We start from the raw sequence: 57,671 nt of genomic DNA, 5'->3' as shown, positions 1-57,671 counted from the left end.
TCACTCCCATTTCTGTTTTATATCCTGCATACCGAATCAATTGGTGATTATAAATTCGTATATTATTTTCTTCACCTTGATATTGCTTAAAAATTGTAATTGTCGGTTTAACTTTCCCATCGTTCGTTGCATATTTAATATGATGAATTAATGCATTGTATACACCTTCCTCATCATTTACTTCACGTGCATCTAATATGTGCATCTTACTCCAAAATAGTCTTCCGATGCATCGATTACTATTGCGCCATGCCATTCGTGATCCATGAACAAGTTCTTCAAATGTATGCTCATACGTCCCCGTCTTCTCTATCTCAACTTGAATTTCTTTTATTCTCTCTTCTATGAATTGTTCTTTATTAAGCTCTTTATAGCAAACCGTAATAAAATGACTAGCTTCCTCTATTAATTGTTTCGTTTTACTCATAAACGATCTCCTTCTATTTCAACAAAACGTTACTACTTTACAGTATAAGCAAAAAGAATAAGAGTCACAAATGAAAGTCGAAGTGTTACTTTTATTGTAATATTTTTCAGAAAATTAAAGAGATTACTATTGACTTGTATAAAAAATAGATGTATTTTTGACTCAGGTAAATTATTTTTACCTAGACCAACTTTTTAATAAGAAAGGAGGGAATGTTATGTCTTCATTTCAATTGCCAAAGCTTTCATATGACTATGATGAACTAGAGCCATATATCGATAGCAACACGCTTTCTATTCATCATGGAAAGCACCATGCGACATACGTAAATAACTTGAATGCTGCTTTAGAAAACTATACGGAATTACATAATAAATCTTTAGAAGAGTTACTATGTAATTTAGAAACTTTACCAAAAGAAATTGTTACAGCTGTCCGAAATAACGGTGGTGGACATTATTGTCATAGTCTTTTTTGGGAATTAATGAGCCCGCGAGGTGGCGGTGAGCCTAATGGAGACGTTGCAAAAGTAATTGATTATTATTTCAATACCTTTGACAACTTAAAAGATCAACTTTCCAAAGCAGCTATTAGTCGTTTTGGAAGTGGCTATGGATGGCTTGTTCTGGACGGTGAGGAACTTTCCGTTATGAGTACACCCAATCAAGATACACCTTTGCAAGAAGGTAAAATTCCATTACTCGTCATCGATGTATGGGAACACGCCTATTATTTAAAGTATCAAAATCGGCGTCCAGAATTTGTTACCAACTGGTGGCATACGGTGAACTGGGACCGGGTAAATGAAAAGTATTTACAAGCAATTCAATCACAAATACATTAGTCGTGCGTATAAGGTAAATTTGGTAATGTAAAATTAGTATTGTCGAAATCCTCCAGAATCCCCCGGATTGCCACCGGGGGATTTATGATTATTTCATTGTATTTATGTAATAACGTAAAACTTTTTCCGTCTCTAATTTCAACTCTCGGAACGGGAATCCTAATTCACGAGCCTTTCCATTATGTAACGTACAATTAATCACTCCATTATAAGGAGCTATATTATCTCCTACTTCTTGAATGAGCGCTTTTATCCCGGTATTCTCTTCTATGAAACGAATAACTTCTCTGGTAGAAACCACCCCGTTACTACAAGCATTAATTGGCCCTTCTATGTTTTCCATCCCGCACCAAGCTAAAAACTGTCCTGCTTCCTTTTCATGTATAAATGACAACTCTCCATCTACATGATCCACAACGATAGACTCTTGTTTCACAACATGTTCAACGTAAAATTGTAATCTTTTCGTATAATCGTTTTCTCCAATAACAACTGGAAAACGCACTGCGACAACTGGAAATGTTGCATGTTGAAATAAAACTGCTTCAGCTAATCGCTTACCTTCACTATAATTGAAATCATTCCTACCTCCATACGTAATTGTATACTCGTACGGATTGAAATTTTCTTCTAACAGGCCTAGCGCAGGCTCATAGACAGCCATTGAAGATGTCATAATGTATTTCTTCGTTTTTCCTTTTAGCACTTCACATATTATCTTCGCCGCATTCGAGCTATAGCATAAATTATCGTATACGATATCATAACTTTCACCTTCAAAACGCTCTTCTAGTGGCCTCTCATCTTCTCTATCTACAATCAGTCTTTTTACTGCACTTCCAAAGGAATCTTCAGTAACTCCCCTCGTCGCAATCGTTACATCATGTCCAGCTTGCAACAGTACTTCTACTAAATGTTTACCAAAAAATCTTGTTCCCCCTAGCACCAATACTTTTTTCACCTTCATCATCCCCGTTTTCACAAATTGTAAAATACTACCTCTATTATTATAAACGCTAAAATAAAAAAACATGGAATCAGTTTAACGATTCCATGTTTTTTCTACACACGATACATTAACGTACTCGATATTTAAAAATACAATAGCAGCAATATAAAATAGAAATTACTGATACATAAACCCATAGTTCATATATGAATCCCTCGCCCCATACTCCCATAAAATAAAAGAGTGAAGGCAACGTCAATGTTACCCATGATTGTACAAAGGCAATTCTGCCAAGATATTGATTGATATTCTTTTTTTGTGCATTTAATACAAAGAATAAATACCAAAGTAATGCCCACATAAACCATGTTAACGCATTAACAACATCGTGGAATTGAACAAATGAAACAATCATATAGAATAAAGCAATAATTGCTACCCAAATACAGAACCAGCCTAGTCCACTACTATCCATTCCTTTAATAAAAGTAACACCTACATATAAATAAGTTAAACCAAATAAAAAAGTAGCTGCATATGAATATACCGTCCAATTACTTTGATCAGAAATCATAATCAAATAGAACGGAATGATAATTTGTAATGCCCCCACAAATAAATTAAAGACACCTGCACTTTTCATCTCTACTTTGCCTAATATGACAAGACTATTTAAAAATAAAGCTGCACCTGAAAGTAATAATCCTACGTAACCCATATATATTCGTGTGAAAATCTTTCCCCTTCACACTTTTAACCTCCCCACAATATAAAGTGATACTTTATCCCGCATTAACGATCAGTAAAACTCCCACCTCAAAATTCAGCTAGAGCAAAGAAGTTAAGTGGGAGATCAACTGCCCGTAAAGCCCGATTGGTGAAGGCTAATAATCAGTGGGGATGAACACCCCCCACTGATTAAAGTTTCACTTTATTATTTTTCTTCCTATTTAAAACTACATACATAATTTTTAATCTGAATAAGTCAGACTTCCTACCTTAAAAAACAACAAATTTAAAACGCTTTCAATAATAAATAACCCTATCAAAACATGAAATAGGATTCCTTGATTATAAACGTACTCTAACAATGATACAAGTGTTGGAATACTTTTCAATACTATGTTTTGAATTTCTATAAAAAATTAGTAGAATGATACATTTTTCCTATCTCATTCTATTAATTATTTGCATAGAATATCGTACACTCATATTAATTTAGAAAGGTTTGATATTTATGCCTCTTCATTATCCAAATCATTTTGTTTTTCACTCCACAGGTGTATTAACAAGAGAGCCTGTAACCGTTTCAGCAGTAGTAAACATTGTAAATTTAGATGCATATTACACACACCATGTAACTATAGAGGTTTGGGATTGGTCTAACTATTCTAATCCTGTAAAATTACCTGTACTAATTGGTGAAAATACGGAAGTAGCATTCCCATATATTTTACAAGGTAACCACTTAGCAGTTTTTTATGCTGATTTAGATGACTCTATTGATTTGTATGAAATTCGTATTTCTTATCCTGGCCACTCCAATATTGTTGCAAATTGTTTTGGGCGAAGTATCCCGCCATATACAAGCCAAGAAGGTAATACAGTATACCATAAACAACTCGTTCTAATTCATTAAATCTCCCCTATTATGTGAAAGGGGCTGGTCAGTAATACATTTATCTTTATAAGATAATCGTATTACTGACCTAAAGCGTGATAGTCAATCTTGATAGTTTCTCATTTTGAACACTTGCTATTTATCATAAATATCATTCGGATTTATTGTAGGAACAAATCCATTTGTAGAACTATATTTTTTAGATACATTATCTGGGGTCACGGTAAACGTTACAATTTTATTGCTTTGCTGTTTAAAATAGCGCATCCAATTTTGATTCCATTCATCTTTCGCAATAACTTGTTTATTGAAGTCTTCCCACAATACACCATGTATAAAATTCAAGGATGTATTTTTGATTGTGTCAAATCCCCAATTCTGTATAAGAAGCAGGTTGGAATCAACACTTTTAATTTCTTTTAATAAATTTACATATGCTTCTCGAAATTTCCCTTGTGTAGACGGCTGATCATAAAAATAGTCATCAATATCACCAGCTGTATCTAAAAACACCCCATCTATTCCTTTTCCAATAACTTGCTGTTTCACCTTATTCACAACAATCCCACGGTAGTGTTCATCAGCTAAATCCATAATATATGTATCCCACTGCTCAATCTTCATTTTCTTACCATCTCTATAATAATAGTCTGATTCAACTACTTGCGATTTATGCCACGATTCTAATTCTAAAACACTAACATAGCCAAGAACTACCGTTCCTGATTTTTTTAATTGCTGAACCTGTTCTTTCGTAAATGCATATGGCTCTATAATAACCATGTCATACTTTGAAAGTCTCTCAATTACTTGCTCATTTGCTTCACCATAATAAATTTTATAACTTCGTACATTTTTTAAAACTGGTTCCACAACATTTGCTTGTGCGGATGTACTTGAGGAAAAAATAAAAGAAAATATAGCTAAAAAGCATATGGAACGTTTCCACTCCATAATAATATTACCCCCTATACAACTGTAATTTTCTATTGTTTTAAATATTAATACAAATATAGTAATACCATAACATTCTACATTTTTTCAAACTCGATTTTTTATAAAAATCCCAATAAATTCAATACATTAACAGAAATTAGAATTTATTTCACTTGAATTTACTACATCTCTGTTGATAAAATGATTTGGGCTTTATATATTATATATCTTAAAATAATTCTTTTAAATTATGTATTTTATTTCAGTGTACTATTCCTCAAAATTAAATTTGCAAACGAAAGAAGGTTTTTTTTTATGCACTATAGACAATCTAATATATTCCAAAAGATGATTGAACCTACGATTCTCTTTATTGCACTATTTTTTCTATCAATACTAACTGATTTTCTTACACCAACGTATGAATACTTCCTACTCTTATTTATTACATTAATTATTTCTAGCCGGTATGGCATATCTATTGCCCTTTTCGCCTTTCTGGAAGCAATGATTTATATTTTTGTAAGCGGTATATATAAAGAAAATGATGTATTACTGTACTTTTATTCATTAGATTACTGGATAAGTTGGATTTTCTTACTTGTTATTAGTTTATGCTGTGGACTGATGAGCACTGCACAAAAAGAACGTTATGAAGATGTACATATGATAAATAATGAGTTGAAAGCTGAAAATAAAGAATTAAAATATGTCGTGAAACAATTGGATGAAACACGTATTACACTACGTTCTCGTGTACTTGAATCAAATAACCACTTATCTAAAATGTATCATATGTTTAAAGCTTTAAATCATACACATCCTGAAATTGTACTCGATGAAGGAATGAATGTATTAAAAATGTATTTTGGAGCAAAAAAAATTGGTATCTATCACGTTGATAACAATAAACAATCGCTTCGTATTAAATTAAGAGCTGAAACTGGTAAAAATACATTATCTCAATCTATTTTCGTTAAAAACGCTTCCTTAGTCATCAAAAATGCGCTAGCGCATAATCGACCTTTTTTCCGTACAGATGAGGATTTTCAAGACGCTCCACTTTTAGTTGGTCCCGTCCTATTCCAAGATGATGTACAATACGTCATTATATTAGACGAAATCGAATTTTCAAAAGTAACTTCTGAGCAATTCGAACTTTTCACATGGTATTTACGCTGGATGGGTGATCGTTTACAAAATGCTTCTAATCTTTGGCTATCCAGTCAAGAGGATCGCACATTCCCTAAAACAAGCATTTATTATGAAGATGAATTTGAACATTTACTAAAAATAGAAAAGAAACGTTACGAAACATTATCTTATCCATATTCCTATTTTGAGTTCAATGCTCCACAAGATTATTTAGGAATGATAAATTCTATTTTAAAAGACTATTTGCGAGATATCGATATATTCGGTTATAGCACAACCGAGCAGAAAATCATGATTTTATTACCTGGCACTGAAGAACAGTTTTGTATACAAGTTCAAACTCGTATACAAAACGCTCTTTCTTCTAAAGGAGTGATAGTCTAATGATTTTACTCCTTCTTTATTTTATTTATGTTATTTTGGTTTTTCTTTTATTTCGATTTACGAAAAGTTTGATTACTAAAGATAAAAAAGGAATTATTGAATTTTGCTTGATTCTATCTCTTCTTTTCCCGCTTATCGGACTTATTGTATCAGCAATCATGTTATTACTTAATATAAGACGTTCCAAAACCGAGTGGTTACAGCAATACTCTGATTATGTTGCCTTTCACGTTGATAATTACGAAGATATTTTGGAATCAGCAAAACAAGATATGGACTTAATTTCATTTTCTTCTGGATTAGAACTAGATAAGCCTGAATTACATAAACAACTCATTGTACAGTTAAGCTCCTCCTCTATTGCTAATGAAGGAGGCTTATTGAAAGAAGCCATTCACCATAAAGATCCTGAAACTGTGCATTACGCAGCAACTACTATTAATTTAATAAATGAACGGTACGAAAAACAAATCGAATACTTAAATAAGCAATTTCTACAAAATCCACAAAATGAAATTGCAAAAGAATTGGTTTCTAACTATTTAAGATATATAAACAGTGGTCTTCTTTCTAATCAGCAAAAAGAAAAAATAATCGCTGAATTTATGAATTTTATTACACAAGGTGTAGAACTATTCCCTAACGAACCTCTTTACCCTTTCCATCTTGGAAATCTGTTTCTACACACAAAACAATATGCAAAGTCTGAAGAACAATTTTTAAATCTTATTCATTTCTATCCTGAATCATATTACGGTTACGTTGGTTTACTTGAAATATATTATGAACAACAGTTATGGGACGAGCTCTATAACTTAATCAATAATCTAACAGATGCAAAAAGAGTTCATATACTACCGCGTAAATATCAATTATTTGTAAGGCAGTTTGGAGGCGCACACATTGAAAAAGGGGATTAATATATATATCGGGATTATTAGTATCATTTTATTTCTCTTAATTTTATCCATCCTTATATATCGAACAGAAAATTTTTATCAAAAGTTTTCTGTTCCTAAAACTAAAGAAACAGATACTGTTAAAACACTCAAAGCAAAAGATGTAGCTCAAAATGGACAAAAAATGCAATTATACGTTTTAAAAACGGATAATACATTAGGGCAACAAGTCGAATTTAATACGAAGAAGGCAATGGATTACGCACACCTACACTATAAAGATATTACAGCTAATGAAATTAAGGGACTTACTCCCTCTCCCTATACAGGGATTATTATTACAGGTGAAATAATGGAGCAACTTCCACAAGCTGATATTCAAAATTTTGTACAAATGGGCGGAAGAATTATTATCGCAAACCGACTTGATTCAGATCCTTCCTGGAACACATTATTTGGTATTACCCAAAAAGAAGGTTTCAAAGATGCGAAAGGATTAACCTTTGAAGAAGTTTTATTCCCTGGTTATCCAGATCTCTCAAGTTCTTCTCCATTGTTTACTCATAGCTCAATGAATATTACGCTAGATGAGAATACAACTAATACTTGGATTACAGCGGAAGATACTCCCATCCTTTGGACCAATGACTACGGTGAAGGAAAAGTCTTATATTGGAATACAACAGCATTGAACGATAAATTAGGTAGAGGTATGTTCGTTCAATCCCTGGGTACTATTTTCCCGACTTTCGCTTCAGCACAACTTGGAGCGGAGATTTTGTATATCGATGACTTCCCATCTCCGATTCCAAGTGGAGAACTAAAAAACTTAACGAAAGAAAAAATTTCTGTTGAAGAATTTTATAAAAAACATTGGTGGAAAAATATGAAGGATATCTCTGAAGATCTTGATATTAAATATACGGGTGTTGCCATTGGGACGTACCAAAATAAAGTAACGCCACCCTTTGAAGATTTTACAGGTAAAAATAGAAATACCTATTTATTATTTGGGAGAGAATTACTAAGTCACGGCGGGGAAATAGGCATTCATGGCTATAACCATCAACCTTTATTATTACCACCAGATCCAGTAGATAAAGCACTTGAATATGTTCCCTGGAATTCAAAAGAGGATATGGAGAGCTCCTTAGATGCTCTGCAAAAACTCGTGTATAACTTCTTTCCAAACGAAAAATTAAAAACCTATGTACCACCATCCAATATTATAAATACAGCTGGATTAAGTGCATTAAACGACGCGGTTCCAACTATGGAAACAGTTGCTTCTCTATATGTGGGAAGTAAAAGTAATGGTAGTTTAATTCAAGAATTTGGACCAGATGAACATAATAAAAACATTTATCACTTCCCGCGCATTACGAGCGGCTATGCTATCACAGATGAAGAGCAATTTATCTTAACTGATGTTACCGCAAATTTAGGGGTTATCTCACATTTCGTCCATCCAGATGATATCCTTGATGAAAAACGCTCAGGTAATTTAACATGGGAAGAATTATTTAAAGCTTATAAAAAGACAATTAAAGAAATACGAGAAAGATATCCTTATATAAAAAGTATGACCCAAAGTGAAGCAACTGCTTCTATGAAAATTTATCAAACTGGTGACCTAGATGTTTCTTATGAAGATGATGCTGTTCACATTGCATATAAAGGTTTACCAAACCATACTTCAACAATTATACGTGTAGAAGAAGGTAAGAAAATACAACCTGGCTCATTCTCTTACGGTACAGTTAAAAAGCTTGATTCCCAAATTTATAGCGTTACGTTAACGAAAGCCAGCGCTACAATTTCAATTAAAGGAGCATAACAGATGAGAATAGGTTTGGTTGTTGAAGGCAGCTATCCCTTTGTAAGTGGAGGGGTAGCAAGCTGGGTTCAAATGATTATCCAGCAGTTTAAAGAACATGAATTTACGATTTTCGCGATAGTCCCTCAAGTAAAAACAGAAGATGAATATCAATATGAAATTCCAAGCAATGTAAAAGACATCATTCTGATTCCTTTGCAATCAGAAAATGAAGCAAAACATATAAAAACTAATTTAACTAAACAAGAAGTACAGACACTTCAAAAATGGTTTACATTTCAAGCTAACGATACAACAGCATTACAAATATTAGGAAATAAACAAAAGCTAGGAACACTCCATTCCTTCTTCGAAAGCCGTGAGTTTTATGCAATTGTTAAAGAAAGCTATTTATATGAAGAAAGTAGTGGATCCTTCTTAAATTACTTTTGGATGTGGAGATCTATGTTCACACCGATCATTCAAATTTTACAAATTGATTTTCCTGAATTAGATCTTATTCATTCTGTATCGACAGGGTATGGTGGATTGCTTGGTGCTGCAATTAGTGCCAAGTCCGATATACCATTTATTCTAACTGAACACGGTATTTATTCTCGGGAGCGTGAAGAAGAAATACTACAATCTACTTGGATACCAATTGAATATAAAAAAAGATGGGTTTCTTTCTTTCATCACTTGTCTCATCAAGCATATGAACAAGCCGCTGATGTAATTACGTTGTTCGGCCGAAATAGTGCATATCAAAAAGAATTAGGTGCTCCGGCCCATAAACTAAAAATCGTTCCAAATGGCGTTACTTTATCTGACTATAAAGGGTTACGTAAAACAAAATACAATTCGGATAAACTCATCATTTCCGCTATTATACGAGTTGTGCCAATTAAAGATGTAAAAACAATGATTTATGCAGCTAAATTATTATTAGAAAAAGATATTCCATTTACATTTTACTTACTAGGTCCTGATACGGAAGAAGCAGAATATGCTCAGGAATGTCGTGATTTAATTCAACAATTAGGATTAGAAGAGCATGTAATAATGACCGGCAAAGTAAATATTAAAGATTACTTAAAACAAACAGATATTCTCGTATTAACAAGTATATCTGAAGGACAACCATTAGCTATGTTAGAAGGAATGGCAGCAGGATTACCATGGGTTGTTACAGATGTCGGCTCTTGTAAGGAATTAATTTACGGACAAGATGAAGATCCTTACGGACAATGTGGATTTGTTGTACCACCTGTATCTCCTGAACAAGTTGCCATTCATTTAGAGTGGTATTATCGTCACCCTGAATCCATTCAACAATTTGGGGATAACGGGCGCAATCGTATTGAAGCGCACTATCAATTATCAGGTGTCGTTGATAGTTATCGTAAGCTTTACTTAGAAAGAGGTAAAAAAACATGGCAGGGATAGGATTTCGTTTACAAAAATTATTCCAAGAAGACTACTATTCTTCCAGAATAAAAGCGTACGGATTTTCATTATTTGTTACAGCTGGTCCTTGGTTAGTCGTTATTTTAGCAGTAACAGCTATTCGATATATTTTAAGTTTGTTCCATTCTATTTCAATTGAGGAACAGCGCCTTTTCACAATTTCAATTTCATACTGCTTCATTTTTTCTCAAATCATATATGGTGCCTTGCAGCTCATCGTAACTAGATATGTGGCCGACCTTTTATACGAGCAAAAAGCTGATAAAGTATTTTCTTCCTTTTTAGGAATGACGAAAATCACACTTTTTTTAGCTATTATCTTATGGATTTTGTTTGCAATTTTTACACCATTAGCCTTGTATTATAAAATTGTGATGCTATTTTTATTTTTAGCTTTAAACATCATTTGGATTCAATCCATTTATTTAACAGCAGCTAAAGATTATCAGTCCATCGCTCTTGCATTTTTAATTGGTTCCATTTTCTCCTTATCTGGAATTGCACTTATCGCTTACTGGCATCCAACACTTGGAATAGAACACGGATTGGCCCTATTACTTTTAATTTCTTTTACAATCGGGACTTTCATTACATTAGTGTGGTTAAGTATAGTTATTGTACGAATTTTTCCAAATAGTGATGCTACTGAACAATTTACCTTTCTTTCTTATTTAGATAAATATCCAGAACTATTTTGGTCAAGCTTACTTTACAATATTGGCATTTGGGTATGTAACTTTGTTATTTGGTTCGGAGAAGGGCGAGGAAATATTGAAAACACGTTTATTTATCATCAAATTTATGATACATCTGTTTTCTGGGCTTATTTAAGCATTATCCCGACCTATATTTTCTTCGTAGTATCCATTGAAACAAGGTTTTATGAACGGTATAAGAAGTTCTTCGGTTCAGTTAACAATGGGGCGACATTAAATACAATTTTACAATTAAAAGAATCAATGAACTTTGTCCTAAAGCAAGAAATGGAACGAATACTTCGTAATCAAGGTATTTTTTCTTTACTTATTATTTTTATAATATGGATGTTTAGTTCACAATCTGGGAACGTAACACTTGAATACTCTATTTTGCAGCTGACTATAATTGGTACTTATGCAAACGGGATGGTCCTTGTTATCACGTTACTACTCTTATATTTTGAAGATCGTAAAGGGGCATTTCGAACATCAGCCCTGTTCTTTTCTGCAAATTTGTTATTAAGTCTTCTTCTACTTCCATTTGGGTTCAATGGTTACGGTATTAGTTTTGCACTCGGATCTTCTATTACATTCTTATATGCTATTTCGAGACTCTTTACTTACATTAAAGATATTGATTACTATACGTTTTGTCAGTCAAATACTCCTATAAAACGGCGAACTTTCTTTACTAAATTTGCTAATAAACTTAATGGAAATAAATAAATAAAAATGACCCTTTGCTCCCGCAAAAGGTCATTTTTTTATCTGTTTATTAAACTTCTAGATAGCCATTTTTGTTATTCGATTGCCATCTCCAAGAGTCTGCACACATCTCTTCTAACCCGCGTTTTGCTTCCCATCCTAATTCACGCTTCGCTTTCGATGCATCTGCAAAACATACTGCCACATCACCAGGTCGACGCTCCGTAATTTTATAAGGAACTTCTTTGCCCGAAACCTTTTCAAATGCTTCAACCATTTCCAACACACTATAACCAGTACCTGTACCGAGATTGTATGCATCTATCCCAGTAGTGCCAAGTACCTTTTCAAGCGCCTTTACATGGCCATTTGCTAAATCTACAACATGAATATAATCACGGACACCCGTGCCATCTTTTGTTGGATAGTCATTTCCAAATACACTTAATTCCTTTAACTTCCCTACTGCTACTTGTGTTACATATGGCATTAAGTTATTTGGAATTCCGTTTGGATCTTCTCCAATACGTCCACTTTCATGTGCACCAAATGGGTTGAAGTAACGAAGTAATGCAATACTCCATCCTGCATCCGCAAATGCTACGTCACGCATAATTTGTTCAATCATTAATTTCGTTTGACCATATGGATTCGTTGCACTTAATGGAAACTCCTCCGTAATTGGTGATGTTTCTGGAATACCATACACTGTTGCAGACGAACTGAAGATCATCTTCTTCACATCATGCTTCTGCATCACTTCACATAGCACTAGTGTGCTTGTAATGTTGTTATGATAATACGTTAACGGAATTTCTACTGATTCCCCTACAGCCTTAAAGCCTGCAAAGTGAATAACAGCTTCAATTGTATTTTCTTCAAAAATCGTATCAAGTGCTTCTCGATTTAAAATATCTTCTTTATAAAATTTAAACTGTTTTCCTGTTATCTCTGTCACTCGATTTATAGACTCTACTGAACTATTCGAAAGATTATCTACTACTATAATTTCGTAACCGTTTTTTAGTAATTCTACGCATGTATGACTACCAATATATCCTGCTCCACCTGTTACAAGTATTGCCATAATTATAGTCCTCCATATTTCATTCATTATAAACTTCTCAAAGTATATCACATATTTCTTATCATATGTTTATTATGCGAACACAGAAACTTACATTTTATCCCATGATTTTTTGTACAATACACGATTCAAATCTGGTAATAAAAAAAAGCCACATAACAGACATCGCGTGGCGTTTTTTGATCAAATTACGTAACAATATACACTTAGAAAATGCGCAAGACTACCTAACAATACAAAAACATGAAAAATTTCATGGTGTCCCATATATTTAAACTCCAACCATTTTGGCTTCGCACCGTAAATAAACCCACCAATTGTATAAAAAATGCCTCCAAGTACTAAGAAAATAATACCTCCTGTACTTAGATTCTCAGCTAGCGGTGCAAAGAATAGAACAATTAACCAACCCATCAGAAGATAAATTGCTGTCGATAACCATCTTGGACAATTAAACCAAAACATTTTAAAAGCAATACCACAAATTGCCGTTGCATAAACTAAACAAAATAATAGTAAACCATTTGCCGAATTTAATGTAATTAAGCAAAAGGGTGCATATGTACCTGCAATTAATATGAAAATCATAGAATGATCTAGCTTCCTAAAGAAATAAATAACACGTTCACTGGCTACGACACTATGATACACAGCTGATGCCATATAAAGGACCATCATCCCGATACCGAATAAAATAACAGCTGTAATTGCAGCAACAGATGGCATCTTAACAGAAACTTTCACAAGCATAGCTAATAATGCAATAAATGATAATACAGCTCCTCCTAAGTGAGTAAATGCATTAACCGGTTCTCTTACATAAACATTCATATAAACACCCCTCATATAATTACATGTAGTTTTCATAACTACATGTAATTATATACACATTATCCGTGCGGGTCAACATTTACAATTCATTTGTTTCGTAATACCATATTTAAAGATATACTAAACATTAAGTTCCACTAAGTTATAAAAGTGAGGGGTTCTACGTGGAAAATATAAATAAATTACTTGAATCATTACATTTAGAAAAAAGTATTAAACTTGAGGATATCCCAAATGTCGACTTATATGTAGACCAAGTTGTCCAACTATTTGAGAATACTTATGCGGATACAACGAGAACTGATGATGAAAAAGTATTAACAAAAACAATGATTAACAATTACGCAAAAGGGAAATTATTCATCCCTATCAAAAATAAAAAGTATTCCAAAGAACATATGATTTTAATCAGCTTAATTTATCAATTAAAAGGAGCTCTTTCCATTAATGATATAAAAAGCTCCTTAGAAAATATAAATGCACCGTTAATAAACGATGATACATTCGAATTAAATACTCTATATAAAGATTATCTTTCTCTTACTGAAACCAATGTGGAAAGCTTTAAGCAAGACGTAAATAAGCGTGTTACGGAAGTGAATGAGGTTTCTTCCTTAGAAGATCCAACACTAGAAAGGTTTTTATTACTAACATCCTTCGTGACTATGAGTAATATGTATAGACGTTTAGCAGAAAAATTAGTTGATGATCTCAAAGAATCTTAAACAAAAAACTATCCACCTGTTTGAAGTGGATAGTTTTTTTGTTTATTTAATTGCTTCATGAACCTTTAATTGTTTCCCTTTAATCGTTGTGTTTTTCATAATTTTTAAAACAAGTGGTCCTTTTCCATTTAATATTTCAACGTAAGAAACATTGTCTTGTATTGTAATAATTCCTATATCTTCTGCTGTAACACCTTTAATTTTAGCAATTGTACCGACGAAATCTACCGCCCTAATTTTCTTTTTCTTCCCGCCATTAAAGTACAATTTCATAATTCCTTTGTTTAGGTCTGCATTTTTATCTTTCTTTATAATTGGTTTAGCATGTATCTTTTCCTCAAATACTGCTTTCCCTTTCATAACTTCTTCTTTTGAAGGTGCAAGTGCCTTTGGAATTTCAAAGCCAATGTACTCCTCAATCTCTTCTAAAAATCTATTTTCATACGGCGTCATGAATGTAATAGCTTTCCCGTTATTACCAGCTCGTCCCGTTCTTCCCGTACGATGTACATAACTTTCTTTTTCTAATGGAATATCATAGTTAATAACATGTGTAATATTATCAATATCAATTCCTCTAGCAGCTACGTCTGTCGCTACTAAATAACGGAACTTTCCTTTTCTAAAATCGTCCATAACTTCAAAACGATCTTCTTGTACCATACCACCATGTATTTTGTCACAAGGATAGTTAACCCGCTTTAACTGCTGAAATACGTGATCTACATTTTCTTGCGTACGGCAAAAAATAATACAACTATCTGGATTCTCAATCGTTGTTACATCTTTAAGAAGTGAAAGCTTCTCCTCTTCTCTCATCTCAAAAAGTGTATGTTCAATTTTATCTGTTGTAATCCCGGTAGCCTTAATTTCAATATGCGTTGGCGAATCCATATACGTACGAGATAACTTTTCAACATCTTTTGGAAGTGTTGCTGAAAATAGCATTGTCATTCGTTTTTTAGGTAATTCGTCAATAATTGCCTCTACTTGATCGATAAAACCCATATTCAGCATTTCATCCGCTTCATCAATAACTAAATACTTCAAACACTCTAAAGAAAGGGTACCTTTTTCAATATGATCTAACACACGGCCAGGAGTCCCAACTACAATATGTGTTTTTTGCTTTAACTCTAATTTTTGACGTGCAAATGGAGATTTACCATAAACTGCAGCGGCCTTAATTCTTTTGAAACGACCTATATTCGTAATGTCTTCTTTTACTTGCACCGCAAGCTCTCTCGTCGGTGTTAAAACTAAAGCTTGTGGCTTATTCTCTTCCCATTCCACCATTTCACAAAGTGGTATGCCAAATGAAGCGGTTTTTCCACTTCCAGTCTGTGATTTCACGACAAGGTCTTTCTTTTGCAAGGCAACTGGAATAACCTCTCCTTGCACTTCCGTTGGATGTTCATATCCTAAACCAGTAAGTGCTCTTACAATTTCTTTACTTAATGCATAATCAGCAAAACTTTTTTTACTCATATATTAACCTCTTTTTATTCTGTATTATTTTCTTTTTTCGCTTTTTCTATCAATGAATCATCATATACCTTATTATCACCTTATTCATTATACTTGAAAGCTCACATAAAAAGGCGAATCATTCGTGATTCGCCTGACTAAACAAAAGGATCTTCTATTTTAAAAACTTTTTAAAAATATTATTCTGCCTTCTGACCGGTAATAACACTTTCTTTCTTCGGCTTCTCTTCTATTACTTTTTCTTCCTTACGGTTCTCATCTTTTGTTTTATCTACATCTACTGCCCTCGGCACACTCTGTATAATTTGTTCATTCGCATTTTGATAATATATTTTAAACTGTTCTTTCCCTTTCGTTTCCCTAATAATTACGTTAAGTTGCTCTTTTACATCCGTAAACTTCTGCTCGTTTTTCAAATCCTCTACTTTAACTAGCATTTGCTTATATTTTTCTTCCTCATCTTTTTGATTAGCTAAAACTTCTCGTTTTTCTTTTGTTTGGCTAATATAACTGAACTAGCAGAATCATTTTCAATTTCCCTCAATAACGAAATTGCTCGGTCTATATTACTTTCCTGTAATGCTTCAATCATTTTATTTGTTTGATTCACCTTCAGCCTTATTTCCCGATCATCCTTCTTTTCTTTTAATGCTAATTCAAAAGATGCGACTGCTCTATCGTATTCTTTATTTTCCAATGCTAAATCTCCTTGTTTCTCTGCCTTATCAAATGCATCATTATTGCTACATCCGGCAGTAACCAACAAAGTTATTCCTATTATTAGTATTAACTTTTTCATAGTATTTCCTCAGCCCCCTCGCTCAAAATAAGAGGCATACATACAATCTTATGCAATTATCACAACTTCCCTTACTTTTTTATAAACGAACATTATTCATAAGAAACCTATTTAAATTCGTTTTTAACGTTATTTTTAAAATATATCGGCTTCTTTTCAAAAAAACGTTAAGAAAATCTTTGACTTCTTACTGAAAATGATGTAAATTATCCTATGGACGAACATTTTCAATCAATAAAAATAAAATATTCGTATTTTAGGGGTGTAAATGATGGAAAACGTATTTGACTATGAAGATATTCAATTAATTCCTGCAAAATGCATTGTAAATAGCCGATCTGAATGTGATACAACTGTCACTTTAGGAAAACATAAATTTAAATTACCTGTCGTACCTGCAAATATGCAAACGATTATTGATGAAAGAATCGCAACTTATTTAGCTGAAAATAATTACTTCTATATCATGCATCGTTTCCAACCAGAGAAACGAATTTCATTCATTAGAGATATGCAATCACGTGGATTAATTGCTTCAATCAGCGTTGGTGTTAAAGAAGACGAGTACGAATTCGTACAACAATTAGCTGCTGAGCAACTTTCACCTGAATACATTACAATCGATATCGCACATGGTCACTCTAACGCTGTGATCAACATGATTCAACATATTAAAAAACATTTACCAGAAAGCTTCGTTATCGCTGGAAACGTTGGAACTCCAGAAGCGGTAAGAGAATTAGAAAACGCTGGTGCTGATGCAACAAAAGTTGGCATTGGACCTGGTAAAGTTTGTATTACTAAAATTAAAACAGGCTTTGGAACTGGCGGTTGGCAGCTAGCTGCACTTCGCTGGTGTGCAAAAGCTGCAAGTAAGCCAATTATCGCTGACGGTGGTATTCGTACACATGGCGACGTAGCTAAATCAATTCGATTTGGAGCAACTATGGTTATGGTCGGTTCTCTATTCGCAGGTCATGAAGAGTCTCCAGGGGAAACAATCGAAAAAGATGGCAAACTTTATAAAGAGTACTTCGGTTCAGCTTCTGAATTCCAAAAAGGTGAGAAGAAAAACGTTGAAGGTAAGAAAATGTTCGTTGAGCATAAAGGTTCTTTAGAAGACACTTTAATCGAAATGGAACAAGATCTTCAATCTTCTATCTCTTACGCTGGTGGAACAAAATTAGACGCAATTCGTACTGTAGATTATGTAGTCGTGAAAAACTCTATTTTCAACGGTGACAAAGTATATTAATTTATAAATTTAACTAGAAGGACAAGCATAAAAAATGCTTGTCCTTCTTTTTCATGTATAAAAATATAAAATATTTTCATTTAACTGAATTTTCTAGTATTATGTTTTTAGATACTTATAATAAGGGGGATATAACAAATGAAAAATGTAATTGAGAAACGCCTTATTCGCGCGGAAGTCTCTACTGAATTGACATGGGACCTTTCTGATTTATACGAATCTGACAAAGAGTGGGAAACTGCATTACGTGTATTAACAGACGATATAAAAAAACTTGATGCATTTAAAGGACAATTACACACTAGCCCCGCTACCTTATTAAATTGCCTACTTTTAGAAGAAGAGCTTTTAATGAAGTTAACAAAACTCGGCGCATATGCAAACTTAAAAGAATCCGTTGATCGTACAGATTCAGTTATTCAAGCGAACTCTTCCAAAATTTCCGCTCTAGGAACGAATGTACATACCGCACTATCCTTTATTCATAACGAAATTCTCTCATTTGAGGAGGGAACAATTGAAAAATATTTAACTGAGGAAATAAAACTTGAACCTTTCCGTAAATCATTACTAGAGATACTCAAAAAGAGGCAGCACACTCTCTCTCCTGAAACAGAAGAAGCTCTTGCTGCACTCGGCGAAGTTCATAGTTCACCCTACAAAATTTACGGCATGACTAAATTAGCCGATATGGATTTCCCTTCTATACAAGACGAACAGGGAAATGATTTGCCTGTATCGTTTGCATTATTCGAAAGCAAATATGAATTTTCTCCAAGCGCATATATACGTAAAAAAGCATATTCATCATTTGTTTCCACATTGAAACGATATAAAAATACAGTTGCAACAACATATGCTACTGAAGTAAAAAAACAAGTGGCGCTTTCTCGTTTGCGCAAGTACGAGTCCGTTACCCATATGCTTTTAGAACCTCAAAAAGTTCCACTTGAAATGTATAACAACCAACTAGATATTATTTATAACGAATTAGCGCATCATATGCGCCGTTTTGCAGATTTAAAAAAGAATGTATTAGGGCTTGATCAAATGCTTTTCTGTGACTTACATGCACCGTTAGATCCTGAATTTAATCCAACAATCACTTACGAAGAAGCTGGCAAACTCATTCAAGATTCTTTAAAAGTATTAGGAAATGAATATAGTTCCATTATCGAAAAGGGCTTCAAAGAAAGATGGGTAGACCTTGCAGATAACGTAGGAAAATCAACAGGTGCCTTCTGCTCTAGCCCATACGGTTCTCACCCTTATATTTTAATTACATGGCAGGGTACGATGCGCGGATGTTTCACATTAGCTCATGAATTTGGACATGCTGGTCATTTTTATTTAGCTAATAAAAATCAGCGTATTATGAATGTGCGTCCATCTATGTACTTCGTTGAAGCTCCATCAACGATGAATGAATTACTATTAGCCCAACATTTACTTGCGACTACTGAAGATAAGAGAATGCGCAGATGGGTTATTCTGCAACTACTCGGCACATATTACCACAACTTCGTTACCCATCTACTTGAGGGAGAATATCAAAGAAGAGTATACGCTCTAGCAGAAGAAGGGCAAGCACTCACAGCTACAACTTTAACTGAAATAAAAACGAAGGTCCTTTCGACATTCTGGGGAGATTCCGTAGAAATTGATGAAGGCGCCGGTTTAACATGGATGCGTCAACCTCACTATTATATGGGCTTATATTCTTACACATATTCTGCAGGACTAACTGCTTCTACCGCTGTAGCTCAAATGATTAAAGAAGAGGGACAACCTGCTGTTGATCGCTGGCTTGATGTACTCCGTGCAGGCGGTACAATGAAACCACTTGAATTAATGAAACACGCTGGAGTAGACATGTCAAAACCAGATGCAATCCGTAAAGCTGTTTCTTACGTAGGTTCCTTAATTGATGAATTAGAACGTTCTTATCAAGAATAAAAATAAGCCCTCGCTTTATGAGGGCTTATTCTATATTTACTTTCCAAATCTTTTGCGGTATCCACATTTCCTGCACAGTTCTTCTACTGCAACCCTTTTTGAAAATCCATCTACAATATTGTTCGCTCTTTCGCCTTCAATAATATTAGAGAATGAATCATTATTAATATTTCCAAGATTAATAATTCCCTCACCATCTAGACAACAAGGAATAACGGTTCCGTTCGCTAAGATTCCAGCCTGATTTCGAAGACCATGACAGAATCCTTTTCCATCATCCTCTTCTTCATGCAATGCCGGCCACTGGAATTCATAGTCTTGATTAATAAAGACACGTTCCGCAATTTTTATACCTTTTCCCGGTGTAAGCTTCTCTTCAATTTGATAAGATAGATCAAACTCATTTTCAATTATAGATAATAAATCCCTATTTTTTTGGATTTCAGCATTTGTTTTATTATCCTGAGTTAAATTCCATAATCTTAGTGAAACGATTAAGTCCGATTGAATTGTTGCCTCTCTAATGAAAGAAAGTATACTCCTTACATAGCCCTCTTTATCTTGCGAACCTGGGTGTCCATCAAAACTGTGCAGTGAAAAATTCATTTGTCTTAACGCAGGCTTATTTAACAGTCTATGCCTTCTCTTATTAATTAACGTTCCGTTCGTTGTAATATTAACTTTAAACCCTTTTTCATGGCTTAAATCTAATAGTTGATCTATTTTCGGATGGAGCAACGGCTCACCCTTCACGTGCAAATAGATGTAGTCTGTGTGAGGTTTAATTTGGTCTAATCTTTTAGCAAAATCCTCTACAGAAATGAATTGCTTCTGCCTTTCCGTCGGCGGACAAAAGCTGCACGCAAGATTACATACACTCGTAATCTCCAAGTAAAACTTCTTAAACTTCTTCACCTTTAATTCCTCACTTCTCTGACTACTTATACTTTTTCCTCTTCATATTACAGCATATTTTTTTAGAAATAGAAACATACTTATTTTAGGAAATCTACATACCATCTATTAATGTTTAAAAGACCATCGGTGATTTTTGTCCAATGGTCTTTTTTACTCTTTATATACAAATGAAAAATTTATTTATGATACGGTTCACCACGATTAATCCGAAACGCTCTATACACCTGCTCAAGCAATACTAATCGCATTAATTGATGTGGTAATGTCATCTTCGAAAAAGAAAGAGATTCGTTTGAACGCTTCATTACTTCAGAACTAAGCCCCAGTGATCCACCAATTACAAATGTGATCTTGCTCTTTCCATATGTAGCAAGGCGATCTATACTTACCGCAAATTCTTCTGATGATTTTTGTTTTCCTTCTATAGCTAACGCAATGACATGCGTATCATCAGAAATTTTATCCAGTATACGAATACCTTCTTTTTCTTTTACAATTAACATTTCTGCTGCACTTAAATTTTCTGGTGCCTTTTCATCTGGCAATTCAATTACTTCTACTTTTGCGTAAGAAGATAATCGTTTTAAGTATTCTGCTATACCTTGTTTTAAGTATTTTTCTTTTAATTTTCCGATTGAAATAATCGAGATATTCACATTTATTCCCCACCTTACAAACACGTTATCCACAGGACTTATCCACATATCCACAAATGTTACCCACATATTGTGTGAGAATCTGTGTTCGATACAACATATGTCGCCTCATTTTGACAAAATTCACATGTTTTTTTCTCTTCTTTAGAGTTATCCACATTGTTAATAACCGGTGCGACTTCACACTCATCCACAATGATATCTAATGCTAATTCAACATGTTCTAAACAACAAGGTAAATTCATATTCCTCACCTCACTTTTCTACAATAGAAAACAGGAGGTAGGCCCTCCTGTTTTTAATACTTTTGAATGCCTAATTTCACCGTTGTTGTCGCTCGTTTTGTACCACGATAAAACGTAAGAGTCATTTTATCATTAATTTTTTTATTATATAAGGCCGTGCGGAACCCAATAATATCGTGCACCGCTTTTCCATCTACCGCCACAATAACATCATGTTCTCTAAGACCCGCATCCGTACCTGGCGAAGGACTTTTCACATCTAAAATGCAGACTCCTTCTGTTACGTTACCTGGTAAGTGTAATGTTTTTGACCAATAGTAACTCGGAATCTCATTTAATGATCTTAGTTCAATCCCAACGTAAGGTCTTCTTACTTTACCGTACTTTTCTAGTTCATTCATAATAGGAACAGCTCTCGTAACTGGAATAGCTAGTCCAATTCCTTCTACTTCTTTTGCTGCAATTTTCATTGAGTTAATACCTATTAATTGTCCCGCTACATTTACAAGCGCTCCACCACTATTACCTGGATTAATTGCCGCATCTGTTTGCAATACTTCTACTTGCCAATCGTAATGTCCATCTTGATCTAAATCTACAGGAACAATACGCTCATTAGCCGAAATAATACCTTGTGTGACAGTTCCGGAAAATTGTAACCCAAGTGGATTTCCAATCGCAATAACTGGTTCTCCTCTACGAACGGTATTAGAGTCGCCAATTTCAATCACTTTCTTCACATGCTTCGCATCTATTTCTAGTACAGCTAAGTCCGTGACTACATCGGTTCCTAATACTTTACCTGGAATTTTCTTACCGTCACTTAAGCTCACTTCAATACGATTCGCCCCAGCAACAACGTGGTTATTCGTTACAATATACGCATGTCCATCTGTTCTCTTATAAATCACACCAGAGCCTGTACCAGCTTCCGAATCAGCCTCTGAAAAATTGTCTCGTTGAATATTAATAACACCAACAACAGCCTCTGAAGCACGATCAACAGCGTCTACAAAGCTAATCTGTTTAACAGGAACATTTCCACTTTGAGCTTCAGCCATATTTTTTTCACTTGCTTCAGCTTGCGGAAGCTTACCCGCATGATTTGAAAATAAAGGAGCTCCAAACGCAAATAATGAAGCCCCTACAATTGTCCCCGCTATGCTAGAAATGACAATACCTTTATGTTTCTTTTTGCCTGCACGTTTAATACGATATTTTTCTTCATCAATAAAGGACATATTTGTTCACCTATCTTCCTGAAAACAACTATATTCACCTTTATTGTTTACTAAAATGAAGAATTATACGTATTGAATTTTCGTAGGCACTTTTTGATCTGTATCATGTATTTCAAAGGATTCTCCAACCCCAAAACCTTTTTCTTCTAATACTTGTGATACAGACATACGCGCTAATTCTTTCATGTTATTATCTAAGCTTAAATGTGCTAAATAAATGTGTTTTGTCTCATCTGTAATAACATCAGCCATCGCTAATGCAGCGTCCTCATTACAAACGTGGCCAACGTCGCTTAAAATACGTCGCTTAATGCTCCATGGATAGCGTCCCATACGAAGCATTTCCACATCATGATTGCTTTCAAACACGAAAGCATTTGCTCCCTTAATAACACCTTTCATACGGTCACTTACGTAGCCCGTATCTGTAATAAGAGCTAACTTTCTATTATTGTTATGAAAAGCGTAAAACATCGGTTCCGCCGCATCATGAGAAACACCAAATGATTCAACTTCAATATCCCCAAATGTTTTCACGTCTCCTACTGAGAAAATGAATTTTTGATCAGTTGGGATATTACCTATTAAATGTTCCATTGCATTCCATGTTTTCTCGTTCGCATAAACAGGTAAATCATATTTACGCGCCAATACACCTAATCCTTTAATGTGATCACTGTGCTCATGTGTTACAAGAATACCTGATATGTCATTTATATTCAGTTCAGCTTGTTTAAATAAAGCCTCTGTCGCTTTACCACTTAAACCTGCATCGACAAGCAGTTTTTTTTCATCTGTTCCTACATATAGCATATTCCCTGTACTTCCACTTGCAAGTACACTAAAATGCATGCTCATTCTTTCTCACTCCATTATGTTCTTCCGGCACTTGAGTTTCCCCTAATTCCATAACTTGTCCTTCAATTGCATTCACAAAAAAATCCTTTTTTTGTTCTGTCTTTAAGTTCCATGTTGGAGCAAGCACTTGTATATTAGAAGAAGACTCCGCAAGAGTCGCATATCCAATCTGCGCCTCTTTCACGTGCGTATTTTCTGCAATTTTATTTTTCAAATATATATTTTCTAAAGCTGTTTGAGCAGTAATAATTTCTTGTTCTTTCGTCTTTTCGCTTTCGCCCATTTCCTTCAAATCCGTTAACATTGTTTGTGTATATGAAATAAGCTCATTTTTTTCATTTAAATCTACAACAATCATCGCACGATTATTGTAGAAGATTGGTTTATCTTTATACTTTTGAAAGAAGTAAATTTTTGAGTCCTTTATTGCTCCAAACTCATATTTTTGTCCATCCAGCACATAATTTTTCAAAAACTCATTATACTTATCTTTTGACAATGATTTTGTATTTAAAAAAGGCTCTTTTAATTTACCCTCTATTTGATATTCCTCTTGCACATGCGCTGTCTGATTTTTTAAAGATTGCACATCTTCTTCTTTGAAACCCTTATTTTTTGCCATTATAAATGACTCTTTTTTCGGTTCTTTAGGGAAATTTCCCATAGTAATTTTTTCGGCTTTTAATTGTTGATCGATTTTCGTTTCCGTCACAAGTTCTAATTGATTACTATCTTGCTTTTGAATGAACTGAAAGATAAGAAAGAGGTCTAAAACAAAAAAGGTCACAATAAATATGGTTTTAATTCGATCCCAATCCATTTAGTCCCCCCTCACTCCACTCATATATTTGTTGCTTACCATCTTCTTCACATTTTACATACCATATCGGCTGTAAGACAGCGATTCTCACATCACTGATGGACGGTTCCAATGACATTTTATAACCAATACCAACATCCTGAATTGATTTTTTATCAATTTCTGGATTATTCTCTAATGATGTCATCACTGTACGACCTGATGCGAGAGAAGTTGTTTGTTGTTTACTAGGCAAAGTAATACTGAACTCAAAAAAGGGTCTTTCATACTGCATAATTTCACCTGAACCCCATACTTGTTTTAATTCCGCTATTCCATTTGCATTAAATACAGGCAAACCATCCTCATATAAACGGAATGAAGTTTTCCTCCCATTAATATAATCAAAACGATAGGACTTCAAGGATCCACTATGCCCACTTACAAAGTCAAAACTTTTTTGTAAAATTACCGCATTATCCGTAGATTTATCACCATGTACAGCGGAATTTTTATATTTCAACATTGCATCCGACTTATCAATTTCCATAGAACGGATGCCATCTGTAAATGTTTCCTTTGTTTTCTCAGAAATAGGACTTAAATAACGTGGATCACTAAATAAAGCATTTTTAAATGGATCCACTTCTAGTTTAGCTGTAATATACTCTGCCTTACTTAATTCCGTAATCCCCTCTGGTAAAAAAAGTTTTTTTGTATCATTTATTTGATACTCAAAATATGGTCTTGCTACTGTTATAAGTTGATTTTGAGCATTTATAATATCCTTTATATAAGCACCACTCAATGTTGCTTGATATATTTTATGAGGAGTATCATAGGAAACAAAGCTAACTTTAATTTCTTGGTCCTTACTTCTAGAAGGATCAATTATAATACGATTAAAACTTCTGTTACTTTCTATGTTTTTATCTTTAATATTAAACATATTTTTAATCGTATCTAACGGGATATTTGTAGGAAAAACAAATTCAATTTTTTCTTCTCCGTGTACATAAGACAGAAAATCACCTTTAGGGACTGTCCCCGTTATTTCCTCGAAATAATGTAATTCTCCGTTTTCAAGAATTTTATAGATCGAATCCACATTTTCCTTTTTTTCGCTTACATAATGATTTTTCTCTTTATGAATAACGACAGAGGATGGGCGAACAACCTCCGAAATCTTTATCGTATTTATCTCTTCGTTACCTTGAACGAACTTTGTATTTTGCATAGAAGTAGAATCAGGAACATATGTCCACAAGTTAAAAGTAAGAAATAGACTAATGACAACCAAATTAATTAGAACTATCGTTTTAAAGTTTTCCATACTCATTCCCAATCGTCCTCTTCATCTGTCGCCATTGGCAATGTGAAATAAATAGTTGTCCCTTTTCCTTCCTCACTTTTCGCCCAAACCGAGCCGCCATGTGCCTCAATCATTTCTTTCGCAATGGCTAACCCAAGACCTGTACCACCCATTTGTCTCGAACGCGCTTTATCTACACGATAAAAACGTTCAAATATTTTATCTACATTTTCTTTCGGAATTCCCATTCCTTGATCACTCACACTAATCTCTAATAACTCCCCGCGGTCACGTAAACGATATGTTACTGTACCACCTTCTGGCGAATATTTTAGTGCATTGGAAATAATGTTATATAAAACTTGTGTAATTTTGTCTGTATCCATATCAATAAATCGAGATTTTTTAGAGAAAGATCGTTTGAAGCTTACATTTTGCTCTTTAGACATTTCAAAACGATCGATAACGTTATTAAAGAAATCAGTAAAGTCGACCCATTCCTTCATTAAGCGATGTTCTGTACTATCTAGTTTAGATAATTGTAACAATGCATTTACAAGCCTGATCATTCTTTCCGTTTCTTCTTGTGTAACTGTTAAAAATTGCGGTGCAATATTGGGATCTTGCCATGCTCCATCAGTAAGTGCTTCTAAGTAACTGCGCATCGTTGTTAACGGCGTTCTTAACTCATGAGATACGTTCGCAACAAACTCACGGCGCTCTTGTTCTATCCGCTCCTGCTCTGTTACATCATATAATACAGCAATTAAACCATTTGCCTTCCCTGTTTCTTTTTGAATAACAGAGAAACTAGCACGTAAAATATATGGTTCATTTCTCGTACTAAAATCTAATAAAACTGAATCAGGCTCTTCATATAAATGATCCAGTGTAAATTCTTCTTGTATTCCTAGCACTTCTAACACTGATTGATCTAGCGCCGTTTCACGCGAAACATTTAACATCTTTTCCGCAGGATCATTTAATAAAATGATATCCCCTTTTCGATCAGTAGCAATTACTCCATCTGTCATATGTGATAAAACGGATGATAATTTTCGTCTTTCACTTTCTGTGGAGGAACGAGCTTGTTGTAATTTTTTAGATAAATTGTTAAAAGATAATGCTAATTGTCCAATCTCATCGTGACTATGCACCTTTACTTTTCGCGAATAATTTCCTTTCGCCATTTCAATTGCTTGTCTTCGCATATCTGAAATTGGTCTCGTAATTGTTTGAGCCAATAAAATTCCAAGTACAGCTGTTACTAATAAAGCAATCACTGTCCCCGTTGCGAAAATTTGGTTGATGTCCTTCATTTGTTTATACACATCTTCCATAGATGCAACGATATGAATGACACCAAGTACCTCTCCGCCTGGCTCTTTTAGAATAGGGGTAATCATAACTTGAACTCGATGACCTGTATTTCCATCTTTCTCAATCTTTGACTCTGGTTTCTTTTGTACCATTACCCGTTGTACAGCTGTATCTGCTGACGTTCTTCCTACCTTATTTTGCTTAGACCCGTCTGAAATTGCCATTAATTTTTTAGTAGAATCAATTACACTTACTTCTTGAATATCTTTCTTACGATCTGATGCGAATTTTTGAATCGAATCATTAATAGCTTTATCTACTGATTCTGTTTTAGGACGTTCTTTTACAAACTCTTGCTTCAGGTTATAAGAAAGTAGATTTGTTTGCTGCGTTAAGGAATCTTGAAAGCCTTTTACAAGGCTTTTTTCTAATTCCCTGACGAAATATACACCAATTACTTGCATTGCTATTAATATTAACAGCATATATATGAGCACAAATTTTAAATGAATAGATTGAAAAAAACCAACTTTCTTCATATACTATTCCTGTTCTGGGTCACGCAAGTAATACCCCACCCCACGTCTAGTTACAATTAAAGTAGGATGACTTGGATTATCTTCAATTTTTTCGCGTAAACGACGTACTGTTACGTCTACTGTACGTACATCTCCAAAATAATCATAACCCCAAACTGTTTGTAATAAATGTTCACGAGTCATAACTTGTCCTAAATGCTTCGCTAAATAATGTAGTAATTCAAATTCACGATGTGTAAGCTCAATGCTTTCTTCACGCTTTGTTACACTATAAGCGTTCGAATTGATAACGATTGGTCCAATAACCATTTCGGTATTTTCTTCTTTCTCTGCAGCACCACCCTGCTGATGGCGACGTAAATTCGCTTTCACACGAGCAAGTAACTCCCTCGTACTAAATGGCTTCGTTACATAATCATCTGCCCCAAGCTCAAGCCCTAATACTTTATCAATTTCAGAGTCTTTTGCTGTAAGCATAATAATTGGCATTTCTGAGCTTTTACGTATTTCACGACATACCTCTAAACCGTCTTTTCCCGGTAACATAATATCTAATAAAACCATATCTGGCTGTTCTTCATTTGCTTTTTCAATCGCCTCATCACCATCATGCGCCATTACAATTTCAAAACCTTCTTTTTCTAGGTTGAACTTCAAAATATCCGCAATTGGCTTTTCATCATCAACTACTAAAATTTTCTTTCCCATCATCGTCTATTTCCTCCTTATAAAAATATGATCAATAATCCTCAAACATATTGGTGTTTCTATAGTATGTTCCTATATGACAACAATCTTAGTCTAAGTATTTCTCCTCTATTCTCATAGACTCATGTATCATCCACTTTTACACGGAATCCTATACGATCTATAGAAAAACCTCTAGCTTCAACTGCTAGAGGCTCCTCATTCTATTGTAAAATAACTACCCACATTTGTAAAACTGGACAAAATAAAAAGGATATTAAGTGGGCCCACTTAATATCCTGAGAGTGGCTCGGGACGGAATCGAACCGCCGACACGAGGATTTTCAGTCCTCTGCTCTACCGACTGAGCTACCGAGCCAAAACTATATATAAAACCACTAATGGTGGTATAAACAAAAGTGGCGGTCCCGACCGGGGTCGAACCGGCGATCTCCTGCGTGACAGGCAGGCATGTTAACCACTACACCACGGGACCAAAAATGAACATAAAAAAACATGACCCGTACGGGATTCGAACCCGTGTTACCGCCGTGAAAGGGCGGTGTCTTAACCACTTGACCAACGGGCCACGAAAAATAAAATGGTGAGCCATGAAGGATTCGAACCTTCGACCCTCTGATTAAAAGTCAGATGCTCTACCAACTGAGCTAATGGCTCATACTCACCAACGTCATATTTTCGTGACGACAAGACATATCATAACATGATATCTTTCATTTTTGCAATACCTTTATTTATTTTTTTATAAAAAATAAGAAAAAACTCATAAAAATATGAGTTTTTTCTTAAAAAAATCAATTTTTTATATCAATTAAGCTTCGTATACATTACGAACGATATTTGTTTGATTACGATCTGGTCCAACCGAGAACATAGATAATTGGATTCCTGTTAATTCAGAAACACGCTCTACGTATTTTCTTGCATTTTCAGGAAGTTCATCCAATGATTTCATAGCAGTAACATCTTCTGTCCAACCTGGAAGCTCTTCATATACAGGCTCACATTTCGCTAAAATGTTTAAGTTAGCTGGAACTTCATCGATAACTTCGCCATTGTATTTGTAAGCAACACAAATTTTAAGAGTTGGGATACCTGTTAATACATCGATAGAGTTTAATGATAAGTCTGTTAAACCACTAACACGACGTGCATGTCTTACAACAACGCTATCGAACCAACCTACACGGCGTGGACGACCAGTTGTTGTTCCGTATTCACGACCAACTTCACGAATTTGATGACCGATTTCATCATTAAGTTCCGTAGGGAATGGACCATCACCTACACGGCTTGTATATGCTTTACATACACCTACAACGCGAGTAACTTTCGCAGGACCAACTCCAGTTCCAACTGTTACACCACCAGCAATTGGGTTAGAAGATGTAACGAATGGATACGTACCGTGGTCGATATCAAGCATAACACCTTGTGCACCTTCAAATAATACACGATGATTGTTATCTAGTGCATCATTTAATACGACAGATGTATCGCATACATACTGTGCGATTTGTTGTCCGTATTCGAAGTACTCTTCAAAGATTTCTTCTACGCTGAAACCTTCTGTATCGTACATTTTTTCAAATAAACGATTTTTTTCCACTAAATTGCGCTCAAGCTTCTCTTTAAATGCTTCACGGTCTAAAAGATCAGCCATACGGATACCAATACGAGCAGCTTTATCCATATATGCAGGACCGATACCTTTTTTCGTTGTACCGATCTTGTTATCACCTTTACTCGCTTCTTCTAACTCATCTTGTTTTAAGTGATAAGGTAAAATAACGTGCGCACGGTTACTTACACGTAAATTATCAGTACTTACACCACGATCGTGTAAGTATTTTAACTCTTCAAGTAATGCTTTCGGATCTACTACTAAGCCATTTCCGATTACACAAATTTTCTCTTTATAGAAAATACCAGATGGAATTAAGTGTAATTTATATTTAACTCCGCCGAAAACAATTGTATGTCCCGCGTTATTTCCACCTTGATATCTTGCAACTACTTCCGCATGCTCAGAAAGAAAATCAGTGATTTTACCTTTTCCTTCGTCGCCCCATTGTGTTCCTACAACTACTACTGAAGACATTATTAAAGCACCTCCGCAATTTTCAAACGATCTATTCAAACAATATAATTGTACCAAAACAGAAAGAGAAGTCAACCAAAAAGCGAACATTTTTTTACAGAAAAACGTTTTCGTTCGTAAGAATTACATATTCACCTTATGAAAGCCCTATCTTTCATATAAAAAAAAAGAAACACATCTTATTATAAGAAATGCGTTTCTTTTTTATACTGCCTTTATGCGTGCGGTGCATGTCCATCCTCAAAGCGGCGTTCTAAGTTGACGAATTTATTAAATTCCTTAACAAACGCAAGCTCTACTGAACCTACCGGACCATTACGTTGTTTTGCAATGATAATTTCAATTGTATTTTTATTTTCTGTTTCACGATCATAGTAATCTTCACGATATAGGAAGGCTACAATATCAGCATCCTGCTCGATACTTCCTGATTCACGAATGTCAGACATCATCGGACGTTTATCTTGACGGGATTCTACACCACGAGATAACTGCGACAAGGCAATAACAGGTACTTGCAATTCACGTGCAATCCCTTTTAATGTACGAGAAATCTCAGATACTTCCTGCTGACGGTTTTCTCCTGATTTCCCACTTCCTTGAATAAGCTGTAAATAGTCAATCAAAACCATCCCAAGACCTTGCTCTTGCTTTAATCTACGACATTTTGCTCGAATCTCGTTTACTTTAATCCCTGGTGTATCATCAATATATATACCAGCATTAGAAAGGCTACCCATCGCCATTGTTAATTTCGCCCAATCATCAGAAGTTAATGAACCGGTACGAAGTCTTTGTGCATCAATATTTCCTTCTGCACAAAGCATACGCATAACAAGCTGATCAGAGCCCATCTCTAAACTAAAAATCGCTACATTTTCATCAGTTTTCGTCGCTACGTTTTGTGCGATATTTAGTGAAAATGCAGTTTTTCCTACCGATGGACGCGCCGCCACGATGATTAAATCATTTCGCTGAAAACCTGCGGTCATCTTATCTAATTCAGTAAATCCAGTTGGTATCCCGGTAACTTCACCCTTTTGATTATGCAAAAGTTCAATTTTATCATAAGCATCTACAAGAACATCTTTAATATTTTGGAATGCTTTTGCATTTGTTTGGTGAGATACTTCTAGTATTTTTTTCTCAGCCTCATTTAAAAGGCCATCCACATCATCTTCTCGCTCGTATCCATCCGATACAATATGAGTCGCCGTTCGAATTAAACGACGTAAAAGTGCCTTTTCAGCGATGATGCGTGCATAATATTCTACGTTAGCGGCTGTTGGAACAACTTCTGCTAACTCTGCTAGATAAGAAACCCCACCAACTTCTTCTAGTAATCCTTGATCAGCCATCGCTGATGTCATTATTACTAAGTCGATTGGTTCTCCCTTATCAGACAACCCAAGCATGACTTCAAAAATCTTTTGATGTTTCGTTCGATAAAATGAGTCAGGTACCAATAGTTCCGATGCTGACGTTAACGCATCCTGATCAATTAATATGGCACCTAAGACTGCCTGCTCAGCTTCTATATTATGCGGAGGGGTACGATCAGCCATTACATCACTCATGCGCAATCCTCCTTGCTTAATTTATTTTTATTGTTCACTAACATGAACTTTTACTGTTGCTGTTACTTGCGGATGCAATTTCACAGTGACGTTTGTATAACCTAATGCACGGATTGCATCATCCATTTCAAATTTACGTTTATCAAGTTTAATCTTGTGTGACTTTTGCATTACATCTACAATTTGTTTACTCGTGATAGAACCAAATAAGCGGCCACCTTCTCCAGATTTCGCCTTTACTTCTACAGTTAATTTCTCTAATGTTTCTTTCAGCTCTTTTGCATTCTCAACTTCTGCTGCTGCATCTTTTTCCTCTTTGCGCTTTTGAGCATCTAAAGTTTTCATACTGCTGTTTGTCGCTTCGGCAGCTAACCCCTGTTTTAGTAAGAAATTATTTGCATAACCGTCTGGTACGTTTTTTATTTCTCCTTTTTTACCTTTACCTTTTACGTCTTTTAGAAAAATTACTTTCATGATTGTGTGCCTCCCTGTAAATAGTCATCAATAACAAATCGAAGCTTCTCCTCCGCTTCATCTACTGTAACATTTTTCATTTGTGTGGCTGCATTTGTTAAATGCCCGCCACCTCCTAAATTCTCCATAATTAGCTGTACATTCAATTCACCTAAAGATCTACCACTAATTCCAATGAAATTTTCTCCACGTTTTGCAATAACAAACGATGCAATGATACCTGTCATTGTCAATAATGTGTCTGCTGATTGTGCAATAAGTACTTGGTCATAATATTCATCACCATCAACTTTAGCAATCGCAATTCCATTTTTATAAATGTACGCATTTTTAATGGCTTTTGCAACTCGTAAATACTGACCCATATCTTCTTTTAAAAGTTCTTGTACAAGTACAGTGTCTGCGCCATGCGAGCGTAAATAAGAAGCGGCATCAAATGTACGAGCGCCTGTACGGAATGTAAAACTTTTCGTATCAACAATAATACCAGCTAACAATGCCGTTGCTTCTAACATTGTCATCTTTAAATTTTTCGGTTGATACTCAAGTAATTCTGTAACAAGCTCTGCCGTTGAAGAAGCGTATGGCTCCATATAAACAAGTAATGGATCTTCAATGAAATCTTCCCCGCGGCGATGATGGTCAATAACTACTACATTTTCAATCTTGTGTAACAGTTTTTCCTCCATCACCATTGAAGGTTTATGCGTGTCAACAACAACAAGTAATGAATCCTCGTTTGCAAATTCCATCGCTTGCCCTGGTGTAATAAAATGTGACCATAACTCTTCATTTTGTTTCACTTTATCCATCAAACGTTTGATTCCTTTATCAGAATCATTTTCATCTAATACAATATATCCTTTGCGCTCATTTAATTGAGCTACCTTTAAAATACCAATCGCTGCACCAATCGCATCCATATCAGGGGCTCTATGCCCCATTATAATGACATTACTGCTTTCTAATACTAAATCCTTTAATGCATGTGAAATAACTCTAGCACGTACACGAGTACGCTTTTCGACCGGATTCGTCTTGCCACCGTAAAACTTAACTTTACCCGTCGCTTGTTTTATAGCTACTTGGTCTCCTCCTCGTCCTAATGCAAGGTCTAAACCAGATTGAGCCATCGCTCCAAGCTCCGATAAAGGTAAATCACCCGAGCCAACACCAACACTTAGCGTAAGTGGTATATTCCTTTTTGATGTTTCTTCACGCACTTGATCCAAAATACTAAATTTCCCTTTCTCCATTTGCGCTAAAATACTTTCATTTAGTACAACGAAGAATCTTTCTGAAGATGCACGTTTCAAATATGCACCATACTTAACGGCCCATTCATTTAGACGTGACGTCACAAGACTTGTTATATTCGTGCGTAATTGATCATCTAACCCTTGTGTAACTTCATCATAATTATCTAAATAAATAACAGCTAAAACGGTGCGCTGATCCTCATACATTTTTTCAATCTCTGTTTGCTCAGTTACATCAAAAAAATAAATTAGTTTTTCTTCTTTCCTTACAAACACACGGAACTTTCGACTATTTAAAGATACTATATCGTCAGAAGTCTCTCCTTTAATAAAAAGGAGTAATGTTTCTGATACATCGTACAGATGCCACCCAGCTAATGCGTGTTGCCCCAAACATGAAGATAAGTAAGGATTTGCCCAATCAATCCCATACTCCTTATTGTATAACAATATACCGATTGGCATCTGGTTGAATGCTTCGTTACTCACTTTTTTTACCCTAGTAATCATATCTGTCGTATACTTTTCAAAATTCCTTTGAAAGTTAATTTCAAATCGTATAACTAAAAAGAAAACGATGCTAAAAATAAAAAAGGCGGCTATCCCCATAATTAAGTGAAAATAACAAAGAATCGAGATTAGCACCAACACAAAAAATGCCAATACGTAAACAGGATATAAAAACCACTGTTTCTTATAAAATTCAGGCATGTATACAACTCCTATAACGTAAAACCAACTCAATTTCTAGTTAGTTAAACAGATTAAACACCTTAAAACAGCATAAAAATGCTGTTTTATCCCTTTGTTTTTCATTGCATTTTAGAACGCAATGAAATCCCTAAATCAATTATACCTAAGATTGTCACAAGAGGAAACAGCATTGGAATAAACATACATACGATAAAACTAATAATCGGAACACCTTTCGTAAAACCTTTTTTGTGTGCTAAAAAGGTGATAAACGTTAATCCTTGCAATACAAGCAGCAACGCAAAGATTACATATAGATTAGAAAATACCATATGTAAATATGATGTTGGTTCAACTTTTATGAAAGTTGATAGCAAAATAAATATGACGTAATACCAGACAATACTCTTTGGCAATTGTATATCTTTAAATTTAGGCCAAGGTGTCACGCCGTACTTTAATTTTCTCAAAACACTACCTGATATTAGCACTGTGATCCAAGAAAAACATACAGAAACTAGCACAAGTATACTTGGAAATAACGTTTGTAGTATATCATTCATTTGTGCAAACAACTCTTTTTGTTCCTTACTAACTGGCATACCAGCAGCATTTGCTATCTTTTCACTTTGCACCATACTTTCATTAAACATATTTTGCATTTGCTTCATTAAATCTATGTTAAAAAACTTTATACTCCCCACATAAATGAGCATCATACCAATTAAATATGCAAGTGTTCCAGCTATTAATATCTCCACTGGTTTTTTCCCTTTTTTATACATATATCCTAATACAACACCTATTAATCCAAACATCACTGTCTTTATGAGACTAATTGGTTGACTCACGATAACTGTAACAAAAAGCGCCGCTACAAAAATCATGAATACATTAGATAGTTTATGTCTTACTGTTAATAATATAAATGGTAATGGCAACGCAAATGTTGCAACTGTACCTAAAATCGGAACATACATAGATATCAGCAATAAAATTGCATATATCGCCAATAACGCTGCACCCTCAGTAATAAATTTCGTACTTTTCATCATCTAACCTCTCTTTCAAAAAGAAAAGCATAGCAAAATGCACAGTAGAGTCCGACTCTACTGTGCATTTCATACGCTATTATTCACCAACATATGGTAAAAGTGCCATTTGACGAGCACGTTTAATTGCAACTGTAAGTTTGCGTTGGTATTTCGCGCTTGTTCCTGTTACACGACGAGGTAAAATTTTACCGCGCTCAGAAACGAAACGTTTTAATAAATCAACATCTTTATAGTCAATGCGAGTGATGCCGTTAGATGTGAAGAAACACACCTTACGACGCTTCGCACGTCCACCTTTGCGTCCTGCCATGTCTATTCCCTCCATTCTTTGTTAAAAATAGCCGATTCACACCATTAAAATGGTAAATCGTCGTCCGAAATGTCAATCGGTTGACCAACATTCGAAAATGGATCGTCATTCTTCGTAAATCCAGAGTTACCTTGGTTACCTTGGTTACCTTGGTTACCTGAATTACTAGATTGACCAAATGGGTTAGAGCTTTGGTTACCGAAACCAGCTCCTGATGGTTGCTGATTGAATGAACCACGTTGCTCCCCACCGCCATTACGCGGCTCTAAAAATTGTACGCTCTCCGCAAGAACTTCTGTTACATATACACGTTTACCATCTTGTCCATCGTAATTACGAGTTTGAAGACGTCCGTCTACGCCTGCTAAGCTACCTTTTTTCAAATAATTTGCCACGTTTTCTGCTTGTTTACGCCATATTACACAATTAATAAAGTCAGCTTCACGCTCACCTTGTTGATTCGCAAATGCGCGATTCACAGCTAACGTAAAAGTAGCTACTGCAACACCATTGGGCGTGTAACGTAAGTCAGGGTCCTTAGTTAAACGACCAACGAGGATAACACGATTCATCAATCGAACCACTCTCCCTTATATATCAATTATTTTTCTTCTTCTTTAACAACGATATGACGAAGGATATCTTCGTTGATCTTAGCTAAACGGTCGAATTCGTTAATCGCCTCTGAGTTAGAGTTCACGTTTAAGATCATGTAGAAACCTTCACGTAAGTCGTTGATTTCGTAAGCTAAACGACGCTTACCCCACTCTTTTGTGTTAATGATTTCTGCACCATTGTTTGTTAAAACACCTGCGAAACGTTCAACTAAAGCTTTTTGAGCTTCTTCTTCAACGCCAGGACGAATGATGTACATAATTTCGTACTTTCTCATTACACTTTCACCTCCTTTTGGTCTAAACGGCCCATAATGGGCAAGGAGCAATTAATTTATAGTAATTACTCACGAGTTTAGATTATATCATAGTAAGTTATATGAATCAACTCACCAATACGTAAAAAACTTGGCAAACACATAATATATTTGCCAAGTTCATATCTTTATTTTTCCTAGGAAATATTAAATTAAACGTTAAAGCGGAAGTGCATAACATCTCCGTCTTTTACGATATACTCTTTTCCTTCTAAACGTACTTTTCCAGCTTCTTTTGCAGCTGTCATAGAACCGTTTGTCATTAAATCATCATAAGAAACTGTTTCTGCGCGAATAAATCCACGCTCAAAGTCTGTATGAATTACACCAGCACATTGTGGTGCTTTCATACCTTGTTTAAACGTCCATGCACGTACTTCTTGCACACCAGCTGTGAAGTAAGTAGCAAGTCCTAATAAGTCATATGCAGCACGAATTAATTGATCTAAACCAGATTCTTCAATACCTAGTTCTTCAAGAAATACTTTTTTCTCTTCCTCGTCTAGCTCAGCGATTTCTTCTTCGATTTTTGCACATACAACGATTACTTGAGAATTTTCATTTGCAGCAAATTCTTTTACCATTTGTACATATTTATTGTCAGAAGGATCCATAATATCATCTTCACTTACGTTTGCTACGTATAGCATTTCTTTCGTTGTAAGTAAATGAAGGCCTTTAACAATCTTCATTTGCTCTTCTGTAAATTCAACAGTACGAGCTGGTTTTCCCTCTTCAAAAGCTTCTTTTAAACGAACTAAAATTTCATGCTCATATACTGCTTCTTTATCTTTTTGTCTTGCTAACTTCGCAACTCGTTCGATACGTTTATCAACAGATTCTAAATCCGCTAAGATTAGTTCTAAGTTAATTACTTCAATGTCATCAATTGGATCTACTTTTCCTGAAACGTGCGTAATATTTTCATCTTCAAAACAACGAACAACTTGGCAAATTGCATCTACTTGACGAATGTGAGATAAGAATTTATTTCCTAACCCTTCACCTTTACTCGCACCTTTTACGATACCTGCAATATCAGTAAATTCAAATACAGTCGGAACAGTTTTTTTCGGTTCTACTAATTCCGTTAATTTATTTAAACGCTCATCTGGTACTTCTACAATCCCTACGTTTGGATCGATTGTACAGAATGGATAGTTCGCAGATTCTGCTCCTGCTTGTGTAATTGCATTAAATAAAGTGGACTTACCTACGTTAGGTAATCCAACAATCCCAGCCGTTAATCCCATATTTTTCACTCCTATGTCTCAATCTTTCATCATTATAGATAGTAACGAAAAAAATGACAAGTTTCCACCAAATGAAAAAAAGCAACGGCTGTCTACTGCAGCTGTTGCTTTTTCACTATTCTTCGTGCTTCACAAGTATTTTTTTCACCTTGCGATCAAACTCTCTTCGAGGAATCATTACCGAATGGTCACACCCCTCGCACTTAACGCGGATATCCATTCCCATACGAATAATCTTCCAGCGATTTTCACCACATGGATGGGCTTTCTTCATTTCCACAACATCGTACAAGTTATATTGCTTTTGCTCCATTCTCTAAATCCCTCCCACTATTAAATTGCTTTTTCACTAACTAATTCTTCGCGACTATATAAAACCATACGTGGGTATGGAATTTCAATCCCATGTAAATCAAGACGATTTTTAATCTCTTTGCGAAGAGCCCTCGCAATAACTGCATGCTGCATCGGCTCAACTTCAGCAATAACACGTAATACAACTTCAGACGCTGCCAATGTTTGAACACCTAGCAATTGAGGTGTTGTTACCATTTTCTCATATTTTCCTGGTAATTCTACTAATAAATCTTCAATAACTTGCTCCGCTCGTACTATATCACTTTCATAAGAAATAGATACATCAACAAATGCTACACTATTACTAACGGAAAAGTTCGTTACTTGTACAATACTACCATTTGGTATTATATGAATTTCACCTGTCCAGCTTTTCATCTTCGTTGTACGTAGTCCAATTTCCAAAACAGTTCCTTCAAATTGACCTATTCTTACATAATCACCTACTGAAAATTGATCCTCTAACAAAATAAATAATCCTGTAATAACATCTTTAACTAAACTTTGTGCACCAAAACCGACTGCTAAACCAATTACCCCAGCACCGGCTAATAGACCTGATGCATTAATATCAAACACACCTAAAATCGCAATTAACATAATGAACATAACAACGTATGCCACAATATTTTCAAGCAACTTCGCTACCGTAACTGTACGACGTTCTGAAATTTGAATCGGCGAACGGCTTCCCATACGAAACGCATTTCGTACAATTGCCCTTGCAACTCGCACAACGATTGCACCAAGTATTAAAATAACGATTATTTTTAGTGACTTCACACCTATATTCGTCCAATCAATGGACTCAAACCATTTCAACGCTAAATCCATGTCCCTCTACCTCTCTAGCTAAAATTTCTTTTTAGTTATCCTTATTATTGTATCAGAACTCTCTCTGATTTCTGAAAAAAATTTATGACTTTAATTCCATTTGTTAACTTCCATTCAGGTATAAAATGAAACGAATATATATATACTAGTACTATTATTTCCATTTTCATTCACAGTTTGTAGAAAGTATGCACTTATAATTTTCCATTTCACACACCATATAACATATTGTGAAAATTTATTAAAAGGATGGGTGCTTCATGAATATTAGAAGTTTTCGCTTACCTTTTTTTGAAAAAGAAACTCAAAATGTTATGCATCATGACTTAGAAGCCTCTGAGACAATCAGTAATTTCTTACTTTCCCATATTCCCATTAAGACTAATATGCCACTCATTCTCGTTTGTATCGGAACAGACCGTTCCACCGGTGATGCACTTGGTCCATTAGTTGGTACTAAACTAGAACAAATTGAAATCAAAAACCTTCAAGTATTCGGCACACTAGACGAACCAATACATGCACTAAATCTAGAGGGAAAAATTCAGAATATACAGAAAGAAAACCCTACTTCATTTATTATTGCTGTTGATGCATGTTTAGGAAAATCTCAAAGTATCGGTTCTATAACTACCGGAAAGGGCCCCAGTAAACCTGGAGCTGCGATGAATAAGAAATTACCTGAAATTGGTGATTTGCATATTCATGGCATCGTAAATTTAAATGGTTTCATGGAGTTTTTCGTACTTCAAAATACAAGACTAAGTTTAGTCATGAAGATGGCCGATGTAATTGCACAAAGTATAAAAGAAACCGATCAAAAATTATCTGCATTAAAAAAAGCAAACCATCTATAAACAATAAGATGGTTTGCTTTTTAATTTCCCTTTGATAATAATTCTAAAATTCGATTTAAATCTTCTTTATTAAAAAATTCGATTTCGATTTTACCTTTTTCTTTTTTCGTTTCTTTAATTTTTACATCCGTACCAAACTTTTCTCTTAAAAACGTTTCACGCTCTATAAAAAATATATTTCTTTCTTTTTTCACTTGTTGTGTTTCACGTGAAACACGTTGATTAATTTCCTGGACAATTTGTTCCAATTGGCGAACATTCAGTCCTTCTTTTTCAATTCGCTTCAATAAAGATTTCAACTGTTCTTCATCTTTTATTGTAAGTAAAGTTCTTCCATGAGCCATTGAAAGTTGACCGTTTGCAATCATATCTTGAACGAATGAAGGGAGGCTTAACAAACGAGTATAATTTGCGATATAAGGCCTGCTTTTACCAAGACGTTTTGCTAATTGTTCTTGTGTTACATTTAGCTCGTTCATTAACATCTGATATGCCATTGCCTCTTCCATAGGATTTAAATCTTCTCGTTGTAAGTTTTCAAGCAAAGCAAATTCCATCATTTGCTGCTCATTTAATTGTCTTACGACAGCAGGCACTTTCTCAAGTCCGGCCTCTTTAGCAGCACGATATCTTCTTTCACCTGCAACTATTTCATATCCTTTAATACTCTTTCGAGCAATTAAAGGTTGCAATATACCGTGCTCTTTAATAGAAGCCGCTAATTCCTGAATCGCTTCTTTATTGAAATGTTTACGTGGTTGATATGGATTCGGCCTTAATTCAGTTACTATAATCTCCTGAATCGTTTCTTCTTCTTTCACATCTAAATCTGGAAAAAACACGTTGATTCCTCTTCCTAATCCTTTAGCCACCTGCAATCACTTCCTCTGCTAAATCTAAATATACTTCTGCTCCTCTTGATTTAGCGTCATACTGCATAATTGGTTTTCCATGACTTGGTGCCTCACTTAAGCGAACATTACGAGGAATAATCGAACGATATACTTTATCCCTAAAGTATTTTTTCACTTCATCTATAACTTGAATTCCTAAATTTGTACGAGCATCCAACATCGTTAACAATACACCTTGAATTGCTAAATTTTTATTTAAATGCTTTTGCACAAGTCGAACTGTATTTAATAGCTGACTTAACCCTTCCAGCGCGTAATATTCACACTGTACAGGAATAATAACAGAATCTGCTGCTGTTAATGCATTAATCGTTAATAACCCTAAGGATGGGGGACAGTCAATAATAATATACTCATATTCATCACGAATTGGCTGTAACGCTCTTTGCAAGCGTACTTCCCGGGAAATGGTTGGTACCAATTCAATTTCAGCACCAGCCAATTGAATTGTAGCGGGTAGAACATCTAAGTTTTCAGTTGCGGTTTTCCGTATGGCACCTTGAACATCTGCATCTTCTACAAGAACATTATAAATACATTGATCTAATTCAGACTTTTCAATCCCTACACCAGTCGTTGCATTTCCTTGAGCATCAATATCTACGAGAAGGACTTTTTTTCCTACTTGTGCCAATCCAGCCCCTAAATTAACGGATGTTGTTGTTTTTCCAACACCGCCTTTTTGATTAGCAATAGCAATGATTTTTCCCATGATGTCACCTACTTTCAACCTTTCTTTCTTATTCTAGAAACAATTACGTTTATTGTAACATGAAATAAAAGTTTTTCTTTTACGTCCTTATTAAACTTCAAAATTTATTTCTAAACTCCTTCTTGCTTTAACAAGAAAATATAGTAAAAGAGACCTCTCCAATGGGATAAGGTCTCTAGCACGTAATTATTTTTTCTTCGGAATTTTAATCGTAATTTGATAGTATTCATCAAACTCTTCTTCCGCAGAATTAACATTCAAACCACTATTAGCAACCATTTGTAATGATTGTCTAATCGTGTTCATAGCAATTCTCGCATCTCGACTTACTGCTTTTTGCTTCGCTTTGCGCTTTGGTTTTACTTCTTCTAGTAACTTTGCAATTCGTTCTTCTGTTTGCTTTACATTCAATTGCTTCTCCACAATCTCTTGTAAAACCTTCAGTTGTAATTCCTCATTCTTCAAAGGAATAAGGGCGCGAGCATGCCGTTCTGTAATACTTTTTTCTAATAATGCACTTTTGATTTCTTCAGGCAATTTTAATAATCGCAATTTATTTGCGACTGTCGATTGTCCTTTTCCAAGTCGTTGTGCCAATGCTTCTTGTGTTAAATTATGTAACTCAATCAGCTTTTGATATGCCACAGCTTCCTCAATTGCTGTTAATTCCTCACGTTGCAAATTTTCAATTAACGCTACAGAAGCTGTCTCAGTATCATTTAAATTCTTTATTATTGCAGGAACTTTTTCCCACCCTAACTTTGTTGCTGCGCGGAAACGCCTTTCCCCGGCAATAATCTCGTACTTATCATCCTCATACTGTCTCACAACAATCGGCTGGATAAGCCCATGTGTACGAATCGTTAATGCTAGCTCCTCAATACGTGCATCGTCAAAAACTGTTCGTGGTTGATAACGGTTAGGGGTAATGTTTACTATCGGAATTTCCTGTATTTCTTCATATACCTTTTTAGCTATTTCTTCATGGCTTTCGTCTTGTAATTCGAATTCGCTCTCTTTATCTCCAAAGCCAAATAAACGAGAAAACGTATTTTTCATACATATTCCACCACCTTTTAGGCCTATTGACTGTTCTACATAAAATGTTTCCTATGAAACATTTACGTTTTCATTTATATAATTTAATCTTACGTCTAATAAGATTTATTTTTCAATAGGTAATTTATTGGGCGTTCCCGGTTTGCGTGGATATTTCTTTGGTGTCTTGCGCTTTTTCTCGATTAATAAAATATTACGCTCGCTTTCTTCAAACGGTAATTGGAACGTAGACATTTCTTTCAATTCTCCACCAAGTACCTCTAAAGCATATTTGCCATTTTCGATTTCTTCGTTCGCCGCTGCACCTTTCATTGCAATGAATGTTCCCCCTACTTTTACAAGTGGTAAACATAGCTCACTTAATACAGAAAGGCGTGCAACTGCACGTGCCATTACAATATCGTATGCTTCACGTACACCTTCTTTTTTTCCAAATGTTTCAGCACGATCATGACAAAATGCAACATCACTTAATTCTAACTTTTGCGCTAAGTGATTTAAGAAATTAATACGTTTTTGTAATGAATCTACAATTGTTACTTTTAAGTGTGGGAAACAGATTTTTAAAGGGATACTTGGGAATCCAGCTCCTGCTCCAACATCACAAATAGAAAATGGTTTCGAAAAATCATAATAAAAAGCCGCTGTAACAGAATCAAAAAAGTGTTTTAAGTATACTTCTTCTTTCTCCGTAATAGCCGTTAAGTTCATTTTTTCATTCCACTCTACTAATGTTTCAAAATAGATTCCGAACTGCTCTAACTGTCTAGAAGAGAGGGAAATACCCTTCTCTTCTAGCATAGATTGAAATTGTTCTATGTTCATCTAGCAATATCTCCTTACTATGTTATTGGTTCGATACTCGTGCAATTTTTCCTTGTTCAATGTAAATAAGCAAAATGGAAACATCAGCTGGATTTACGCCAGAAATACGTGAAGCTTGCCCCATTGAAAGCGGACGAACATCTTTCAATTTCTGTCTCGCTTCTGAGGCAAGGCTAGAAATTGCATCATAATCAATATCCACAGGAATTTTTTTGTTTTCCATTTTCTTCATACGTTCTACTTGCTGTAAAGATTTCTCGATATATCCTTCGTACTTGGTCTGAATTTCAACTTGTTCCGTAATTTCATCACTTAATGCTACTTCACTTGGTACTAAAAGATGAATATGCTCATATGTCACCTCTGGACGACGTAATAAGTCACTTGCACGTATTCCATCTTTCAATTCACTTCCGCCAATACTACGAATTAATTCTTGAACTTCAGGACGCGGTTTAATAAAAATACTCTCTAACCGTTCCTTCTCCTGTTCAATTTGTAACTTTTTATTTGTAAATCGCTCATAGCGATCTTCTTTAATTAAGCCAATTTCACGACCAACTTCAGTTAAACGAAGGTCAGCATTATCATGGCGTAATAATAGGCGATATTCTGCACGAGACGTTAATAAACGATATGGTTCATTTGTACCTTTCGTTACAAGGTCATCAATTAAGACACCAATATAAGCATCAGCACGACCTAAAATAACTTCTTTTTTACCTAAAGAACGACACGCTGCATTAATCCCAGCCATAAGCCCTTGTCCTGCTGCTTCTTCGTAACCAGAAGTTCCGTTAATTTGTCCTGCTGTATATAAATTTTTAATTTTTTTCGTTTCAAGTGTTGGCCATAGTTGAGTTGGTACGATCGCATCATATTCAATTGCATAACCCGTACGCATCATTTCAACATTTTCCAGGCCAGGAATTGTTCTAAGCATTGCACGCTGTACATCTTCTGGTAAGCTCGTCGATAAGCCTTGTACATATACTTCTTGTGTATTACGTCCTTCTGGCTCTAAGAAAATTTGATGACGTGGTTTATCATTAAATCTTACTACCTTGTCTTCAATTGAAGGGCAATATCTAGGCCCTGTTCCTTTAATCATACCAGAATACATAGCTGAGCGATGTAAGTTTTCATCTATTAAACGATGCGTTTCTGTACTTGTATACGTTAACCAACATGGAATTTGATCCATAATAAATTTTGTCGTTTCAAAAGAGAAAGCACGTGGCTTATCATCACCTGGTTGAATTTCTGTTTTACTATAATCAATCGTATTACTGTTTACACGCGGAGGTGTACCTGTTTTAAATCTAACAAGATCAAAACCAAGTTCCTCTAAGTGTTCAGATAATGTAATAGATGGTTGCTGATTATTTGGACCACTTGAATATTTTAAATCTCCCATAATAATCTCACCACGTAAAAATGTTCCCGTTGTAATTACAACTGTTTTCGCTGTGTATTCAGCACCAGCTTGCGTAATTACCCCTTTACATACACCATCTTCAATAATTAAACGCTCTACCAGACCTTGAAACAACGTTAAGTTTGGTGTTTCTTCAATTGTTTTCTTTAATTCATGCTGGTAAGAGAATTTATCAGCTTGTGCACGAAGCGCGCGTACAGCTGGTCCTTTACCCGTATTTAACATACGCATTTGAATATGTGTTTTATCAATATTGCGTCCCATTTCTCCGCCTAATGCATCAATTTCACGAACAACAATCCCTTTTGCTGGTCCACCAACAGAAGGGTTACATGGCATGAACGCTACCATATCTAAGTTAATTGTTAACATTAATGTTTTTGAGCCCATTCGTGCTGCCGCAAGACCAGCTTCACATCCTGCATGACCTGCACCGATTACTATGACATCATATGAACCGGCATTGTATCCCATTGTTTATTCCTCCTAATAACCTCTATCTTACTAAATCATCTCTGATTAAAGTTTTACTTTATTTTCCTAAACAAAATTGAGAGAACAATTGGTCAATTAAACTTTCATGGACAGTATCACCAGTAATTTCACCAAGTATTTCCCACGCTCTTGTTAAATCAATTTGAACCATATCAATCGGAACACCATTTTCTATCGCTTCAATTGCATCGTTAATTGTTCTTCCTGCTTGTGTTAATAATCCGATATGTCTCGCATTAGACACGTATGTCATATCCGCAGAATCAATTGTTCCTTCAAAGAATAAATCAGCTATTGCCTTTTCAAGCTCATCTATTCCTTGCTCCTCAATTAAAGATGTTGTAATAACACGATTGCCTACCGCTAAATCTGTAACACGTTCCATATCAATTTCTTGCGGTAAATCTGTCTTATTTACAATGACAATGAAATCTTTTCCTTGTACGGCACGGAATAGATCCTCATCTTCATTTGTTAAAGCCTCGCTATAGTTCACTACAATTAACACTAAGTCTGCTTGGCTCATCATTTCCTTCGAACGCTCTACACCAATTCGTTCAACAATATCTTCCGTTTCACGAATTCCGGCTGTATCTATAAGTTTAAGTGGTACACCACGCACATTAACGTACTCTTCAATAACATCACGAGTTGTTCCTGCAATATCAGTTACAATTGCCTTTTTCTCCTGAACAAGACTATTTAATAGCGATGATTTCCCAACGTTAGGTCTACCGATAATCGCGGTAGAAATGCCTTCACGTAAAATCTTTCCTTGCTTCGATGTTTCTAATATCTTTGCAATTTCAGCACGGACATGTGTAGCTTTCTCAATTAAAATATTATGCGTCATCTCTTCTACATCATCATATTCTGGGTAATCTATATTCACCTCAATATGAGCTAATGTTTCTAATATTTCTTGACGCAGATGGCCGATTAATTTAGATAATCGTCCTTCCATTTGGTTAATCGCTACATTCATAGCACGATCTGTTTTCGCACGGATTAAGTCCATAACAGCTTCTGCTTGTGACAAATCAATACGTCCATTTAAAAAAGCACGTTTTGTAAATTCACCAGGCTCTGCCAGTCGTACTCCTTGCGCTAAAATAAGCTGTAATACTTTATTTACCGAAACAAGTCCACCATGACAGTTAATTTCTACTATATTTTCACGCGTAAAAGTCCTTGGTGCACGCATAATGGACACCATAACTTCTTCAATAACTTGATTTGTATCTAAATCGACAATATGACCATAATGAATTGTATGAGAAGAAACCTGTGTTAAATCCTTCCCTTTAAAAATACGATCGACTTTCTCAATCGCATCATCCCCACTTACTCGAACAATGGCAATTGCACCTTCCCCAAGTGCTGTGGAAATTGCGGCAATTGTATCAAATTCCATGTCCTTTCACCTCACTTGCTTATTTATCTCTATTTCAACATGAATTTTTTCCGTCACTAAATTATTAGGATACCATAACGAACCTATCTACAAAAGAATAATAACTCATTTTATTATGTCCTTATGTAAAAAACACTAAACTTATTCACAGTGGATAAGTTTAGTGTTTTTTAGTTATCCACATTTATTTTCTCCTCAAAAAAACCGGCACTCAATTGAGTAACCGGTCACTTGGAAGATATTACAACATACCGATGTGGTTCTTTCCCTTCAGAAGTTGTAATGATATTTTGATGATTAGATAATGCTTGGTGAATAATTTTCCGTTCAAAAGAAGGCATTGGTTCTAGAACAACTCTTTTTTTCGTACTCACTACTTGTTTTGCTAGTCGATAGGAAAGAGATTCTAACGTATTTTTTCTTTTACTACGATAGTTTTCAGCATCCAGTGTAATACCAATATATTGCTTTGTATTACGGTTCGCAACAAGTTTTGTTAAATACTGTAAAGAATTCAACGTATTCCCTCTTTTACCAATTAAAACACCAATATTTTCACCAGAAATTGTAAATTCAACTTCGCGTCCTTTTACAATTTTTCTAATCTCAACTTCCACACCCATATTTTGAATAACATTTTTTAAATATTCTTCACATTCTTGGATTGGATCTTTTTTCAATACAACTTCTACAACAGCGGGGCGATTCCCAAATAAACCTAGGAACCCCCTCTTACCCTCATCGATAATATTTATATCTACTCGATCTTTCGAAGCATTTAATTGTCTTAAAGCATCTTGTACTGCCAGCTCGACTGTTTGTCCTTTAGCAGTAATCATACTCACTTGCTTGATCCTCCTGCCTTACTAGCCTTAATTTCAGGCCCTTTGATCATATACATTTGAGCGATACCAAAGATATTACCAACTACCCAGTACAATGATAGTGCTGCTGGGAAGTTAATTGCAAAGACTAAAATCATAATTGGCATAAGCCAAATCATCATTGCCATTTGTGGATTTTGTCCAGCCGTTCCTGCCATTGCAAGCTTTTGCTGAATAAACGTCGTAATAGCTGCAACAATTGGAAGGATATAGAACGGATCCGCCTGTCCTAAATCGAACCATAAAAATGTATGTTCACTAATTGCTGTTGTTCTCATAATCGCATGATAAAACGCGAATAAAATAGGCATCTGAACAAATATTGGTAAACATCCTGCTAATGGGTTTACACCATTCTTTTGATATAACTGCATCATTTCTTGTTGTAGTTTTTGCTGTGTTGCTTGATCTTTAGAACTATATTTCTCTTTTAATTTCACCATTTCTGGTTGTAACGCCTGCATTGCTTTCGTACTCTTCGTTTGTTTAATCATTAATGGTAATAATGCAAAACGAATGATAAGAGTTGTAACAACGATTGCTAAACCGTAATTACTACCAAATAATTCTGCAAAATACGTGATTAACTGAGAAAGCGGGTATACGAAATATTCATTCCAAATCCCAGTGCTTTTCGGTGTAATCGGTTGATTTGTTTCACTACAGCCGGTAGCAATTGCCATTAGCATAATAACCATGGCTAATAAACCTATTTTCTTTTTCAAAGCCTGCTCCTCCTTGTTTCGGTATGTATATAGTGTAATTCATTTCCTTACGCTACTTTTTTATTCTTTTCATACCAGAGCGTTTAAAGACATGAATTAAGCTTTTCTTTAACTCTTCATATGTCATCTCTGCACAAGGCTTCCTTGCTATTATAACAAAATCTTTTCCAGAATCTATCTCATCTTTTAATTCTATAATCGATTGGCGAATCATACGCTTAATTCGATTACGCACTACTGCATTTCCTATTTTCTTACTAACAGAAAGACCAATGCGAAAATGCGGCTGTTTTTCTTTATCTAATTTGTATACAACAAACTGGCGATTGGCATTCGATTGTCCTTTTTGGAAAACAGCCTGGAATTCATCATTCTTTTTTATACGATTTTTTTTCTTCATATCATTTGACACTCCTGTATTTCATCAGCGGAAACTCATTATTATTAGAAAAAAAGACCACTGAACGATCAGTGGTCTACGCAGATAATACTTTTCTTCCTTTACGACGACGAGCTGCTAGCACTTTACGTCCGTTTGCTGTGCTCATACGGCTGCGGAAACCATGTACTTTGCTGCGCTTACGTTTATTTGGTTGGTAAGTTCTTTTCATTATATGACACCTCCCTGAGGAATATCTGTTAAAGACAGTCTAATAAATTATAGTAAATCAAATAGGAAAATGTCAATGGTTCTCGAAATTTTCATCAAATATTCATTTTTAACCTATTCACACACTTTTTCACAGTCCCTATATTTCCTTGTGGATAAATATATTTTCTCTTTTTTGTATCCACAAACTCTTTTTTTACTTTTACACAGTATATCGTGTTGTGGACAAGTTTATTCCACAAGGTATTGATTTTGTGGATAACTTTCTTAAATTCATTGCTATAGCTGCTTTTTTTTGATATTATAGTTGTGTTTTCACTTTGAATAAGTTTTCCACACCTTTATTTTATCCACAATTTGTGTATAACATGTGGATAGTTTAAATCACATGTGAGTAAATAGTTGTCCACATGTGTTATTTTGTCGAAAACTCTATCTCGGATACTAACGACGTTTTTATATTTTAAAATACGTTTCGTATAAATATGCATTAGAAATATTTACAGGTTGTACAATTGTTGCGCAACCTTATTCTTTTACCATCTTTGTAAAGGAGGGACACCTTTGGAAAATATCTCTGATTTATGGAATAGTGCCTTAAAAGAATTAGAAAAAAAGGTAAGCAAGCCAAGTTATGAAACATGGTTAAAATCAACAACTGCTCATAACTTAAAAAAAGATGTATTAACTATTACAGCTCCAAATGAATTCGCTCGTGACTGGCTAGAATCTCATTATTCGGAACTAATCTCCGAAACACTTTATGATTTAACAGGGGCAAAACTAGCTATTCGTTTTATCATTCCCCAAAGTCAGGCAGAAGAGGATATAGATCTCCCCTCTGTTAAGCAAAAACACGCACATGATGAGTCTAATCACTTACCACAGAGTATGTTAAACCCAAAATATACATTTGATACATTTGTTATTGGCTCTGGTAATCGTTTTGCACATGCTGCTTCTTTAGCTGTAGCTGAAGCACCAGCTAAAGCCTATAATCCGCTCTTTATTTACGGGGGCGTTGGACTTGGAAAAACACATTTAATGCACGCAATTGGGCATTATGTAATTGAACACAACCCAAATGCAAAAGTTGTATATTTATCATCTGAAAAATTCACAAATGAATTTATTAATTCAATTCGTGATAATAAAGCTGTCGATTTTCGCAATAAATATCGTAATGTAGATGTCTTATTGATAGATGATATTCAATTTCTTGCTGGAAAAGAACAAACACAGGAAGAGTTCTTCCATACATTTAATGCGTTACATGAAGAAAGTAAACAAATTGTGATTTCAAGCGATAGACCACCAAAAGAAATCCCAACTTTAGAAGATCGCCTTCGTTCTCGCTTTGAATGGGGGTTAATTACGGACATTACGCCACCAGATTTAGAAACTAGAATCGCAATTTTACGTAAAAAAGCAAAAGCAGAAGGTCTTGATATACCAAATGAAGTTATGCTTTATATCGCAAATCAAATCGATTCAAATATTCGTGAACTAGAGGGTGCACTTATTCGAGTTGTAGCTTATTCATCTTTAATTAATAAAGATATGAATGCTGATTTAGCGGCTGAAGCGCTTAAAAATATTATTCCAAACTCTATACCTAGAATTATTTCTATTTCTGATATTCAAAAGGCTGTTGGGGGCGTCTATCAAGTAAAATTAGAAGATTTCAAAGCAAAAAAACGGACAAAATCCGTTGCATTCCCTCGCCAAATTGCGATGTATTTATCACGTGAACTTACGGACTCATCTTTGCCAAAAATAGGTGAAGAATTTGGTGGCCGCGATCATACAACAGTAATCCATGCTCACGAAAAAATTTCGAAGCTATTAAAAACGGATACTCAATTACAAAAACACGTTGAAGAAGTTAAGGATATTTTAAAATAGTAGTAGCTGAATAGTGTGAATAACTTAGCTTATTTTACGCACAGTCTATCCACATGTAGATAGACTGTTTTTACATCTTTAAACAGGGTTATCCACATATCCACAAGCCCTATTACTATTACTACTATTTTTTTATCTTTATTAAATAAATAAAATCTTATACTTACCGGAGGTTTTTCGTTATGCGTTTTACAATACAAAAAGACTATCTTGTAAGAAGTGTACAAGATGTAATGAAGGCAGTTTCTGCTCGTACAACAATTCCAATCCTTACAGGGATTAAAGTTGTAGCAACTGAAGAAGGAGTTACTTTAACAGGTAGTGATGCAGACATCTCTATCGAATCATTTATCCCAGTCGAAGATGCTGGAAAAGAAATTGTGGAAATTGAACAATCAGGAAGTATTATTTTACAAGCAAAATATTTTAGTGAGATCGTAAAAAAATTACCTAAAGAAACTGTCGAAATTTCTGTGGAAAATCATTTTATGACAAAAATAAAATCTGGAAAATCAGAGTTCAACTTAAATGGTTTAGATGCTGCTGAATATCCGTTATTACCACAAATCGAAGAACATCATGTATTTAAGATTCCAACAGATTTACTAAAGCACATGATTCGTCAAACAGTATTTGCAGTTTCAAGTTCTGAAACAAGACCGATCTTGACAGGTGTAAACTGGAAGGTATATAACAGCGAGCTAACTTGTATTGCAACAGATAGTCACAGACTAGCACTTCGTAAAGCAAAAATCGAAGGGTATAATATTGCCGATGAATTTCAAGCGAATGTCGTTATTCCTGGTAAGAGCTTAAGTGAATTAAGTAAAATTCTAGATGAATCTGAAGAAATGGTAGATATCGTTATTACGGAGTATCAAGTATTATTCCGTACAAAACATTTATTATTCTTCTCAAGATTATTAGAAGGAAATTATCCAGATACAACGCGTTTAATTCCAGCTGAAAGTAAAACTGATATATTTGTAAATACAAAAGAATTTTTACAAGCGATTGATCGTGCGTCGTTGTTAGCAAGAGATGGTCGTAACAACGTTGTTAAATTATCGACATTAGAACAACAGATGTTAGAGATTTCTTCGAATGCACCAGAAATCGGAAAAGTAGTAGAAGAGGTTCAATGTGAAAATGTAGATGGAGAAGAATTAAAAATATCTTTTAGTGCAAAATATATGATGGACGCATTGAAGGCTTTAGACAGTACAGAAATTAAAGTTAGTTTTACTGGAGCGATGAGACCATTTTTAATTCGCACAGTAAATGATGATTCCATTATCCAATTAATTTTACCAGTCCGTACTTACTAAGTAAGGATTAAGGGTTGCTAGTGTAAAGGTACTAGTGACCCTTATTTGATTTGTGGGGTATTACTTTCCTAATGCTAGTTTATTTAGTACAATGAAAGAATGAACACTTTCAGAAAGTGAGCGATTTTATGAAACTTATTAAGATTTCAACAGAATACATTACACTAGGACAATTTTTAAAGTTAGCTGATGTAATTGATACAGGTGGCGCTGTGAAATGGTTCTTACAAGAATATGAAGTATACGTGAATCAAGAACTTGAAAATAGAAGAGGCCGAAAGTTATATGCAAATGATATTGTTGAAATTCCGGGAAGCGGAACTTTCCAAGTTCAGGCATAAAGGGGGATCCCTTTGTTTATTACAGAAATACAATTAAAAAACTATCGCAATTATGAGCATTTAGAGCTTTCCTTTGAGGATAAAGTCAATGTAATTATTGGTGAAAATGCGCAAGGGAAAACGAATCTGATGGAAGCTATTTATGTATTGGCGATGGCGAAATCTCATAGAACTTCGAACGATCGTGAACTCATTCGTTGGGATGAGGATTATGGTAATATAAAAGGTAGATTACAAAGGCGAAATAGTTCAGTATCCTTAGAATTAAATATTTCAAAAAAAGGTAAAAAGGCAAAGTTAAATCAGTTAGAACAACAAAAATTGAGCCAGTATATTGGTGAAATGAATGTTGTTATGTTTGCCCCAGAAGATTTAAATCTTGTAAAAGGAAGCCCTCAAGTACGAAGACGCTTTTTGGATATGGAACTTGGACAAATAGCTCCGGTCTATTTGTATGAATTAAGTCAATATCAAAAGGTACTCACGCAACGAAATCATTTACTTAAGAAGATGCAAGGGAATAGTAAAAATGAGGAAACGATGTTGGATGTATTTACACTTCAACTTATTGAGCATGGTGCAAAAATTTTGCGAAAACGTTTTGAGTTTTTGCATTTACTACAAGAATGGGCTGCTCCAATTCATCGCGGAATTAGCAGGGGATTAGAGGAGTTAGAAATCGTTTATAAACCAAGTGTAGATGTATCAGAATCAATGGATTTGTCGAAAATAAAGGAAGTATACTATGAAAGTTTTCAATCTGTGAAACAACGTGAAATTTTTCGGGGTACAACTTTACTTGGTCCTCATCGTGATGATTTACAATTCTTCGTTAATAGTAAAAATGTTCAAGTCTTTGGTTCACAAGGACAACAACGAACAACCGCACTATCCCTAAAATTGGCTGAAATTGAATTGATATACTCAGAGGTTAAGGAATATCCAATTCTTTTACTAGATGATGTGTTATCAGAATTAGATGATTATCGTCAATCGCATCTGCTAAATACAATTCAAGGAAAAGTACAAACCTTTGTAACAACGACGAGTGTCGAGGGAATTGAACACGAAACATTGAAAGAAGCGAAAACAATTCATGTAACGAACGGCACGGTAGATTGTGAAATAGACAGAAAATAATTTCTGTTTAAATGGAAAAGTAGGTGATCTTTGTGTCAATGGAACAAAAGCAAATACAGGAAAATGCATATGATGAAAGTCAGATTCAGGTGTTAGAAGGACTGGAGGCAGTTCGAAAGCGTCCTGGTATGTATATCGGTTCTACAAGTGGAAAAGGTCTTCATCACCTCGTGTGGGAAATTGTTGATAACAGTATTGATGAAGCTTTAGCAGGATATTGTGATGAAATTAATGTCAGTATTGAAGAAGATAATAGTATTGTTGTAACAGATGATGGTCGTGGTATCCCTGTTGGTATACAAGAAAAAATGGGACGTCCTGCTGTAGAAGTTATTATGACGGTACTCCATGCCGGTGGTAAATTTGGCGGTGGTGGTTATAAAGTTTCTGGTGGTTTGCATGGTGTAGGTGCATCTGTTGTAAATGCTTTATCAACAGAATTAGAGGTATTTGTACATCGAGATGGAAAAATACACTATCAAAAATATGAACGTGGGATCCCGGCTGCGGATTTAAAAGTAATAGGTGAAACTGATCGTACAGGAACGATCACACGCTTTAAGCCAGATTCAGAAATTTTTACAGAGACGACAGAATACGAATTTGATACATTAGCGACTCGTATGCGTGAGTTGGCGTTTTTAAATCGTAATATTAAATTAACAATTGAAGATAAGCGTGAACATAAGCAAAAGAAAGAATTCCATTATGAAGGTGGAATTAAATCATATGTTGAACATTTAAATCGTTCAAAACAACCGATTCATGAAGAACCTGTATATGTTGACGGTTCAAAAGATGGGATTCAGGTTGAGGTTGCTCTTCAATATAACGAAGGCTATACAAATCATATTTATTCATTTACAAATAATATTCATACGTATGAAGGCGGTACACATGAGGTAGGTTTTAAGACTGCTCTAACACGTGTAATTAACGATTATGGTCGTAAAAATAATATTTTAAAAGATGCGGATAGTAATTTAACTGGTGAAGATGTTCGTGAAGGCTTAACAGCAATCGTGTCAATTAAGCATCCAAATCCACAATTTGAAGGACAAACAAAGACGAAACTTGGAAATAGTGAAGCGAGAACGATTACAGAGTCAGTATTCTCAGAGGCGTTTGAAAAGTTCTTACTAGAAAATCCCAATGTTGCACGTAAAATTATAGATAAAGGGACTATGGCAGCACGTGCACGTGTAGCGGCTAAAAAGGCTCGTGAACTAACGCGCCGAAAGAGTGCTCTAGAAGTTTCAAGTTTACCAGGGAAGCTAGCTGATTGTTCTTCTAAAGATCCAGCAATTAGCGAAATTTATATCGTGGAGGGTGACTCTGCGGGCGGATCTGCAAAACAAGGACGCGATCGTCATTTTCAAGCGATTTTACCACTGAAGGGTAAAATTATTAACGTTGAAAAGGCACGTTTAGATAAGATTTTATCAAATGATGAAGTTCGTACAATTATTACAGCAATTGGTACAAATATTGGTGGGGATTTTGCTATTGAAAAAGCTCGCTATCATAAAGTTATTATTATGACAGATGCTGATGTTGATGGTGCACATATTCGTACCCTATTATTAACGTTCTTCTATCGTTATATGCGTCAAATCATTGAGTGTGGATATATATATATCGCACAGCCACCGTTGTTTAAAGTACAACAAGGTAAAAAAATTCAATATGCTTATAACAATAAAGAACTTGAAAAAATACTAGCTGAATTACCAGCTCAACCTAAGCCCGGGATTCAGCGTTATAAAGGTCTAGGGGAAATGAATCCAACTCAGCTGTGGGAGACGACAATGGACCCAGAAGTACGTTCGTTACTTCAAGTTTCCCTTCAAGATGCAATTGAAGCGGATGAAACATTTGAAATTTTGATGGGTGATAAAGTAGAGCCGCGTCGTAACTTTATCCAAGAAAATGCAAAATACGTGAAAAACCTTGATATTTAAGTGAGTAATGACAGGAATCTAAGTATTCCTGTCTTCTACATATAAATCAATGTATGTGTAACGGAAATGTAAGAGGAGGTGCTCGTTGATGTCAGACAATCAACAACAAGCACGAATTCGAGAAATTAATATTAGTCATGAAATGCGTACCTCATTTTTAGATTACGCAATGAGTGTTATCGTGTCTCGTGCATTACCAGATGTTCGTGATGGATTAAAACCAGTTCATCGTAGGGTTTTATATGCGATGAATGATTTAGGAATTACAGCTGATAAAGCATATAAGAAGTCGGCGCGTATTGTCGGCGAAGTAATTGGTAAGTATCACCCGCACGGTGATTCAGCTGTTTATGAAACAATGGTACGTATGGCACAAGATTTTAGTCAACGTTACATGCTTGTTGATGGACATGGTAATTTCGGTTCTGTTGATGGAGATTCAGCGGCAGCAATGCGTTATACAGAAGCAAGAATGTCTAAGATTTCTATGGAATTAATACGCGATATTACAAAGAATACAATTGATTATCAAGATAACTACGATGGTTCTGAAAGAGAGCCAGTTGTATTACCAGCGCGTTTCCCTAACTTATTAGTCAATGGTACGACGGGTATTGCGGTTGGTATGGCAACAAACATTCCACCGCATCAACTTGGAGAAGTAATTGATGGTGTGTTGGCATTAAGTCATAACCCTGATATCACTATCGCGGAATTAATGGAATATATTCCTGGGCCAGACTTCCCAACTTCAGGTTTAATCTTAGGGCGAAGTGGAATTCGAAGAGCTTACGAAACAGGTCGCGGTTCTATTATACTTCGTGCTAAAGTTGAAATTGAAGAGAAAGCAAATGGTAAACAAACTATTATCGTAACAGAACTACCTTATCAAGTTAATAAGGCGCGATTAATTGAAAAGATCGCAGAACTAGTTCGTGATAAGAAAATTGAAGGTATTACAGATTTACGTGATGAATCAGATCGAAATGGTATGCGTATTGTTATGGAAGTACGTCGTGATGCCAATGCCAATGTACTATTAAATAATCTATATAAACATACAGCACTCCAAACAAGCTTCGGTATTAATATGTTGTCTCTTGTAAATGGAGAGCCACAAGTCCTAAATTTAAAACAAAATCTATATTATTATTTAGAGCATCAAAAGGTAGTAATTCGTAGACGTACTGCTTATGAATTAGAGAAAGCAGAAGCGCGTGCTCATATTTTAGAGGGATTACGAATTGCTTTAGATCATCTTGATGAAGTTATTACTTTAATCCGTAGTTCCAAAACAGCTGATATTGCAAAACAAGGTTTAATGGAACGTTTCGGCTTAAGTGAGAAACAAGCGCAAGCGATTTTAGATATGCGTTTGCAACGTTTAACCGGATTAGAACGCGAAAAAATCGAACAAGAATATCAAGACTTAATGAAGATAATTGCGGAGTTAAAAGCAATCTTAGCGGACGAAGAAAAAGTTCTTGAAATTATTCGCGAGGAATTAGCTGAAGTAAAAGATCGTTTTAATGATAAGAGAAGAACAGAAATTACAATTGGCGGTATGGAAGCTATAGAGGA

Annotated in this window: 56 protein-coding genes and 4 tRNA genes (2 of these 60 only partly in view); 17 read left to right on the top strand and 43 right to left on the bottom strand. The window is 35.1% G+C overall.

The window, feature by feature from the left end:
* Positions 1-427, bottom strand: partial view of a nitric oxide synthase oxygenase gene (locus JFU18_RS15895; RefSeq protein WP_201032217.1) — the 5' portion only. It extends 644 nt beyond the left edge of the window; the window shows 427 of its 1,071 coding nt (coding positions 1-427); the start codon lies at positions 425-427; its stop codon lies off the left edge, out of view.
* Between the two features lie 217 nt (positions 428-644).
* Between JFU18_RS15895 and sodA the strand changes: the two genes are divergently transcribed.
* A complete protein-coding gene (sodA, locus tag JFU18_RS15890) occupies positions 645-1,271 on the top strand; it encodes a superoxide dismutase [Mn] (protein WP_201032218.1) in 627 nt (208 codons plus the stop codon).
* A gap of 88 nt (positions 1,272-1,359) precedes the next feature.
* Here sodA and JFU18_RS15885 read toward each other — a convergent pair whose 3' ends face one another.
* Positions 1,360-2,304: an NAD-dependent epimerase/dehydratase family protein gene (locus JFU18_RS15885; protein WP_201032219.1), complete on the bottom strand. Its 945-nt coding sequence runs from the start codon at positions 2,302-2,304 to the stop codon at positions 1,360-1,362.
* 43 nt (positions 2,305-2,347) lie between these two features.
* A complete protein-coding gene (locus JFU18_RS15880; RefSeq protein ID WP_002068662.1) occupies positions 2,348-2,938 on the bottom strand; it encodes an AmiS/UreI family transporter in 591 nt (196 codons plus the stop codon).
* 519 nt (positions 2,939-3,457) lie between these two features.
* Here JFU18_RS15880 and JFU18_RS15875 point away from each other — a divergent pair.
* Positions 3,458-3,859 carry a hypothetical protein gene (locus JFU18_RS15875; protein WP_201034570.1) on the top strand — a complete coding sequence of 134 codons (402 nt, stop codon included), beginning with the start codon at positions 3,458-3,460 and terminating at the stop codon, positions 3,857-3,859.
* A gap of 117 nt (positions 3,860-3,976) precedes the next feature.
* On the opposite strand, the gene JFU18_RS15870 is transcribed toward JFU18_RS15875, so the two are convergent.
* Positions 3,977-4,795 carry a glycoside hydrolase family 191 protein gene (locus JFU18_RS15870; RefSeq protein WP_201034571.1) on the bottom strand — a complete coding sequence of 273 codons (819 nt, stop codon included), beginning with the start codon at positions 4,793-4,795 and terminating at the stop codon, positions 3,977-3,979.
* 297 nt (positions 4,796-5,092) lie between these two features.
* Between JFU18_RS15870 and JFU18_RS15865 the strand changes: the two genes are divergently transcribed.
* The 5 genes from JFU18_RS15865 to pelG are packed head-to-tail and all read left to right on the top strand — an operon-like array spanning position 5,093 to position 11,922.
* Positions 5,093-6,316 (top strand): GAF domain-containing protein, encoded by a 1,224-nt coding sequence (locus JFU18_RS15865; protein ID WP_201034572.1) that lies wholly within the window; start codon positions 5,093-5,095, stop codon positions 6,314-6,316.
* Complete coding sequence (locus JFU18_RS15860; RefSeq protein ID WP_201032222.1) at positions 6,316-7,236, top strand: tetratricopeptide repeat protein; 921 nt, start codon at positions 6,316-6,318, stop codon at positions 7,234-7,236. Before JFU18_RS15865 ends, JFU18_RS15860 begins: the two co-directional genes overlap by 1 nt.
* Positions 7,220-9,052, top strand: a complete 1,833-nt coding sequence (locus JFU18_RS15855; protein ID WP_201032223.1) for a DUF2194 domain-containing protein — start codon at positions 7,220-7,222, stop codon at positions 9,050-9,052. Before JFU18_RS15860 ends, JFU18_RS15855 begins: the two co-directional genes overlap by 17 nt.
* A 3-nt stretch (positions 9,053-9,055) precedes the next feature.
* Complete coding sequence (gene pelF, locus JFU18_RS15850) at positions 9,056-10,477, top strand: GT4 family glycosyltransferase PelF (RefSeq protein WP_201034573.1); 1,422 nt, start codon at positions 9,056-9,058, stop codon at positions 10,475-10,477.
* Entirely contained in the window at positions 10,465-11,922 is a 1,458-nt protein-coding gene (pelG, locus tag JFU18_RS15845) for an exopolysaccharide Pel transporter PelG (protein WP_201034574.1), read from the top strand. Before pelF ends, pelG begins: the two co-directional genes overlap by 13 nt.
* Before the next feature lie 49 nt (positions 11,923-11,971).
* On the opposite strand, the gene galE is transcribed toward pelG, so the two are convergent.
* Positions 11,972-12,988, bottom strand: coding sequence for a UDP-glucose 4-epimerase GalE (gene galE, locus JFU18_RS15840; protein ID WP_201032226.1), 1,017 nt, complete (start codon positions 12,986-12,988; stop codon positions 11,972-11,974).
* Between the two features lie 183 nt (positions 12,989-13,171).
* Positions 13,172-13,819, bottom strand: coding sequence for a PAQR family membrane homeostasis protein TrhA (gene trhA / locus JFU18_RS15835; RefSeq protein WP_002016441.1), 648 nt, complete (start codon positions 13,817-13,819; stop codon positions 13,172-13,174).
* A gap of 164 nt (positions 13,820-13,983) precedes the next feature.
* Here trhA and JFU18_RS15830 point away from each other — a divergent pair, with 164 nt between their 5' ends.
* Positions 13,984-14,544: a DUF1836 domain-containing protein gene (locus JFU18_RS15830; protein WP_201032227.1), complete on the top strand. Its 561-nt coding sequence runs from the start codon at positions 13,984-13,986 to the stop codon at positions 14,542-14,544.
* A gap of 42 nt (positions 14,545-14,586) precedes the next feature.
* Here the strand turns inward: JFU18_RS15830 and JFU18_RS15825 are convergent, their stop codons facing one another.
* The 3 genes from JFU18_RS15825 to JFU18_RS15815 all read right to left on the bottom strand — a co-directional run bounded on the left by JFU18_RS15825 (position 14,587) and on the right by JFU18_RS15815 (position 16,831).
* Positions 14,587-16,032: a DEAD/DEAH box helicase gene (locus JFU18_RS15825; RefSeq protein ID WP_201034575.1), complete on the bottom strand. Its 1,446-nt coding sequence runs from the start codon at positions 16,030-16,032 to the stop codon at positions 14,587-14,589.
* A gap of 179 nt (positions 16,033-16,211) precedes the next feature.
* On the bottom strand, positions 16,212-16,469 hold the full coding sequence (locus JFU18_RS15820; protein WP_201032229.1) for a hypothetical protein: 258 nt from the start codon (positions 16,467-16,469) through the stop codon (positions 16,212-16,214).
* A gap of 35 nt (positions 16,470-16,504) precedes the next feature.
* Positions 16,505-16,831 (bottom strand): hypothetical protein, encoded by a 327-nt coding sequence (locus JFU18_RS15815; protein ID WP_201032230.1) that lies wholly within the window; start codon positions 16,829-16,831, stop codon positions 16,505-16,507.
* A 271-nt stretch (positions 16,832-17,102) separates the two neighbouring features.
* Here JFU18_RS15815 and guaC point away from each other — a divergent pair, with 271 nt between their 5' ends.
* Both guaC and pepF read left to right on the top strand, forming a co-directional pair.
* Complete coding sequence (guaC, locus tag JFU18_RS15810; RefSeq protein ID WP_002068771.1) at positions 17,103-18,086, top strand: GMP reductase; 984 nt, start codon at positions 17,103-17,105, stop codon at positions 18,084-18,086.
* Positions 18,087-18,224: 138 nt separating this feature from the next.
* Positions 18,225-20,042, top strand: a complete 1,818-nt coding sequence (gene pepF, locus JFU18_RS15805) for an oligoendopeptidase F (RefSeq protein WP_201034576.1) — start codon at positions 18,225-18,227, stop codon at positions 20,040-20,042.
* A 36-nt stretch (positions 20,043-20,078) separates the two neighbouring features.
* On the opposite strand, the gene JFU18_RS15800 is transcribed toward pepF, so the two are convergent.
* From JFU18_RS15800 to JFU18_RS15685, 24 genes are all read right to left on the bottom strand, one after another.
* Positions 20,079-20,957, bottom strand: coding sequence for a radical SAM/SPASM domain-containing protein (locus tag JFU18_RS15800; protein ID WP_085312917.1), 879 nt, complete (start codon positions 20,955-20,957; stop codon positions 20,079-20,081).
* Positions 20,958-21,136: 179 nt separating this feature from the next.
* The gene (gene rlmH, locus JFU18_RS15795) at positions 21,137-21,616 is read right to left on the bottom strand and encodes a 23S rRNA (pseudouridine(1915)-N(3))-methyltransferase RlmH (RefSeq protein WP_002130178.1); all 480 of its coding nucleotides are present in this window, start codon (positions 21,614-21,616) and stop codon (positions 21,137-21,139) included.
* A gap of 59 nt (positions 21,617-21,675) precedes the next feature.
* Positions 21,676-21,861 carry a CxxH/CxxC protein gene (locus JFU18_RS15790; protein WP_002035001.1) on the bottom strand — a complete coding sequence of 62 codons (186 nt, stop codon included), beginning with the start codon at positions 21,859-21,861 and terminating at the stop codon, positions 21,676-21,678.
* A gap of 53 nt (positions 21,862-21,914) precedes the next feature.
* Complete coding sequence (locus JFU18_RS15785) at positions 21,915-23,102, bottom strand: S1C family serine protease (RefSeq protein ID WP_002035000.1); 1,188 nt, start codon at positions 23,100-23,102, stop codon at positions 21,915-21,917.
* A gap of 63 nt (positions 23,103-23,165) precedes the next feature.
* Positions 23,166-23,960: an MBL fold metallo-hydrolase gene (locus JFU18_RS15780; protein WP_002143955.1), complete on the bottom strand. Its 795-nt coding sequence runs from the start codon at positions 23,958-23,960 to the stop codon at positions 23,166-23,168.
* Positions 23,944-24,780, bottom strand: a complete 837-nt coding sequence (locus JFU18_RS15775; RefSeq protein WP_002143956.1) for a two-component system regulatory protein YycI — start codon at positions 24,778-24,780, stop codon at positions 23,944-23,946. The genes JFU18_RS15780 and JFU18_RS15775 overlap by 17 nt, the downstream gene beginning before the upstream one ends.
* Positions 24,761-26,098 (bottom strand): YycH family regulatory protein, encoded by a 1,338-nt coding sequence (locus JFU18_RS15770; protein ID WP_201034577.1) that lies wholly within the window; start codon positions 26,096-26,098, stop codon positions 24,761-24,763. The genes JFU18_RS15775 and JFU18_RS15770 overlap by 20 nt, the downstream gene beginning before the upstream one ends.
* Entirely contained in the window at positions 26,095-27,930 is a 1,836-nt protein-coding gene (gene walK / locus JFU18_RS15765; protein WP_002166370.1) for a cell wall metabolism sensor histidine kinase WalK, read from the bottom strand. Before walK ends, JFU18_RS15770 begins: the two co-directional genes overlap by 4 nt.
* A gap of 3 nt (positions 27,931-27,933) precedes the next feature.
* Positions 27,934-28,641, bottom strand: coding sequence for a cell wall metabolism DNA-binding response regulator WalR (gene walR / locus JFU18_RS15760; RefSeq protein ID WP_000971867.1), 708 nt, complete (start codon positions 28,639-28,641; stop codon positions 27,934-27,936).
* 282 nt (positions 28,642-28,923) lie between these two features.
* A tRNA-Phe gene (locus JFU18_RS15755) sits at positions 28,924-28,996 on the bottom strand.
* 41 nt (positions 28,997-29,037) lie between these two features.
* Positions 29,038-29,113: transfer RNA gene (locus tag JFU18_RS15750), tRNA-Asp, on the bottom strand.
* A gap of 21 nt (positions 29,114-29,134) precedes the next feature.
* A tRNA-Glu gene (locus tag JFU18_RS15745) sits at positions 29,135-29,206 on the bottom strand.
* Positions 29,207-29,219: 13 nt separating this feature from the next.
* Positions 29,220-29,295 (bottom strand) — tRNA-Lys (locus JFU18_RS15740).
* A 154-nt stretch (positions 29,296-29,449) separates the two neighbouring features.
* A complete protein-coding gene (locus tag JFU18_RS15735; RefSeq protein WP_002138921.1) occupies positions 29,450-30,739 on the bottom strand; it encodes an adenylosuccinate synthase in 1,290 nt (429 codons plus the stop codon).
* 215 nt (positions 30,740-30,954) lie between these two features.
* Complete coding sequence (gene dnaB / locus JFU18_RS15730; RefSeq protein ID WP_002016457.1) at positions 30,955-32,316, bottom strand: replicative DNA helicase; 1,362 nt, start codon at positions 32,314-32,316, stop codon at positions 30,955-30,957.
* Between the two features lie 27 nt (positions 32,317-32,343).
* On the bottom strand, positions 32,344-32,790 hold the full coding sequence (rplI, locus tag JFU18_RS15725) for a 50S ribosomal protein L9 (protein WP_016096416.1): 447 nt from the start codon (positions 32,788-32,790) through the stop codon (positions 32,344-32,346).
* Positions 32,787-34,760 carry a DHH family phosphoesterase gene (locus tag JFU18_RS15720; protein ID WP_201034578.1) on the bottom strand — a complete coding sequence of 658 codons (1,974 nt, stop codon included), beginning with the start codon at positions 34,758-34,760 and terminating at the stop codon, positions 32,787-32,789. Before JFU18_RS15720 ends, rplI begins: the two co-directional genes overlap by 4 nt.
* A 101-nt stretch (positions 34,761-34,861) precedes the next feature.
* Positions 34,862-35,794 carry a YybS family protein gene (locus tag JFU18_RS15715; protein WP_085312921.1) on the bottom strand — a complete coding sequence of 311 codons (933 nt, stop codon included), beginning with the start codon at positions 35,792-35,794 and terminating at the stop codon, positions 34,862-34,864.
* Positions 35,795-35,873: 79 nt separating this feature from the next.
* Positions 35,874-36,107: a 30S ribosomal protein S18 gene (rpsR, locus tag JFU18_RS15710; protein ID WP_000918874.1), complete on the bottom strand. Its 234-nt coding sequence runs from the start codon at positions 36,105-36,107 to the stop codon at positions 35,874-35,876.
* A gap of 44 nt (positions 36,108-36,151) precedes the next feature.
* Positions 36,152-36,682: a single-stranded DNA-binding protein gene (gene ssb / locus JFU18_RS15705; RefSeq protein WP_002108911.1), complete on the bottom strand. Its 531-nt coding sequence runs from the start codon at positions 36,680-36,682 to the stop codon at positions 36,152-36,154.
* Positions 36,683-36,708: 26 nt separating this feature from the next.
* The gene (gene rpsF / locus JFU18_RS15700; RefSeq protein WP_001233782.1) at positions 36,709-36,999 is read right to left on the bottom strand and encodes a 30S ribosomal protein S6; all 291 of its coding nucleotides are present in this window, start codon (positions 36,997-36,999) and stop codon (positions 36,709-36,711) included.
* 191 nt (positions 37,000-37,190) lie between these two features.
* Positions 37,191-38,291 carry a redox-regulated ATPase YchF gene (gene ychF / locus JFU18_RS15695; RefSeq protein ID WP_137059217.1) on the bottom strand — a complete coding sequence of 367 codons (1,101 nt, stop codon included), beginning with the start codon at positions 38,289-38,291 and terminating at the stop codon, positions 37,191-37,193.
* Positions 38,292-38,406: 115 nt separating this feature from the next.
* On the bottom strand, positions 38,407-38,604 hold the full coding sequence (locus JFU18_RS15690) for a DUF951 domain-containing protein (protein WP_000436054.1): 198 nt from the start codon (positions 38,602-38,604) through the stop codon (positions 38,407-38,409).
* A gap of 20 nt (positions 38,605-38,624) precedes the next feature.
* Positions 38,625-39,482 (bottom strand): mechanosensitive ion channel family protein, encoded by an 858-nt coding sequence (locus JFU18_RS15685; protein ID WP_002016466.1) that lies wholly within the window; start codon positions 39,480-39,482, stop codon positions 38,625-38,627.
* A 260-nt stretch (positions 39,483-39,742) separates the two neighbouring features.
* On the opposite strand from JFU18_RS15685, the gene yyaC reads away from it, so the two are divergent.
* Positions 39,743-40,339 carry a spore protease YyaC gene (yyaC, locus tag JFU18_RS15680; RefSeq protein WP_201034579.1) on the top strand — a complete coding sequence of 199 codons (597 nt, stop codon included), beginning with the start codon at positions 39,743-39,745 and terminating at the stop codon, positions 40,337-40,339.
* Positions 40,340-40,359: 20 nt separating this feature from the next.
* On the opposite strand, the gene spo0J is transcribed toward yyaC, so the two are convergent.
* From spo0J to rpmH, 10 genes are all read right to left on the bottom strand, one after another.
* Positions 40,360-41,211 (bottom strand): stage 0 sporulation protein Spo0J, encoded by an 852-nt coding sequence (gene spo0J / locus JFU18_RS15675; RefSeq protein WP_170972768.1) that lies wholly within the window; start codon positions 41,209-41,211, stop codon positions 40,360-40,362.
* Positions 41,204-41,965: a sporulation initiation inhibitor protein Soj gene (gene soj, locus JFU18_RS15670; RefSeq protein ID WP_002016469.1), complete on the bottom strand. Its 762-nt coding sequence runs from the start codon at positions 41,963-41,965 to the stop codon at positions 41,204-41,206. The genes spo0J and soj overlap by 8 nt, the downstream gene beginning before the upstream one ends.
* A 186-nt stretch (positions 41,966-42,151) precedes the next feature.
* Positions 42,152-43,024, bottom strand: coding sequence for a nucleoid occlusion protein (noc, locus tag JFU18_RS15665; RefSeq protein WP_002016471.1), 873 nt, complete (start codon positions 43,022-43,024; stop codon positions 42,152-42,154).
* 105 nt (positions 43,025-43,129) lie between these two features.
* On the bottom strand, positions 43,130-43,849 hold the full coding sequence (gene rsmG / locus JFU18_RS15660; protein ID WP_002016472.1) for a 16S rRNA (guanine(527)-N(7))-methyltransferase RsmG: 720 nt from the start codon (positions 43,847-43,849) through the stop codon (positions 43,130-43,132).
* A gap of 22 nt (positions 43,850-43,871) precedes the next feature.
* A complete protein-coding gene (mnmG, locus tag JFU18_RS15655; protein WP_002016474.1) occupies positions 43,872-45,761 on the bottom strand; it encodes a tRNA uridine-5-carboxymethylaminomethyl(34) synthesis enzyme MnmG in 1,890 nt (629 codons plus the stop codon).
* A 58-nt stretch (positions 45,762-45,819) separates the two neighbouring features.
* A complete protein-coding gene (gene mnmE, locus JFU18_RS15650; RefSeq protein WP_002034990.1) occupies positions 45,820-47,196 on the bottom strand; it encodes a tRNA uridine-5-carboxymethylaminomethyl(34) synthesis GTPase MnmE in 1,377 nt (458 codons plus the stop codon).
* 227 nt (positions 47,197-47,423) lie between these two features.
* Complete coding sequence (gene jag, locus JFU18_RS15645) at positions 47,424-48,041, bottom strand: RNA-binding cell elongation regulator Jag/EloR (RefSeq protein WP_002166368.1); 618 nt, start codon at positions 48,039-48,041, stop codon at positions 47,424-47,426.
* The gene (gene spoIIIJ / locus JFU18_RS15640) at positions 48,038-48,805 is read right to left on the bottom strand and encodes a YidC family membrane integrase SpoIIIJ (protein ID WP_002089960.1); all 768 of its coding nucleotides are present in this window, start codon (positions 48,803-48,805) and stop codon (positions 48,038-48,040) included. Before spoIIIJ ends, jag begins: the two co-directional genes overlap by 4 nt.
* 52 nt (positions 48,806-48,857) lie before the next feature.
* Positions 48,858-49,205, bottom strand: coding sequence for a ribonuclease P protein component (rnpA, locus tag JFU18_RS15635; protein ID WP_002089963.1), 348 nt, complete (start codon positions 49,203-49,205; stop codon positions 48,858-48,860).
* A gap of 76 nt (positions 49,206-49,281) precedes the next feature.
* Complete coding sequence (gene rpmH / locus JFU18_RS15630) at positions 49,282-49,416, bottom strand: 50S ribosomal protein L34 (RefSeq protein WP_000831901.1); 135 nt, start codon at positions 49,414-49,416, stop codon at positions 49,282-49,284.
* Positions 49,417-49,979: 563 nt separating this feature from the next.
* Between rpmH and dnaA the strand changes: the two genes are divergently transcribed.
* The 6 genes from dnaA to gyrA form a co-directional block, all read left to right on the top strand.
* Positions 49,980-51,320, top strand: coding sequence for a chromosomal replication initiator protein DnaA (gene dnaA / locus JFU18_RS15625; RefSeq protein WP_002016481.1), 1,341 nt, complete (start codon positions 49,980-49,982; stop codon positions 51,318-51,320).
* A 182-nt stretch (positions 51,321-51,502) separates the two neighbouring features.
* Positions 51,503-52,648: a DNA polymerase III subunit beta gene (dnaN, locus tag JFU18_RS15620; RefSeq protein WP_201034580.1), complete on the top strand. Its 1,146-nt coding sequence runs from the start codon at positions 51,503-51,505 to the stop codon at positions 52,646-52,648.
* 128 nt (positions 52,649-52,776) lie between these two features.
* Positions 52,777-52,989, top strand: coding sequence for a S4 domain-containing protein YaaA (gene yaaA / locus JFU18_RS15615; protein WP_002016484.1), 213 nt, complete (start codon positions 52,777-52,779; stop codon positions 52,987-52,989).
* Positions 52,990-53,001: 12 nt separating this feature from the next.
* The gene (recF, locus tag JFU18_RS15610; protein ID WP_002016486.1) at positions 53,002-54,129 is read left to right on the top strand and encodes a DNA replication/repair protein RecF; all 1,128 of its coding nucleotides are present in this window, start codon (positions 53,002-53,004) and stop codon (positions 54,127-54,129) included.
* Positions 54,130-54,167: 38 nt separating this feature from the next.
* Positions 54,168-56,090 carry a DNA topoisomerase (ATP-hydrolyzing) subunit B gene (gene gyrB, locus JFU18_RS15605; protein WP_044438325.1) on the top strand — a complete coding sequence of 641 codons (1,923 nt, stop codon included), beginning with the start codon at positions 54,168-54,170 and terminating at the stop codon, positions 56,088-56,090.
* Positions 56,091-56,178: 88 nt separating this feature from the next.
* Positions 56,179-57,671 carry the 5' portion of a DNA gyrase subunit A gene (gene gyrA, locus JFU18_RS15600; RefSeq protein WP_201032235.1) on the top strand. It continues 982 nt past the right edge of the window, so the window shows 1,493 of its 2,475 coding nt (coding positions 1-1,493); its start codon is at positions 56,179-56,181; its stop codon lies beyond the right edge, outside the window.

This window comes from Bacillus sp. TH22 (genome assembly GCF_016651015.1).
Taxonomy (GTDB): domain Bacteria; phylum Bacillota; class Bacilli; order Bacillales; family Bacillaceae_G; genus Bacillus_A; species Bacillus_A mycoides.
Note: the sequence above shows the minus strand (reverse complement) of the source record. Positions and strands in the feature narration are given on the sequence as shown.

Bases quoted from the DNA above. Each gene is read 5' to 3' on its own strand.
- sodA (WP_201032218.1), top strand. From the start codon at position 645: ATGTCTTCATTTCAATTGCCAAAGCTTTCATATGACTATGATGAACTA.
- JFU18_RS15885 (WP_201032219.1), bottom strand. From the start codon at position 2,304: ATGTTTTTTTATTTTAGCGTTTATAATAATAGAGGTAGTATTTTACAA.
- JFU18_RS15880 (WP_002068662.1), bottom strand. From the start codon at position 2,938: ATGGGTTACGTAGGATTATTACTTTCAGGTGCAGCTTTATTTTTAAAT.
- JFU18_RS15875 (WP_201034570.1), top strand. From the start codon at position 3,458: ATGCCTCTTCATTATCCAAATCATTTTGTTTTTCACTCCACAGGTGTA.
- JFU18_RS15870 (WP_201034571.1), bottom strand. From the start codon at position 4,795: ATGGAGTGGAAACGTTCCATATGCTTTTTAGCTATATTTTCTTTTATT.
- JFU18_RS15865 (WP_201034572.1), top strand. From the start codon at position 5,093: ATGCACTATAGACAATCTAATATATTCCAAAAGATGATTGAACCTACG.
- JFU18_RS15860 (WP_201032222.1), top strand. From the start codon at position 6,316: ATGATTTTACTCCTTCTTTATTTTATTTATGTTATTTTGGTTTTTCTT.
- pelF (WP_201034573.1), top strand. From the start codon at position 9,056: ATGAGAATAGGTTTGGTTGTTGAAGGCAGCTATCCCTTTGTAAGTGGA.
- pelG (WP_201034574.1), top strand. From the start codon at position 10,465: ATGGCAGGGATAGGATTTCGTTTACAAAAATTATTCCAAGAAGACTAC.
- galE (WP_201032226.1), bottom strand. From the start codon at position 12,988: ATGGCAATACTTGTAACAGGTGGAGCAGGATATATTGGTAGTCATACA.
- trhA (WP_002016441.1), bottom strand. From the start codon at position 13,819: ATGAATGTTTATGTAAGAGAACCGGTTAATGCATTTACTCACTTAGGA.
- JFU18_RS15825 (WP_201034575.1), bottom strand. From the start codon at position 16,032: ATGAGTAAAAAAAGTTTTGCTGATTATGCATTAAGTAAAGAAATTGTA.
- JFU18_RS15820 (WP_201032229.1), bottom strand. From the start codon at position 16,469: ATGCTAGTTAAAGTAGAGGATTTGAAAAACGAGCAGAAGTTTACGGAT.
- JFU18_RS15815 (WP_201032230.1), bottom strand. From the start codon at position 16,831: ATGAAAAAGTTAATACTAATAATAGGAATAACTTTGTTGGTTACTGCC.
- guaC (WP_002068771.1), top strand. From the start codon at position 17,103: ATGGAAAACGTATTTGACTATGAAGATATTCAATTAATTCCTGCAAAA.
- pepF (WP_201034576.1), top strand. From the start codon at position 18,225: ATGAAAAATGTAATTGAGAAACGCCTTATTCGCGCGGAAGTCTCTACT.
- JFU18_RS15790 (WP_002035001.1), bottom strand. From the start codon at position 21,861: ATGAATTTACCTTGTTGTTTAGAACATGTTGAATTAGCATTAGATATC.
- JFU18_RS15785 (WP_002035000.1), bottom strand. From the start codon at position 23,102: ATGTCCTTTATTGATGAAGAAAAATATCGTATTAAACGTGCAGGCAAA.
- JFU18_RS15780 (WP_002143955.1), bottom strand. From the start codon at position 23,960: ATGAGCATGCATTTTAGTGTACTTGCAAGTGGAAGTACAGGGAATATG.
- JFU18_RS15775 (WP_002143956.1), bottom strand. From the start codon at position 24,780: ATGGATTGGGATCGAATTAAAACCATATTTATTGTGACCTTTTTTGTT.
- JFU18_RS15770 (WP_201034577.1), bottom strand. From the start codon at position 26,098: ATGAGTATGGAAAACTTTAAAACGATAGTTCTAATTAATTTGGTTGTC.
- walK (WP_002166370.1), bottom strand. From the start codon at position 27,930: ATGAAGAAAGTTGGTTTTTTTCAATCTATTCATTTAAAATTTGTGCTC.
- walR (WP_000971867.1), bottom strand. From the start codon at position 28,641: ATGATGGGAAAGAAAATTTTAGTAGTTGATGATGAAAAGCCAATTGCG.
- JFU18_RS15735 (WP_002138921.1), bottom strand. From the start codon at position 30,739: ATGTCTTCAGTAGTAGTTGTAGGAACACAATGGGGCGACGAAGGAAAA.
- dnaB (WP_002016457.1), bottom strand. From the start codon at position 32,316: ATGAGTGATGTAATGGCTGATCGTACCCCTCCGCATAATATAGAAGCT.
- rplI (WP_016096416.1), bottom strand. From the start codon at position 32,790: ATGAAAGTAATTTTTCTAAAAGACGTAAAAGGTAAAGGTAAAAAAGGA.
- JFU18_RS15720 (WP_201034578.1), bottom strand. From the start codon at position 34,760: ATGCCTGAATTTTATAAGAAACAGTGGTTTTTATATCCTGTTTACGTA.
- JFU18_RS15715 (WP_085312921.1), bottom strand. From the start codon at position 35,794: ATGAAAAGTACGAAATTTATTACTGAGGGTGCAGCGTTATTGGCGATA.
- rpsR (WP_000918874.1), bottom strand. From the start codon at position 36,107: ATGGCAGGACGCAAAGGTGGACGTGCGAAGCGTCGTAAGGTGTGTTTC.
- rpsF (WP_001233782.1), bottom strand. From the start codon at position 36,999: ATGAGAAAGTACGAAATTATGTACATCATTCGTCCTGGCGTTGAAGAA.
- ychF (WP_137059217.1), bottom strand. From the start codon at position 38,291: ATGGGATTAACGGCTGGGATTGTTGGATTACCTAACGTAGGTAAGTCC.
- JFU18_RS15690 (WP_000436054.1), bottom strand. From the start codon at position 38,604: ATGGAGCAAAAGCAATATAACTTGTACGATGTTGTGGAAATGAAGAAA.
- JFU18_RS15685 (WP_002016466.1), bottom strand. From the start codon at position 39,482: ATGGATTTAGCGTTGAAATGGTTTGAGTCCATTGATTGGACGAATATA.
- yyaC (WP_201034579.1), top strand. From the start codon at position 39,743: ATGAATATTAGAAGTTTTCGCTTACCTTTTTTTGAAAAAGAAACTCAA.
- soj (WP_002016469.1), bottom strand. From the start codon at position 41,965: ATGGGAAAAATCATTGCTATTGCTAATCAAAAAGGCGGTGTTGGAAAA.
- noc (WP_002016471.1), bottom strand. From the start codon at position 43,024: ATGAAAAATACGTTTTCTCGTTTATTTGGCTTTGGAGATAAAGAGAGC.
- rsmG (WP_002016472.1), bottom strand. From the start codon at position 43,849: ATGAACATAGAACAATTTCAATCTATGCTAGAAGAGAAGGGTATTTCC.
- mnmG (WP_002016474.1), bottom strand. From the start codon at position 45,761: ATGGGATACAATGCCGGTTCATATGATGTCATAGTAATCGGTGCAGGT.
- mnmE (WP_002034990.1), bottom strand. From the start codon at position 47,196: ATGGAATTTGATACAATTGCCGCAATTTCCACAGCACTTGGGGAAGGT.
- rnpA (WP_002089963.1), bottom strand. From the start codon at position 49,205: ATGAAGAAAAAAAATCGTATAAAAAAGAATGATGAATTCCAGGCTGTT.
- rpmH (WP_000831901.1), bottom strand. From the start codon at position 49,416: ATGAAAAGAACTTACCAACCAAATAAACGTAAGCGCAGCAAAGTACAT.
- dnaN (WP_201034580.1), top strand. From the start codon at position 51,503: ATGCGTTTTACAATACAAAAAGACTATCTTGTAAGAAGTGTACAAGAT.
- yaaA (WP_002016484.1), top strand. From the start codon at position 52,777: ATGAAACTTATTAAGATTTCAACAGAATACATTACACTAGGACAATTT.
- gyrB (WP_044438325.1), top strand. From the start codon at position 54,168: ATGGAACAAAAGCAAATACAGGAAAATGCATATGATGAAAGTCAGATT.